The following is a 57,671-nucleotide window of genomic DNA, read 5'->3' on the forward strand; positions in this document are numbered from 1 at the left end:
ATTAATAGAATCCGTTTATATTTATGATTTTTATCGCTTTTTAACAATTGTTTTGTATTTCTATTTAAAAATAGTTATATCTTTGTCCCATAAATCGAAATATTTGTGGGGAAGAATAAGTTAGCAAGATTTGAAGAAAATAGAAAACTTCCAAATGTAATACAACCAAGTAGAGAAGAAGCCTTAGGTAATTTTGAACTGAAAGGTAAATGGAGAGAAAAGGTTTTTAAAAATGATAATCCAATAGTTTTGGAATTGGGTTGCGGAAAAGGAGAATATAGTGTAGGAATGGCAAAAGCCTTCCCAGAAAAAAACTTTATCGGAGTAGATATTAAGGGAGCGAGATTTTGGTTTGGAGCTAAAGAAGCTTTAGAAAAAGGTCTAAATAATGCTGCTTTTTTACGTACTCAAATAGAATTAATAGATTGTTTTTTTGATGAAAATGAAGTAGATGAAATCTGGATTACTTTTCCAGATCCTCAGATTAAATACAGAAGAGGAAAGCATAGATTGACTCATCCAGATTTTTTAAATCGTTATAAAAAAATTCTGAAACCTTCTGCTATAATTCATTTAAAAACAGATTCTGAGTTTCTGCATGGTTATACTTTAGGAATTTTACAAGGGTATGGCCATGAAATTCTAACCGCTCATCATGATATTTATGGAGCGCCAGAATATGAACCAGATACTCTTTATTTAAGAGAAATAAAGACTTATTATGAGGAATTGTTTTCTGCTAAAGGCAAAACGATTACTTATATTAAGTTTAGGTTATAAATCGAAATAAAAAAGAAAAGAATGAAAAGAGCGTTTGTTTTATTTACGGCACTTTGTGTCGTACATTTTTCGGCTCAAGAAAAAACCGAAAATGTTCAGCTTACAGCAAGAAGTCAAGTGTCTACTGTAGAGGCTGTATCTATGCTTGGTAATTATAATACTAATCAAGAGTCTAGTGAATTAAAAAAAGAAGTCACAAAGCCTAAGACTGATAAGGATGAAAATGCTGCTTTCGAAGAGTTGATGAAATCTGAAAACGAAAAAAACAAAAAACTCCTTACAGCTCAAGTTTTAAATGAAATGCTTGGGAGTGACCAGAAAGACACATTAAGCCTTTTATTGGTGAAAAATGTATCAGATTGTAATATGGTACTAAAAGTGGTGGGAAAAACAAGCTATAACATTCCTATTCCTGCAAATGGCCAGAATGCAGTGATGGTAGAAAAAGGAGTATATCAATTAACGGGTAAAGTTTGTGAATTACAATATGATACTCAGAAGGATCTCAGCAAAAATCTTTTAGTAGCTATTAAAAGAATGGAAAATTAAAAAAACAATATCAATAAAAAAAACTCTCAAGAATTTCTTGAGAGTTTTTTGTTGGTATGATCTTCGAAAAATTATTCAGCGTCAAAGTCTTTATCTGCATCAGCAGTTACTTTTTCACCTTCTTTAGATTTTTCTTTATCAGCTTTTCTTTGAGATTGACCTTCTTTGATAGATTCTGATACTACAGAAAGAATCATGTCAATAGATTTAGAAGCATCATCGTTTCCTGGAATTACGAAGTCTACTTTTCTAGGGTCTGAGTTAGTATCTACGATACCAAATACAGGAATACCTAATTTTTTAGCTTCAGTTACAGCGATGTGTTCTCTCATAATATCTACTACGAATACAGCAGAAGGAAGTCTAACCATGTCAGCGATAGAACCTAAGTTCTTCTCCAAGTTAGCTCTTTGTCTGTCTACTTGTAATCTTTCTTTTTTAGATAAAGTTTCGAATGTACCATCTTTCTTCATTTTATCGATAGCGTTCATTTTCTTAACCGCTTTTCTGATAGTAACGAAGTTAGTTAACATTCCACCTGGCCATCTTTCAGTGATGTAAGGCATGTTAAGTTCTGATGCGTGTTTTGCTACTACTTCTTTAGCTTGTTTTTTAGTAGCCACGAAAAGAACTTTTTTACCTGCAGAAGTAATTTTTTCTAAAGCGTTGCAAGCTTCATCTAATTTCACTGCAGTTTTATGCAAATCGATAATGTGAATACCGTTTTTCTCCATGAAAATGTATGGAGCCATATTAGGATTCCACTTTCTAGTCATGTGACCAAAGTGTACGCCTGCTTCTAATAAGTCTTTAACTTGTGCTTTTGCCATTTTTTTAATTTTTGTTAGTTTACGTTCCGCTTTTAAGCAATCAACTTTACGTTGGATGGGAGTAAAGTTTGGGTGCTAAACATAACGGGCAATTTTTGTAATAATTTGTAAATAAACCGAGAAAAAAGATTAACGTTTTGAGAATTGGAATCTCTTTCTTGCTTTTTTCTGACCTGGTTTTTTTCTTTCTACCATTCTAGCGTCTCTAGTAAGAAGACCAGCTGGCTTAAGCGCTAATCTGTTTTCTTCATTAATTGCACATAGTGCTCTAGAAATCCCTAGTCTAATTGCTTCAGCTTGACCTGTAATTCCACCACCGAAAACGTTTACAGTAACATCGTACTGACCTACAGTTTCAGTTAATAAGAACGGTTGGTTTACTTTATATACTAACATGTCAGTACAGAAGTAAGTTTTTGCATCTTTACCATTTACAGTGATGTTACCAGTACCTGGTTTCACGTAAACTCTAGCTACAGAAGTTTTTCTTCTTCCAATCTTGTGAACTATAGACATAATTATTTAATTTCGTTAAGGTTAATAACTTTTGGTTGCTGTGCTTCGTGCTTATGCTCAGACCCAGCGTATACATACAAATTCTTGTAGATAACACTTCCTAATTTGTTTTTTGGTAACATTCCTTTTACAGATTTTTCTACCAATTTACAATTGTCTTTTTTGTGCACTTCTTCAGCAGTTAACGATTTTTGACCACCTGGATATCCAGTATGCCAAATGTATTCTTTGTCTGCCCACTTGTTGCCAGATAAAGCAACTTGTTCTGCATTCAAAACGATTACGTTATCACCACAGTCTACGTGTGGAGTGTAATTCGTTTTGTGCTTACCTCTCAAAATCTTTGCAACTTTAGAAGCTAATCTTCCTAACGGTTGCCCAGCTGCATCTACCACAACCCATTCTTTCTTAGCGGTAGCTTTGTTAGCTGATACGGTTTTGTAACTTAATGTATTCACTTATTATCGTTTACGATTAAACATAATTTTCCCCTAAAAAGGTGTGCAAAGGTATGAATTTTTTTTGGAATTGAAAAATTTTATCAGGATTTAAACATAATTTTCCCCTTAAAAATTTAATTTTCAATCTCTTAATGACTTGGTGTTTCTGAAACTAGCCAATAAATAATACCCCACAAAAACAATAGAAAATTTAAAAACAGACGGCAACGCTTTTTCTAGGTCAAAAAGTAAAGCGCCTACCAGAACTAAAAAAATCATAGCACCAAAAGAAATTCCTAATTTTTTTGGCAGAGAAATAACAGGATTATCTAAGTAATAAGCCATTCCCCAAGCTAATCCGAAAGCAAAACTGTAAAAAAGTTCAAGCCATAATCCACCACTTTCTAATAAGAAATGATTGATTAAAAAACTGATTAAAGTTCCTGCTATGGTGTATAATAAAGCTCTCTTCATGTTTTAAAATTTTTACAAAAATACTTAATTTTTCAATTCTCGGGATTTTTCTATCTTTGAGGCCTATCGAAAAGTTATTTATGGAAACCCAAAAATATCAACCTAAAAACAAGGTAAGAGTAGTTACAGCATCCTCTCTTTTTGACGGACATGACGCTGCCATTAACATTATGCGAAGAGTGATTCAAGGAACAGGATGCGAAGTCATTCACCTTGGCCATGATAAATCTGCAGAAGAAGTAGTAAACTGTGCTATTCAAGAAGATGCAAACGCTATTGCACTTACGTCCTATCAAGGCGGTCACAATGAATATTTTAAATACATCTATGATTTACTTCGTGAGAAAAATTCTCCTCAAATCAAAATTTTTGGTGGAGGTGGTGGAGTAATTCTTCCTGAAGAAATCAAAGATTTAATGCAGTACGGAATAGACAGAATTTATTCTCCAGATGATGGTAGAGAAATGGGATTGCAAGGGATGATTGATGATTTGGTTCAGAAATCTGATTTTGCAACTGGCGAAAATATTACCGTTTCTGACATTGAAAATATCAAATTTGAAGATGCCAAATCTATCGCTCAATTGATTTCTGCAGTAGAAAACTTCTCAGATGAGAAACCAGAATTGGTTTCAGCATTAAAAGAAAAAGCAAAACATTTCAATATTCCCATCATTGGAATTACAGGAACTGGTGGTGCAGGTAAATCTTCATTAACAGATGAATTGGTGCGTAGATTTTTAAGAGCTAACGCGGATAAAAAAATTGCGATTATTTCCGTAGACCCTTCTAAAAAGAAAACGGGAGGCGCACTTCTCGGCGATAGAATCAGAATGAATTCTATTAATGATTCTAGAGTTTACATGCGTTCTATGGCTACTCGTGAGAACAATGTTTCGGTTTCGCCTTACATTCATTCTGCATTAGATGTTTTAAAAATTTCTAGTCCAGATATTATCATTTTAGAAACTTCGGGAATTGGTCAGTCTGGTTCAGAAATTACTGAAATTGCAGACGTTTCTATGTATGTAATGACTCCAGAATATGGTGCTTCTACGCAGTTAGAGAAAATTGACATGTTAGATTATGCAGATTTAATAGCATTGAATAAATCTGACAAAAGAGGAGCTTTAGATGCTATTCAAGCAGTGAGAAAACAGTTTCAGCGTAACCACCAATTGTGGGAAAAACCATTAGAAGAAATGCCAGTTTTTTCTACGAAGGCAAGTCAGTTTAACGATTGGGGAACTACCGCTCTGTACAATGCATTGATTGAAAAAGTGAATGCTAAATTCACTTCATTAGATTTAAAATCGTACGAAGAACAAAACGTTTCGGAAGAATCTACTATTATTCCACCAAAAAGAGTTCGTTACCTTTCTGAAATTGTAGACAATAATAAAAATTACGACAAAGAAGTTGAGGAACAAGCATTAATCGCTAAAAAAATGTATCTCATTGATGGTGCTAAAGCGCTGATTACAGATGATGAACATACTACAGATAAACTTGAAAAAGTTTTCCTAAAAACCAAAAAAGAACTTTCGGAAGAAAACAGATTGTTCCTTCAAGGTTGGCATCATTTCAAAGAAGAAATGCAACAAGATAGCTTCTCTTATTTGGTTCGTGGAAAAGAAATTAAGGTAGAAACGAAATATGAATCACTTTCTCATCTTAAAATTCCAAAAATTGCTTTGCCAAAATTCCAAGATTGGGGCGATTTAATTCGTTGGAAAGGTCAAGAAAACGTTCCGGGAGCATTTCCTTACACTGCGGGAATTTATCCTTTCAAAAGAACAGGTGAAGACCCTACCAGAATGTTTGCAGGTGAAGGCGGTCCAGAACGTACCAACAGAAGATTTCACTATGTTTCTGCGGAAATGCCTGCGAAAAGACTTTCAACTGCTTTTGATTCTGTGACTTTATATGGTCAAGATCCTGCTTTCCCACCAGATATTTACGGAAAAATCGGTAATGCGGGAGTTTCTATCGCGACTTTAGATGATGCTAAAAAATTATATTCAGGTTTTGATTTAATCAATGCATTGACTTCAGTTTCGATGACGATTAATGGCCCTGCTCCAATGATTTTGGCGTTTTTCATGAATGCGGCAATCGATCAAAACGTAGAAAAATACATCGAAGAAAACAATCTTTGGTCTAAAGTTGATGAAAAACTTAAAGCAAAATTTGATGATAAAGGCTTAAAAAGACCAGTTTATAATGGCAATCTGCCAGAATCTAATAATGGATTGGGTTTAAAACTTTTAGGTTTAACAGGTGATGAAATTGTAGATGCAGAAACCTATCAAAAAATAAAAGCACAAACTATTGCTACGGTTCGTGGAACTGTTCAGGCGGATATTTTAAAGGAAGATCAAGCACAGAATACTTGTATTTTCTCTACAGAATTTGCCTTGAGATTAATGGGAGATGTTCAGGAATATTTCATTCAAAATAAAGTGAGAAACTTCTATTCGGTTTCTATCTCTGGTTACCATATTGCTGAAGCTGGTGCGAACCCGATTTCTCAGTTGGCATTTACTTTGGCAAACGGTTTCACTTATGTGGAATATTATTTGAGCAGAGGAATGGATATCAATGATTTTGCACCGAATTTATCTTTCTTCTTCTCTAATGGAATCGACCCAGAATATGCTGTAATCGGTAGAGTGGCGAGAAGAATTTGGGCAAAAGCAATGAAACTGAAATATGGAGCTGATGAAAGAAGCCAAATGTTGAAGTACCACATTCAAACTTCTGGTCGTTCACTTCACGCACAAGAAATTGATTTTAACGATATCAGAACTACGCTTCAAGCGTTGTACGCAATTTATGATAATTGTAACTCGTTGCATACCAATGCTTATGATGAAGCGATTACTACGCCAACTGAAGAATCAGTACGTAGAGCAATGGCGATTCAGTTGATTATCAACAAAGAACTTGGATTAGCGAAAAATGAAAATCCGTTGCAGGGGTCTTTTATTATTGAAGAATTAACGGATTTGGTAGAAGAAGCGGTGTATGCAGAATTTGATAGAATTACAGAACGTGGAGGAGTTCTAGGAGCAATGGAAACCATGTATCAGCGTTCAAAAATTCAGGAAGAATCGATGCATTACGAATGGCTAAAACATACAGGAGAATATCCAATTATTGGAGTGAATACTTTCCTAGGAAAAGACGGTTCACCTACAGTTTTACCAGGAGAAGTAATTCGTTCTACTGAAGAAGAAAAGCAGTTGCAGATTCAGAATTTAGAGAACTTCCAGAAATCAAATGAAGATAAAACTCATGAATGGTTGCAGAAACTTCAAATGGCTGCCATCAATCAGAAAAACTTATTCGAAATGATGATGGAAGCAGTAAAATATTGTTCACTCGGACAAATTACCAACGCACTTTTCGAAGTGGGCGGTAAATACCGAAGAAATATGTAGACCGAAGTTCGGCTTCCAAAAATTTAAAAACTCCAGGATTTCTGGAGTTTTTTGTTATATTTGGAATAAACTAATAAAATGAAAAAATCTTTTAAAATAGAGAATCCTTGTTCAGAGAATTGGGAAAGCATGATAGATATTCCAGAAGGTAAATTCTGTAATGTTTGCTCAAAAAAAGTTTGGGATTTAACTGATAAACCTACAGAAGAAATTGGGGGAATTCTTAAAGAAAATCCAAAACTCTGCGGAAGAATTAATAAATCGAAAGTAAATATTGCATCAAGCATTTTAATTGCTGTTTCATTAACCACAGTTTCTTGTTCTAATCAAAAAGTTATTCAGAATAATTCTATTGAGAATATTTTAGATAAAAAGATTTTAATTAAAGGAAAAATTGATTCTGTAAAAATTGGTTTTAGAGAACCTCAATCAATAAAATTGATAACAAAATCAAAATTATACAATGGAACAATTGATACTGATAATAATTTTCAAATCGAAGTTCCAGAATCTATAATTCAACAAAAGAATATTTTAAAAATTTCCTATAATCAAATTAAATATGGAAAAGTAATTAAGGGAAGTTCTATTCATTTGCTTTCTAAAAATGATTTGTTTTCTAACAAAACACTACATGCTGATGATGGAATGCTTGAAATAGGAGCAGTAGTAATTGTAACACCAACTCCTCCAGATTTTTATTATTTTGATGGTAAAAGAATTTCTAGAAATAAATTTGAAAAAATTAAAAAAGAAAATCCAAATTTTGAATACATTTATTTAGACGAAGAAGTAATGACTGATATTATTACCAAAAATGCATACGTTGGAACAGTATATTTGCTTTACTCAAAATAAAAAACTCCAGAATTTCTGGAGTTTTTTGTTATAACTGACTAGCAATTCCTTCTACAAATGTTTTGGTGAAATCTTTGTTCATAGCTTTTCGGTGTTCAAATTTTGGAATCACTAGATTTTCAGTAAGCTGTTCTGTGGTTTTTCCTTCGGCAAGAGATTTTTTAATAAAATCTGCGCTGGCTTCTAAGAAATTTCTCATTTCGGTAAGATTTTCTAGGTTTCCTTTCGTGAGATTTTTATCAGGAGCATGCCCAAAAATAAACAAAGTGTCTTTATCAAAAGAGGAAATGGCTTTTTCTAAAACGGAAATCCAACTTCTAAAATTAGAACCATCTTTTACACGATAAACAGGAATCATGTTGATAAACATTAAATCTCCCATGTGCACCACATTGTCTTTTTCGAAATGATACATCGCGTCACCAAAAGTATGTCCCGCTCCGAAATGATAAGCGGTTACTCTTTCTCCACCAGATTTGATAAGATATTGGTCGTCAAATAAAATATTAGCATATACCTGCTTATCTAAATTTTTAGCGAGTTCTGCTGCATTTTTCTGCAATTCTGGAACATTCTTTTGTGCTACAATTTTTTGAGTCAAATTTTTAAAAGCGAAATTTCCGCCTGTATGATCTGCGTGATGATGCGTGTTGCAAAGAAACTCAATAGGTTTTCCTTTGACTTGAGAAACGGAATCTATTAGGGTTTGAATATAATCTGGAAATTGAGAATCGATGACTACAAATGAATCTTTGGTTTCCAGTAAACCTACGGTTCCGCCACGATTGGTAAAACTGCTCACATTTCCTCTGATTTTAGAAATATCACCTGCTGAAGATTTTAAAACCTCGAAAATTGCTCTTTGAGAAGTACAAGCCCATAACTGAGGCAAAATAGCAACACCTAAAGTTGCGCCAAGAGAAGTGGTAAGAAATTCTTTGCGATTCATGATATTATTTTTCACGAATTTAATTATTTATACGTTAAATAGTCTTAAAATTTATAATTTTTATTCGTAGAATAATATCTTTGTCTTTTTAACATAATAATTAAATGAGAGGAGAACAAAACATTATTAACGACTTAAAAAACTGGAAGGAACTTATTAAACCTTATGCTACTCCCGAAGTAAAATTAGCAAGAAAAGAGGTTTGGAAAACGGTTTTACCTTTCGGTTTGCTTTTTATAGCGGCAGCTATAGTTTATGAATTTCAATTTTGGGGAGCTTTAGGAATTTGCTTTTTGGCAGGATTATTTTTAACTAGAATTTTTATTATTCAGCATGATTGTGGGCATCAATCTTTTTTCCCAGACAGAACTAAAAATGATAGAACAGGATTTCTAATGAGTTTGATGACGTGTATTCCTTACAAATATTGGGCACGTTCTCATAATCATCATCACGCACATCAAGGACAGTTAGATACCAGAACCATCGGAGATGTTACCCTTTTGACGGTAAGAGAATACAACGAACTTTCTAATTGGGGAAAGATTAAATACAGAATTTACCGTTCGGTTCCTGTAATGTTTGTATTTGGACCGATTTACTATATTTTTATTCACAACAGAATTCCTTTTATCAAATTTAAAGGTTGGGAAAAAGAACGTTTAACGCTGTTGAGAACCAATTTATACTTATTAGGATTTTTTGCCATTTTAGGAGTGATTTTAAGTTTGCCGACTTTTGACCTTATAGAAGGTTTTAAAAAATTAGCACTTTTATATATTCCTATCCTTATCACGTTTGCTTTTACAGCAATTTGGTTTTTTTATATGCAACATCAGCACGACCCAAATTACAAAGCATGGAAAGAAGATTGGCAGTATCTTTTAGCAGCAATTAAAGGAAGTTCTTATTATAAATTGCCAAAAATTTTCAACTTTTTCACAGGAAATATTGGGTATCACCACATTCACCATTTGGCTCCGAAAGTTCCTTTCTATAAATTAGAAAAATGCAGTAAGGAGAACCCTGTTTTCCAAAAATATGTGACAACTATTACCTTATTAAGCAGTGTAAAATATGCTTTTTATACACTTTGGGACGAAGAAAATTACAGAATGATTACCTTCAGACAACTGAAAACCATTCCCGTAAAAGCATAAAAATAGATTACAAAATAATTAACCTTCAAGATTTTCTTGGAGGTTTTTTGTTGAGGTTAAAGAAAAGCCCTGCAAAAGATTTTGTATCTTTGAAAGACAAATTCAGCAGGATGAAAGACGTAAAAATAGAATTTAGAAAACCCATGTATCCCGTAAATCCAGAATTGATGGATTACCTGGAGAAAAACAACCGTCTTACCAACATCAGATTTTATTATGATGATTTATTACGTTTTTCTGACTACATTCCTGTTTATGGCAAAGATGGAAAAGACAGCCTTTGGCTCAATGTTTATTACCCCGAATTTGAACACGCAGAAATCGAAGCGAATCTTAACAAAATTTACACGCTTTTACACTCTGATGGAGATGTAGATGTACTCCCATTTTTAAAAGTAGATTCTATTCATTTTTGTACGTTTGGAAACTCCAAGCCGTTCAGAATTAGAGTAAGAAATATTCTGAATGATAATTACACCAATTTTTATATTAAAAAAGCAGATGCTTCTAGAATTTATGGTCTAGAACTAGAAGAAATTCTCTCACCAAATCGTATCAATTTTCTTTTGTATAAAGACACTTTAATCGAAGAACATATTTTAGGAATTCCTGGAGATGTATTTATAGAAGAGCATTTAGACCATTGCTCACCTCTAGAAAAGGCTCAAATTGCCAAAGAGTTTGTGAAATTTAACGAAAGATGTCTTATAGGTTTACTCGGAGATATGCGTTCTTATAATTATGTGATAATTCCTACACACGATTTTGACCAAGTGGTGTATAGAATTCGCCCGATTGATTTTGACCAACAATGCTACGAAGGAAATCTCAAAATTTATTTGCCTCAATATTTCAAAGAAAACAAGAAAATGGTAGAAATGGTTTATGAGAAATTAAAACCTAATTCCATCGAACAATATCGAAAAGAAGTTCGTTCTGCTATTGCTAAACGTGCCAGTACAGACGGAAGATTGCCTCAGTTATTAGAAATAATGAAAAAGGATAATATTTCTAAACCAGAGCATGTAGTAGAACTGAAAACAGGTTTGCATAAACTCACTTACAATGTTCAGTTTAAGAAATGTGAATCTATGGGCGAAATTCTAGAGACAGGACTCAATTTCGTGATTAGAAATTATAAAAATTCTAACGTGAGATAGCTTTATTTCTAAAGAAAAAATTCTCTACATTTGCCTTATGCAAGCCGAAAAAATCATTTTGGGAATAGACCCGGGAACTTCTGTAATGGGTTTCGGAATAATTTCTGTTCATAAAGGAAAAATGAAACTCGTTACCATAGATGAATTGGTAATGAAAAAAGAACCCAATCATGAAACGAAACTCAAAAGGATTTTTGACAAAACTTTAGCCCTAATTGATGAATTTCATCCTGACGAAGTTGCCTTAGAAGCACCATTTTTCGGGAAAAACGTACAATCTATGCTCAAATTAGGACGAGCGCAAGGTGTGGCAATGGCTGCAAGTCTTCACCGTGATATTCCCATCACCGAATATTCTCCCAAAAAAGTAAAAATGGCGATTACTGGAAACGGAAACGCCAGCAAAGAACAAGTGGCAGGAATGCTACAAAATCTTCTGGGTTTGAAAGAATTTCCTACCAAATATCTAGATGCTTCTGATGGTTTAGCAGTGGCGGTTTGTCACAGTTTCAATTTGGGAAAACCTGAAAATGATAAAAACTACACCGGTTGGGCAAGTTTCTTAAAACAAAATCCTGATAGAATTAAGTAATTTTCAGAGTCTCAAATCTTGTAAAATTTAATTTTAGATTGCTGTAATTCAATGTTTTAAAATTGTAAAATTATTTTACAAGTATTTTACTGTGTAAAACCTAATACTATTCGTAACATTGTTGCGTTATTATTCGACCAATCAAAAAATATTCCTATGGAAAATAAAACGCAAACTCCCGATAAAAATATTCCTACTAAAGGTGGAATGTATCACCAGATGAACGGATTCCAGAAATTTTTGATGATGTGTTCTGGTTCTAATATTCATATTTTACAAAAATCTCCCAGCGAATGGAATAAATACGCAGGAATTGGCGGAATTGTACTTTTCACGGCAGTATTTGCCACGCTTTCTGCAAGTTATGCTATGTTTACTGTTTTCGAAGATGTTTGGATTTCTGCAGGATTTGGGATTTTATGGGGACTCATGATTTTTAATCTCGATAGATATATTGTCTCTTCCATTAAAAAAACGGGTAGTTTTTGGAATCAGTTTTTCATGGCTGTTCCGCGTTTGATTTTGGCAACTTTTCTCGGGATTGTGATTTCAAAGCCTTTAGAATTGAAAATTTTTGAAAAAGAAGTCAATAAACAACTGAACACCATTATCCAAAGAAATAAAACCGAATTGCAAAAAACTATGAATGGTAGAATTTTGCAACAATCTGGTCCTTTTGCAGAAGAAAAACAGAAAATTCAGAAACAAATTGCAACTTATCAAGCTTCTTACGATTCTGCTGCGGTGGAGTTAGAAAAAGAAATTCTAGGGACTAAAACGGGTTTAACTTCAGGGAAAGTAGGCTTTGGAACGAATGCTAAAAGAAAATCTGAACTGAAAGAACAGCGCAGAAAAGATTTAGAAAATTACCAAAAACAAATGGAACCGAGATTGAAATATTTGGATTCTCAAATTTCTGGAGTGTATCAAAATCTACAAACCGAACAGAAAAATTCTGAACAAGCAGAAAATAAATTTGATGGTTTTGCTGCAAGATTACAAGCGCTTTCTGAATTGGGAGACACTAATTCTATCATGGCTCTTGCATCATTTTTCATTATGATGATGTTTATTACGCTAGAAATTTCGCCTGTTTTGGTAAAACTAATTTCCTCTGTTGGGCCTTATGATTATCTTCTAGACAAAACCGAAAACGATTACAGATTGTATTCCAAAGAAAAAATAGAAAAAGGAAATGCCGCTACAGATTTTAGAATAGAGGATTTTAAGAATAATCTGGGTAAATAAAATTTCGAAAACCTGCGATAATTCACCCGCATAAAATTTCTGGAAGTTTTTTCAAGTGATAATTTTGCATCGTCAAATTATATATGAAAAGTGCTATGCAGAATTCGGGAAAAAGATGGTTTATTGCCGTGATGGCGACCTTAGTACATCTGTGTTTAGGAACAGTTTACGCGTGGAGTTTTTTCCAGAAAACCGTCTCCGAAACTTTTGGCTGGAGCAATTCAGAAACAGCTTGGGCATTTAGTTTAGCTATTTTCATGTTGGGGGTGACTGCAAGTTGGGGCGGACAAAATTTACAGAAATTCGGGCCAAGAAAATTAGCATTAATAGGATCATTTCTCTACGCTTTTGGTTATATTATTTCCTATTTTGCTTTGCAAAACGAGAGTTTGTGGTTGCTGTATTTCGGTTACGGAATTGTAGGCGGAATTGGTTTAGGTTTGGCTTATGTAACGCCAGTTGCGACGGTTTCTAAATGGTTCCCAGATAAGCAAGGCTTAGTAACAGGAATGGTAGTCATGGGATTTGGGTTGGGCGCTTTGCTTATGTCAAAACTTCTTGCACCGATTTTTTTAGAATATTTTGAAAAAGATTTAGCCAAAACTTTCCTTGCGATTGGGATTACTCTTTTAGTACTTTTACCTTTTTTTGCCAATTTTCTGAATTTACCAACAGAAGAAAAAACAACAGAAATTTCTGCCGAAAAATTAAGTGCTACTAAAGAAATTCTCTCTCCAAATTTCATTCTCATTTGGTTGATTTTCATGTTTAATGTAGTCGCAGGAATGATTTTTATATCGTTTCAATCTCCTTTATTACAAGATTTATTAAAAGCAGAAAACGTAAATATAGATACCGTAACTCTAGAAAAAAGTGGAGCCACTTTAATTGCAATTAGTGCATTATTCAATGGTTTAGGAAGATTTTTCTGGGGAAGTATTTCAGATAAATTAGGAAGAGTAACCACTTTCAGATTATTGCTTTTAATAGAAATGGGCGTTTTTGCTTCCTTGATTTTTATTAAATCTCCTGTTCTATTTTCTGTGGGCGTTTGTTTGATTTTACTGAATTATGGAGGTGGTTTCGGCGTTTTACCGTCTTTAATCAAAGATTTTTTTGGTGCGAAATTGATGCCGATTGTATATGGAGCAGCACTTACCGCTTGGGGAGTTGGCGGAATTTTAGGACCTCAAATTACCGCTTACATGAAAGACCATTTCTCTGAAGACGCTGGTTTATATGCCTATAAAGTAGCTTTGGTTTTAATAGCTTTGGGAATTGGGTTATCGTTTTTTGTGAAAAATAAAAAAGCTCAATAAAAATCTAGTTTTTCGTTTTATCACAAAAATTGATTAAATAATTTCTTACTTTGAAATTGGTTTTATCACCAGCTTTTTCAAAGCATTCACATGCTTTTACATTATTGTTTAATGCTAAAAAAGCAATTCCCGATTTTATGAAGGTTTCTTCAAAGAAAGAATTAAACCTGTTTTCTCCAATATTAAGAGACTTTAATTTTTCATATTCTTTAGCAATTTCTTCAAATTTATTGACTTCATAATATTGTAAAATATTTCTTCTAATTTCATAAAGTTTTATCTCTTCTTTATTGGTGAGGTCGTTTTTCCATTTTAGAAATAGCTTTTCTTGGATAATGAGTATGTCTTCATTAAAAGGGTTTTCATAATATTTTTCAGCTTTTTTTAATGCGGAAATATAATTGGAATCATAATTTGGAGTCTTAGAATCTAGAACTTTTATATAATCAATTTTATTATCTTTTGTAAGAATGTATTCTATTTTGAAAAACAAATCAACATCATCTTTTGAATTTCCTTGTGGTGTATTCCTGATGAAAAAGGCATTATAAGAATCTTCGTAATTAAAATTAGGTTCGAAAACTTCATTACAAACGAGAACATTTTTACCGTTTCTCATTTCTCTTTTTGGTGCGAATTCCGGGTATCTATTTATAAAATCATTTGGTCTTAAAAAGACAAATACTTTTTTTTCTTTATCGTCAATATCTTCTAGAACTAAATAATTGTCAATGAAAAAATAGTTTAATGTTCTAAAATCTGATTTTATTTGTTTAGAATCTACCGTTATTTTCTGTTTTCCTGTATCAATATACAAGTAATTATCTCTAAATTCATATTTTGAGAAAAAAGAATAATAAGGCGAGTTGATTTCAAGATTATTACCGTCTTTATATAAGACTTTATCTAAAATCCATTTTCCAGAAAGTTTTTCAATTTGAGCAAAAGTGAATATTGAAATAAAAAATGAGATGATTATTAAGGTTTTTTTCATGTTCCAAATATAAAAATATCTCTCAAAATTTTTGAGAGATATTCATGTATTTTAAGATTGATTTTAATCTAAAAGGAGAGCATATTTTTTTCTGTTTTCCCACAAAATCCAAAGTAAAATAACCGCGAAAACCAATCCTGGAACAATTCCGGCAGGGTCATGGTGAAAATGATGTGCTAAAATTCCAATGATGATAGGCAATATTACTAATGCGCCAACTGCTCTAGTTTTTGGAAGTAATACTAAAAGTCCTCCTAAAATTTCTGTAATTGCAACGAGAGGCATTAACCAACCAATTTTGCCAAAAGCACCGAACATTTCTAGTTGTTCTGGAGTTAGTTTTGGTGCTGGCATAAAGTTGAAAAATTTATTTGCTCCGAAAATAATCATTCCCACTCCAAAGAGAATGCATAAAATGTTGTAAACTGTTTTCATATGATTTAATTTGATGTGAAGTAAAGATATAAAAAAATCTCTCAAAAATTTTTGAGAGATTTCTATTTTAAAGTTTCTAGGAATTATAGTGAATAATTCGGAGCTTCTTGCGTAATAATTACATCGTGAGGGTGAGATTCTTTCAATCCAGAACCTGTAATCATCACCATTTTTCCGTCTTTTTGTAATGTTTCAATGTCTTTTGTTCCGCAGTATCCCATTCCCGCTCTGATTCCGCCGGTTAATTGGAAGATAACGTCTTCTAATTTTCCTTTGTATGGAACTCTTCCTTCAATCCCTTCTGGAACAAATTTTTTGGCTTCACTTTGGAAATATCTTTCTTTCCCTCCACGTTTCATTGCAGAAAGACTTCCCATTCCTTGATAAGATTTGAATTTTCTACCTTGGAAAATAATTTCTTCACCTGGTGCTTCTTCGGTCCCTGCTAAAAGTGAACCTAGCATTACTGCGCCAGCTCCAGAAGCGATAGCCTTTACAATATCACCAGAAAGTTTTATTCCACCATCTGCAATTACGGCTACATTATATTCTTTAGCTTTCTCATAAACGTTATAAATTGCAGAAAGTTGAGGAACACCAACACCTGCTACAACTCTAGTAGTACAGATAGAACCAGGACCAACTCCTACTTTTAACACATTTGCTCCAGCTTTGATTAAAGCTTCAGCTGCATCTGCTGTAACAATATTTCCTCCTACAATATCTAAATTAGGGAAAGCATTTCTAATTTCTGTAATTTTATCGAGAACGCCTTTAGAATGACCATGCGCTGAATCTACTGCGATAATATCTACGCCAGCTTCTACTAATGCAGCAACTCTAGTCATGGTGTCATCTCCTACACCCACTCCAGCTCCTACGATTAATCTTCCGTTTTGGTCTTTATTGGCTTGAGGATATTCTAACTGGTTGTCGATATCTTTTATGGTAATTAATCCTACCAAATGGTTTTCTGCGTCTACAATCGGTAGTTTTTCTATTCTATTTTTCAGTAAAATTTCTTTGGCTTGCTCTAAATTGGTAGATTTATCAGAAGTGATAAGATTCTCTTTGGTCATCAATTCTTCTACTTTTGCAGAAAGATTTTCCTGATATTTTACATCACGATTAGTGATGATTCCGATAAGTTTGTTACTGCTATCTACTACCGGAAGTCCAGAAATTTTATACTTCGCCATGAGTTCTTTAGCTTCAGCTAAAGTATGGTCCTTGGTAAGTGTGACAGGATCAGCAATCATTCCGTTTTCTGAACGTTTTACACGGTTTACATGTGCAGCTTGTTCGGGGATAGGCATATTTTTATGAATAAAACCTAAACCTCCAACTCTGGCAATAGCAATCGCCAAATCTGCTTCTGTAACTGTGTCCATAGCTGCGGAAACGATAGGGACATTAAGCGTGATTTTGTCTGAAATTCTAGATTTTAAAGAAACTTGGTTGGGTAAAACTTCTGAGTAAGAAGGGATAAGAAGTACATCATCAAAGGTGATGGCGGTTTCTACGATTTTGTTGTGAATAGACATCTTTACTTTCTTTGCAAAATTAAATGTTTTTTTTCAATCATGAAAATTAAATTTTCTTAATAAAAAAATCTTCCAAAATGTTGGAAGATTTTATCTGTTTCTAAGGTAAATCCACATGGATTTATTAAGCAGTTCATTTTTATCTGGGTTAATTCCTTTTAGTATTACCCAATAGGTTCCCGTAGGTAATTTTCTGTTTGATAAATCTTTTCCGTCCCAATAAAATGGTTTTCCCACTGTATATTGATATACTTTGGTGCCATGTTTATCAAAAATCATTACTTGTAAATCTTGATAGTTTTCTAAAGATTCGAAGTGCCAAAAATCATTATATCCATCATTGTTTGGCGTAAAGGTATTCGGGAACTCGGCTGAGTCTGGGACATTGGTTGGGGGTAACTCTGGTTGGTTTAGTTTTATTTCTACTAATTTAGAACAATTATTGGTGTTGGTTATTTTTAAGAAAACACTTTTTTGAGTAGTAATGAAATTTTTTGGAGAAGAAATTTCATTAGAAGAATTGATTACATTGGTTTTGTAAAACTTTAAACTCAAAGAATTGTCATCATTCAGAACAGTGGACTGTAATAAATTATAAATAAATTTATTTTTATCAATTCCGATTGGGTCTATAGGCGAAAGAATAGGAAAATCTGGTGCTTCATATACTTTAAACTTTGCAGTAATAATTTCATAAAATCCATTATCTGCGGTTATTTTGTATACAATTCTGTTTTCTCCAGAAAAATTTTCTGAGATTTTTACTGAAATTTCGGTATCTATTACTTTTGCTTCTCCTTGAATTGGCGGAGTGATGATTTCTGTTTTTATTACTTCGAATTTAGTATTCGGAGGGCTAAATTGTGGTAATATTGTAAAATCTTTGCCTGAACAGATATTATCAATTATTTTTTCGGTTACTAGATAGGGGCATTTGTCTACAAAGATTTCATTCGTGAAATAAGAAAAGTCTCCATACGCATAAATGAGCTTACACCTATATGTTCCTGCTAAAGATGGTGAAAGAGTAGGGGCATTAGCCCCAGGTATGTCTATACCATTTAGTTGCCATTGAATTTTTTCAAAGTTTACATTGCTTACAGAGAGTATAACGGTTTCTTCAATGCATCTGCCGTTTTTGGTAATAAAAGGATCGTTAGAAAATCCTGTATAGCTACTGGCAAAACCTGTAAAAGGTCTTCCTCCTACTACGTCTATGTTAAGAGATTTGTCAGAGCTTATATTAACATGCCCTACTTGATATAAAACGGTGTTATATTTCCACCCTTTTTTTCCTTGCATTTCAGAACCACTTGGGAGTAATCCCCCATTAAGATAGATTTTTGCAGCTTCGGGACTTTTTATGGTGATTTTTATGTCATTGCGAAATTTTCCAATTTTTTCAATGAATGGAACTTGTATAAGGTTTGGTTTTTCGTGTGGAAAGTAGTCTATGTCTAGGGGATAAGAGAAGGTCATTCCGCTTGTTTTACCAGTTTGTGGCAAGACAGGCCCCCTTGGCATATCGTTATAGCCACCAATTAACTGAAATAAATAAACAGGTTTAGATGTTCTGATATACATCCCCTTTGTGGGCACTTGTTTTGGTTCTGCGTTTACAAAAGTTTGCTCACTACCTGGTAGAAATTTATTAGGAAATGGGCCCAGAAAATATTTTCCTTCATTTAGAGTAATAGTAGGTTTGGTTTCGTTATTAAAAAAGACTTCTGTGTTGTCTTTAGTTGCTACGATGATTACTTTTTCCATTGCAGCTTCTACTACTGTCATTCCATTTACTACAAAGTATTCTTTTCCAATTTTAGAAGTTGGAACAGATTGGTCAAGGTTTATGTTTCCCCCCTGGTCTCCAATATCTTGACTTAAAAAATTTCCGTTATTTACAACAATGGGTTTGTCAGATATAATTTTTGCACCTATAAAATTAGGGTCATTATCATCTAATACAGGACTTGGAGGATTAGGATCTTTATTATCTTTTTTTAGTGCAGCAATGATGTAAGATTCTCCCTTGTTTAGATTGATGTTGATGATGTCATCTGTACTGCCGTCAGAAAAAGTTAAATTTTTATTATAATTAAAAACTTTAATTTTAGTATTATCTTCTGTAGCCAAAATAGAAGCTTGATAGTTCATTTTGGGAGCATTTAACGTATTGGGTGGTTCATTTGGGCTTTCATAGAGAAGAACTTGGTCATTTACCACATAAAATTCTTTGCCTAGAGCAGATTTTCCTTTGGAAGCAATAATTTCAGAATAGGTGTCTTGAACCCTAAGGCTAGCGTAGAAACTTTGTTCGCCGGCAATATAAATTCCCATGCTAGAAACAGACATGGTTCTTTTTGTTACAGTACTCCTAATCATAGAATCATCTTTTAAAGTGTATTCTATAGGTTGAGTATTGCTTAAAGTTACAGTATCTATAAGTTGATTATGATTATAAATATTGACTTTAAATGGTTGGGTTTTATCTGTTGAAAGATATATTTTAATTTCAGAAATTGCGGTACCACTAACACCTTGAAAAAAAGGAGGAAACCAGTGTTCTAAATCTAATTGTGCTTTAACAGGAATTACTGAAAAAACAAAAATAATAATGGATATGATAATTTTCTTAATCATTTGCTAAAGATAAGAAAATTAATTTCGGTTTTTTATTATGATCCAACCTTTATAATTTACTTTAGTTTCGGTGTCTGGTTCTGTCCACTCTAGAATGTACCAATATGTACCACTCGGGATGATTCTGCCAGAATTTGTTCCATTCCAAATATAATTGGTTTGATTATCATTAGAATATATTTTTTTGCCATATCTATCAAAGATAGAAATTTTAACCTCTTTTTTCACTCGTAAATCTGAGTAATCTAGGACGTCATTTATTCCATCACCATTTGGTGTAATGGCATTAATCAGATTAATTATAGAGAATTCATATTCTAAAGGAGTACATATATTAGCATCTCTTACATACACTTTTTGGAGACCTCGTTGTAAATTGTCAAAGTAATTAGAAGTTTGCCAGTTATTATTATTAAGAGAATACTCATAGGGAGGTGTTCCGCCAGAAACGTTTACCGTAATGCTGTTTCCTAATTCTATTACGCTGTCAATTACAGGGTCAATAGCTTCAGTTATGGTAAAAACTTGTTTGTAGATACATCCATTAGGAGAAGTAAGTTCTACAAAATGTGTCCCCAGTCCATAAGTGGCAGTTTGCCCAGTTGTTCCATTGCTCCATTTGTATTGGGTAAATCCAGTTCCTGCATCCATAACAGTTGTTGTATTTTTACAAATCACTTTATCTTTAAGGGTTGTAGAAACATTGGGCTGATTAAAGATGATTTGTAATTCAAAAATATTAGGGCAAAAACCAGGATTTTCTGCTCTAATATAAAACGTAGTATTTTTTGTTATTTCGTGACTGTCTGTAGTGGTAGTTCCTGCTAATGCTTCTTGGGCTTTCTGAAAAGAATCATAATAATAGTATTGGGTGCCAGCTGTTGCAAAAGGTAAATAATCCGAAATTTTAATATTGGTTTTGCCATCTCTTTCATTGTCACAAGCGGAGGCTGAAATATTGTTTACAGTGATTTTAGTTCCAATTTTAAAATCTATGTACCCAGTAGCATCTGTACAGCCACTTTTTGAAGCCACTAAAACATAAACACGAGTGGGTGTAGTGTAGCTCCAATTATTGGGTAATCTGTTTGCAATAGAAAAATCATTCGATAAACTATAATAAATGTCAAAATTCTGATATCCATTCACAACAAAAGGAGCCACCTCTTTTTGAAAATCTACTTCATATAGTCCATCCAAATCTATATCACAAAGAGTAGAATTATAGCTAATGGTATTGATATTAGGTATAGGATAAAATTTTAATTCAATATTTGCCACTTCTACACAGCCAAAACTATTGGTCACTTTAGCAAATACTGTTTTAGGGGTAGAGTTATAACTAGTACTATTTGAAATTAAATTAGAAAAGGTTTTAGTGGCTGAGTTATAATTTTCATAATATTCTATGCTTGTTATGTTACTATCATTAGAAATAGCAGCTCTAGTAAGGTCAAAATCTCCTGTATTATCTGGTTTAATGCAGGCAAATGTTTCTCCCGTAAAAACTTTTAGATAATTTATATTGATATTTACAGTAACAAATTCTGTATCAGGAAACTTTGGGTCAGTTCCAGAAAAGCTATAGGTAAATGTATCCGTTGTTGCAGAAAAATTAGTTAAGGTGTAGGTAATTTCACCTGTCGAAGGATTGATGGATACAGAACCATTTGTAGGATTCTTGGTTATTTTTAAACTACTGATGTCTACGCTTTGAGTGGAATTACTAAAGGTAGGAACAGGAGTGGTGTAAGTAGGCTTACAACTGCTAATGTCAACGTTATTTACACTTTTGTACGGGCAGGTTTGATAATTAAAAACAGGAGAATCAAGAGAGCCACAACCCGCTTTTACAATTTTTACATAATATTCACCACTTTCTTTTGGATTAATAATATAAGTGTTATTACCAGTCCCAGTGTATGGATTACCATTACAATACCATTGATAAGAATCATAGGTGTCATCTACCTCTAATGTTATATTGTTCTTGTCACAATCTCCTCCTTTTGAAATAATAGGATTTGAATTAAATCCCGCAAAATAACCGCCATAACCTACTGCGCCATTCCCAGCAGCAATTCCAGCAGTGATTGCTTTGTCTGCAGAAACTGTTACATTCCCTCTAACATTTGGAAAATAATAGGTCTCCCATTTTGTGTTGCCTAAAATAGGAAACGGACCTAATGCTCCATTGAGTAGAGTCCCGTTAACATATACTTTTGCATCTTTCTCTGCTATAATATTTAACTTAGTATCATAAACACTATCTCCAATTTCATTTATTAATCCAAATTCTTCAATTTTATTGGGGAGTAAGCATGCCAAAGCTGGAATTAAATTCATTCCTGCACTAGCAAACTCTGTTCCGGTATTGTTTCCCGCTAAATGTTGATAAACGTATATGTTTTTGGACGAGTTTACATAGAGACTAAAAACATCAGTAGATTGGCTTATGTAGTTTGTACTCTCTACAATTAGGTAGTCTCCTGCTTTTGCGATGTTAATTGGTGCTGTATTATTATTAAGGAAAACATTAGTATTATCTTCAGTTGCAATTATTAATGTTTTTTCCATGCCAGTATAATTAGAGTTAGGAGAATTTTTGGATCCATTTCCATTCATAATTACATATTCTCTTCCTAATCTTTCTACTGGAATGGATTGATCCATAACAATATCAATATTACTTTTATTTGGTGAAATTGCATCAAAATTTCCATTTGTAATGCAAATAGGATTATTAGATTCAATTTTTGTTCCTATCAAACCATTTAAGTTGTCTCTATTTGTACTACTTATTACATCAAAAATATATGATTCACCTTTATTGAGGGTAGTAGTTAAGCTATTAGCTGTGGCAGCAGTGGTGCCATTTGAAAAAATAACCCCTGGCTTATATCCAGAGATGTTTATTACAGTATTGTCTTCTGTTGCTGTAATTCCAACCATTGAATTTATATAATCTCTACCAACAGGATTTTCTGCCATACCAGCATAAAAGGTTTTGCCTAATGCAGCTTTTCCTTTTGATGTAATAATCTCTGCATGATTTTTAACTGCAAATCTAAAATGTGCAAAAAATTTGTATTCGCCAATTAAATGGAGCCCCATTTTATTTGGTGTAAATAAATCTCTTTGATTTTCTGTTATCATTAAACTTCTGTCAATGTATATCTTGGCAGGGTTTCCTTTACTGATTTTAACACTTTTATATAGACTATTATTATTATAGATTTCTACAGTAAAAGGAGTAGATTTATTTGTAGAAAGATATAAATATTGTTCTGCTTCTACACCTCCAGTTCTATCTATCATTGGTGCAAACCAATGTTCGGTATCAAATTGAGCAAAACTTTTCGTAATGAAAAATAAGAATAATAAAAAAGTAAATAATCTCTTCATTTGTATAAAAAACTTAACAAATGTAATGTTTTTTTTGAGAGAATTTTAATTTCTGTTTTTTAGAAGAATCCAGCCTTTATTGTTTATTTGAACTCCAGTATCGGGTTCTATCCATTCTAGAATGTACCAGTATGTACCACTAGGAAGTGGTCTCCCGTTTTCAGTGCCGTTCCAAATGTAGTTGATTTGGGTTTCATTACTAAAAATTTTCTTTCCAAAACGGTCGAAAATGAGGATTTTCACGTCTTTTTTTACCCTTAAATCTGAGTAATCTAATAGATCATTTATTCCGTCGTCATTTGGTGTAATTACATTAAGGAGCTTAATAATGGAGAATTCATATTCTTTAATTGTACATTTCTTACCGTCTCTTACATACACTTTCTGAACGCCTCTACTTAGATTGTAAAAAAGATTAGAAGTCTGCCAATTTATTTGGTCTAGAGAATATTCATAAGGTGCAGTTCCTCCAGAAACATTTACGGTAATGCTATTTCCTTGTTCTATCACACTGTCAATAGTAGGTTCAGACGCAGCGATGATTTTTACAGTTTGTCTATAAACACAACCATTTGATTCTAAATCAACATAATATTCGCCAATTCCTTTAGTGACCGTTTGAGAAGTTTCCCCAGTGCTCCATTTGTAACTGTTGAAGCCTGTACCTGCGTCTAACGTATAAGTTTCATTTTTACAAATTTCTACATTTTGTAGATTAGTTGAAGCTTTTGGTATATTAATATTTATAATAATTTTTGCCCAATTCGGACAAGAATTTGCTTGTTCAAATCTTAAGAAAAAAGTTCCAGTTGAAGTAATGTTTTGTGTACTCGAAATAGGATTGGTATTATTTTTCGCATCATTTTCAGAGTTGAAATAAGTAATGAAAACAGTGTTATCTGTGGTAAAGAAAGATTCAAATGTTTTAAGATTTACAGATTTTATGGTGTCTAAATCATCATCACAAACCTCTTGAGAAAGAGTAGAAGTTAACACATTCACTCTATTCCCAAATTTAAAATCTAATGGGTAAATCTGTGCAGGACAATAATCAGATTCTACCCTTACAAAAATAGTAGTGTCTGTAGAAAATGACCAAGAATTATTTAAAACATTCGTGTTTCCAGCATTTGCATCTGCGCTATTAGCGTAATATTTAACTCGATAGATTCCTGGATTCAGAAGAATTGCAGAAGTAACATTGTTCAGATTTACTTCGATAGTTCCATCTAAATTTTGGTCACAAATTGTAGTATTGAATTTAGAAATATCTACAATCGCTTTTGGAGACTCTACAACTTTTACATTTTGAGTAAAAGTACACGAATTTGGAGAAGTAAGAACTATGGAATAATCTCCTTTTCCTACGATAATGGTTTGAGTGGTCTCACCATTGCTCCAAAGATAGGAAGTAAAACCAGCTCCAGCATCTAAAATTGTGGTGCTTCCTTCGCAAACTGTAACTTGAGTTGGAAGTGTAGTAGATTTATTAGGTTGCCCAAAATTAAGTGTAAGAGCAGTTATATTGTCACAAATTCCAGACTTTTTGATTCTTACGTAGAAAGTAGTAGTTGCGATCAAGTTTTGCGAAGAAGCAATAGGGTTTTGTTCTAAATCTGCATTATTTTTGGTAAGATAAAATTGGTATGTATATCCAGTTTCTGAGGTAAGTTGAGGTAGATAAGTAGCTAAGTTTACAGCTTCGCTACTATTTAAATCACCATCACAAATAGTGGTAGAATAATTGTTTGCTGAGACTTTATTCCCGAATTTGAATTCAAGAGACTGAATTTCTGGAGCACAAACACCGTTTTCTACTCTTAGATAAATGGTAGTGTCTGTATTGTAAGACCAATTGTTAGGCAAAGTATTGGCATTTCCTAGAGTAGCATCTGTTAAATTTTGATAATATTTTACTACAAATTCAGGTTTGTAATTGGTAATGACAATAGAGTTTAGGTCATCTAATTTAATTGGAATATTTCCGTCAAAATTAGTATCACAATTCGTGAAAGTTTTTGGGGTTACTTTAGCTTTTTCAATGTATTCTACTGTGATAGAGCCGTTTAAATTACAGCTGGGTGATAAAATATTCACTTCATATCTGCCTTCCGAAGTTACAGTATAAGTTGCATAAGTTTCTCCGGTTAATATATTTCCGTTTTGATACCATTGATACGTTGCGCCAGAAACGGTAGCATCTAAAGTTAAAGTACTTCCTTCACAAAGTGGATTGTTGGTTGAAATTAATCTGTCTGGTCCTAAATCTTTACTGCCAACAAAACTTCCTGCTTTTAGAATCACTCCAGAATCGTATAAACCGTTTCCTTGGTCTGCAATCACGAGTTTTATGTGGTATTTAGTGCCGGGAATTACGTCTGTTTCTGCGGTGAGAATAGCAGTTTGTCCGTTAAAACTTGTTGGGCTTCCATTAGGGTTATAATGCCCAAAATATTCTGAGTTGCTTACTTGGCATTTTCCTCCAGGACCTCTTACTGTCTCCGAGGTTATAGGGATATTGGTGTTAGGAACTAGAGCTAAATTTTTATAATTGGTGTCTGTAGTTTTTTTAATTAAAAATGCAAATCCGTCCGTATAACCGCAAGTTCCAGGATCACCTTGTCTTAGATATTGTTCCGAGAGAAACATGTAGTCGAAACTAATTTTATTAGTATTCGGAATGAAATCAAATTCTAAAATGGTAGCATTGGTAGTGTTTGAAATTCCTGCAGCATTTTCTAAATCATTATCTCCTTGCCATCCAGAATTATTTCCAAAACTTTGAATTCCTGTAAATGAACCAGGAGAATTTGCAGCATCTCCAGTAGTAAGAAGGATTCCTTCGCTTATTTCGAATCCAGAACTATTAGCATTTACGTACCCGTAACTTTTTATTCCGCCAGAATTGTAACCGGTTACTGAAACATTAGATACAGATAAACAAGTGTTATTGGTGTCAATAAGCTTATCGACCAAATCATTTGCGGTAAAAGAAGTGTTTACACTAATGTATTGAGCATTAATGAACGTGATAAATAGTAATAATATGAAACTAAGATTCTTAGACGAATTCATTTTTATGAAATGGACAGCAAATTTACTTTATTATTATCAATAATGCATAAAAAAACTCTGTAAGAATTTCTTACAGAGTTTTTTATGAGTTAAGTATTTAAAAAGAATTAAGAAAGAGCAACTCTCTTGAATCCTGTTACTTTTAAATCTCCGTTTACAGATTTTACGAAATCAGCTACAGACATTCCTCCATCTTTAATGAAAGCTTGGTGTACTAAAGTGTTTTCTTTGTAGAATTTCTGCATTTTTCCTTTAAGGATATTGTCAATAATGTTTGCAGGTTTTCCTTCTTTAGTTAAGATATCTCTTTCGATTTCTAATTCTCTGTCAATAACTTCTTGAGAAACTTGAGTTTCGTCTAAAGCGATTGGGTTCATAGCAGCTACTTGCATTGCTACAGATTTAGCAGCATCTTCTGCACCTTCTACATTAGCAGAAAGAGAAGTAAGAGTAGCAATTTTGTTACCAGCGTGAATGTAAGAACCTACGAAATTACCTGCTAATTTTTCAAAAGCACCGATTTCAATTTTCTCACCAATAACACCTGTTTGTTCAATTAATTTTTCTGCAACTGAAATACCATTATAGTCAGAAGCTAAGAAATCTTCTTTAGAGTCAAAATTAAGCGCTCTTTCAGCGAAATCATGAGCTAATTTTACGAAGCTTTCGTTTTTAGCAACGAAATCAGTTTCGCAGTTTAATGCGATTACAACACCTGCAGTGTGGTCAGCATTTACTTTAGCAATTACAGCTCCTTCTGTAGATTCTCTATCTGCTCTGTTAGCAGCTACTTTTTGTCCTTTTTTTCTAAGGATTTCAATAGCTTTTTCGAAATCTCCTTCAGCTTCTGTAAGCGCTTTTTTGCAGTCCATCATTCCTGCACCTGTTGTGTTTCTAAGTTTAGCTACGTCTGCAGCAACTGGTGTATACATAATTGAAATTTTTTGTTTATTATTGTGGTATAAATTTTTGATGGGCAAAGATATGAAATTTCGTGTAAACTAAAAAGAGGGTTTTTGCGTTATATTTTTAAAAATAATTGATAATAAACTGAAAATGAAAAACAAACTTTTACTTCTTATTTTGCTGGTCTTTTCTACCTTGTCGTTTTCACAAACTTCTCAGGAATTAGACAAAGCAATCATGAGTAAAGATCCTAAAGTGATTGCAGAATTTATTAATAAGTATCCTAATAATAAAAACACTCCTTTTCTACAAAGAAAATTAAACAGCTTAACTGGGAGTGGAAGTGCAGCCGCTAAGCCAAGTATAGAACCTCTGAATACCGAAAAATTAGAAAAACAGGTAGAAAAAAGTGAAGCAAAAGGAGAGCCAGATGCTAAAGCAAAACGTACAGCAGAAGTTCTTACACACTTATTTAATAATGACCCCAGTAAAAAAGATGCTTACGTTTTGATTAGAAATAAGTCTGAATGTAACCTCATTGTAAAATTCGAAGGAAAAAAATTCTATAATCTAGATGTTCCTAGAATGGGTGAAAACTATATTCTAGTTCAAAAAGGAACGTACAGGATTACCACCATGATTTGTAATGCACAATATGCATCGGTAAAAAATATAACTCAAGATGTAGAAATCAACTTGAATGCAGCAAAAAAAGTCAGAAAATAATTTCTGACTTTTTTTATTTAAATAATATTTTGTAATAAATTAACCTACAAATTTACCCATTGCAATAAATTTCTCTTGTCTGTGATTTATCAATTCATCACCAGTGAAATTTTTGAGAGACTTGATGTTGGTTAAAATGCTTTTCTTTACATTATCATACGCAATTTGCGGATCATAGTGTGCACCACCAAGCGGTTCTTCTATAATACCATCGATGATTTTCTCTTTCAGCATATCTTGTGGAGTAAGTTTTAATGCATTAGCAGCAGTTTCTTTATACTCCCAACTTCTCCATAAGATAGAAGAGCAACTTTCTGGTGCGATTACAGAGTACCAAGTATTTTCTAGCATATACACTTTATTTCCTACACCAATTCCTAAAGCACCACCAGAAGCCCCTTCTCCAATAATAATGGTGATAATAGGTGTCTTCATTTGGCACATTTCATAGATGTTTCTTGCAATGGCTTCACCTTGCCCTCTTTCTTCGGCTTCTAGACCAGGATAAGCTCCAGGAGTGTCAATGAAAGTAATCACAGGAATTCTGAATTTTTCTGCCAATTTCATTAATCTAAGCGCTTTTCTGTATCCTTCAGGGTTACTCATCCCGAATCTTCTGCGCTGTCTTTCCTTAGTTGTTCTTCCTTTTTGAGTTCCGATAATCATTACACTTTGACCGTCTATTTTTGCAAGACCTCCTACCATAGCAGGATCATCAGCAAAATTTCTATCACCGTGTAATTCTACAAAACTATCTTTGTCTACTATTCCATTAATAAAGTCTAATGTGTATGGTCTGTCTGGATGACGTGATAGCTGAACTCTTTGCCAAGGCGTAAGATTTCCGTAGATTTCTTTCTTTTTTTCGATGATTTTGTCTTCAATTTGGCTGCAAGCCAATTTCATATCTACACCGCTTTCTTCACCAACTAAAGAACAAGTTTGGTATTGTTCCATTAACTCCTTAATTGGTAATTCAAAATCTAAATATTCCATTTTTTGTTTAGAATTAATCCTCCAAATGTAGTAAAATTTCTTGTTTGAAAGAATTATTTTATTTTTTCTATGGCTAATTTTAGCCTTGTTATACTTTCTTCTTTACCCAAAATTTCTAATAAATCTGGCACGTCTGGTCCTTTTAATTCCCCTACTAGAGCGAGTCTAAGCGGCATCATGACTTTCCCAAAGCCTAAACCTTTTTCTTCTACAAAATGATGAATTTCTTCTTTCAAAATTTCTGATTTAAATTCTGTAGTGTTTAATTTTTCTGAAAGTTCTGTCATAAGAGAAGAAGTCTCATCATTCCAAGCTTTTTTTACCGCTTTTTCATCATAAGCATTAGGTGCTTCGAAAAAGAATTTTCCTTGAGTATAAATATCTTTCACGAAAGTGGCTCTTTCTTTCATTAAGCCAATAATCTTTAATAAAGTTTCGTCTGAAAGATTGATGTTTTTGGTTTCTTCTAGAGTTTTAAAACTTTCTAAAAGCTCTTCTTTAGAATGTCTCTGAAGATATTGATGATTAAACCATTCTGCTTTTTCTTTAGAAAATCTTGCACCTGCTTTGTGAACTTTATGCAAGTCAAACTCTGCAGCCATTTCTTCTAGGCTTAGGATTTCCTTGTCGTCTGAAGGGGACCAGCCTAAGAGAGCCAAGAAATTTACAAAAGCTTCAGGCAAATAGCCTTCTTCTTTATAGCCTTTATACGTTTCGCCAGTTGCTTCGTCATAAAAATTCATTGGGAAAACTGGGAATCCAAATTTTGCACCATCTCTTTTGCTTAATTTTCCTTTTCCTTCTGGTTTTAGAATTAGAGAAAGGTGGGCAAATTCTGGAGCAGTCCAACCCATTGCTTCATATAATAAAACGTGTAAAGGCATTGAAGGAAGCCATTCTTCACCACGAATGACGTGGGTGATTTCCATTTCGTGGTCATCTATAATATTAGCGAAGTGATAGGTAGGCATTCCATCATTTTTTACCAAAACTTTATCATCTAAAGTATTGGTGTTTACAGAAGATTTTCCTCTGATGATGTCTTCTAGATTTACAATTCTATCAATCGGCATTTTAAATCTTACTACGTAAGGAACATTTTGATTGATGAGTTCCTGAGTTTCTTGTTCAGAAAGCGTAAGACTGTTTCTCATACTGTTTCTAGTAAAATTATTGTATGAAAAAACTTCGCCTTTTGCTTCGTACTCTGCTCTTACTTTTTCTAATTCTTCTGGCGTGTCAAAAGCAATATACGCATAATCTGTTTTTAGGATTTCTGCAGTGTATTTGTCGTAAATATCTCTTCTTTCTGATTGTCTATATGGTCCGAAGTTTCCTCCGTGAATAGGGGATTCGTCAGGGACAATGCCGCACCATTCTAGAGCTTTCATAATGTATTCTTCTGCGCCCTCTACATATCTTGCTGTATCTGTATCTTCTATTCTTAGAACGAAATCTCCACCTTGATTTTTGGCAAAAAGATAATCGTATAACGCTGTTCTTACACCACCTAAATGTAAAGGTCCAGTAGGGCTTGGTGCAAAACGCACTCTTACTTTGCTCATTTTATGAAATTTTAAGTTGCAAATTTACGATTTTTATAGTTTTCTGATTATTATACGGTACCTAAAATTTTTATTTCTTAATTTTGCGTTCTAATTTAAATTTAAAAGTATGCTAGAAGTTGGAGAAAGACCTTGGGGAAAATATTTTGTTTTGCAAGATGAGCCTAATTTTAAATTGAAGCGAATAGAAGTTTTGCCTAATCAAAGACTTTCTTATCAGTACCATCATCATCGTCAAGAATTTTGGACTTTAGTAGAAGGAGAGGCGGTAGTAGTGTTAGATGGTGAAGAAAATTTCTTACAATATGGGCAGAGTATTTTTATTCCTCAAGGAGCTAAACATAGAATAGAAAATCGTACAGATAAACTTTTGGTTTTTGTAGAAGTACAAACTGGAACTTATTTTGGCGAAGATGATATCATAAGGTTACAAGACGATTACGAAAGAAATTAAACTAAAAAAATCCCGAACATTTCGGGATTTTTTTTAGTTCTTATAATTTAAAATTACTTTTTCTATAATGGCAACACACTCTAGCAGTTGTTCTCTAGTAATTACCAAAGGTGGTGCAAGTCTTATAATATTGCCATGAGTAGGTTTTGCTAACAAGCCATTTTCTGCAAATTGTAAACAAAGATTCCATGCTGTAGATGATTCTGGACTGTCATTTACCAAAATAGCATTTAATAAACCTTTTCCTCTTACTTGATAAATCAAGTCTGTTTTTGCAATGATTTTCTGAATTTCTGCACGGAAAAACTTTCCTAATTCGTCTGCTCTTTCTGATAATTTTTCTTCTTCTACGACATCTAAAGCTGCTACTGCTACTGCACAAGCCAATGGATTCCCTCCAAAAGTAGAACCATGTTGGCCAGGATGAATAACTTGCATAATGTTATCATTTGCTAAAACGGCAGAAACAGGATACATTCCTCCAGAAAGTGCTTTGCCTAAGATTAGAATATCTGGCTGAACATTTTCATGATGACAAGCAATTAATTTTCCTGTTCTAGCAATACCCGTTTGAACTTCGTCTGCAACGAATAGAACACTATGTTTTTTACATAATTCTGAAGCATTTTTTAAATATCCTTCATCTGGAACATATACACCAGCTTCTCCTTGAATAGGCTCTACTAAAAATGCGGCGATGTGTTCTGCTTCATCTTCTAAAACCTTTGCTAGTGCTTCAATATCGTTATACGGAATTCTTATAAAACCAGGTGTGAATGGTCCGTAATTATTATGTGCGTCTTTGTCATTAGAAAAAGAAACGATGGTGGTGGTTCTTCCGTGGAAGTTGTTTTCACAAACAATTATTTTAGCATATCCGTCTTTAATTCCTTTAACTTCGTAGCTCCATTTTCTAGCAAGTTTAATAGCGGTTTCTACTGCTTCTGCGCCAGAATTCATCGGAAGAACTTTGTCAAATCCAAAAAGAGAAGTGATTTTTTTCTCGTATTCTCCTAAATTTGAATTGTAGAACGCTCTAGATGTAAGAGAAAGTTTCTGAGCTTGGTCTGTAAGTGCTTTTACAATCTTTGGGTGAGAATGTCCTTGATTTACAGCGGAATATGCTGATAGAAAATCAAAATATTGTTTTCCTTCTACATCCCAAACGTATACACCCTCTCCTTTATCTAATACAACAGGAAGCGGATGATAGTTATGAGCACCATGTTTATCTTCTAAATCTATATAGTATTGAGCGTTTTTTGTAGACATATATGTATTATTGAATTTTTACAAATTTACATTTTAATTTTAGAATTCTTCAATAAAAAAAGTTGCCTTTTTCAAGACAACTTTTCATTTATTTAAAACATTTTAAATAATGTTTTCGTAAGATTTATCCATTACAAAATCTTCCATAAATTTAGTGGTGTAGTTTCCTGCAAGATAATCAGGATGCTCCATCAATTGTCTATGGAAAGGAATGGTTGTTTTAATTCCTGCAATGTAGAATTCTTCTAATGCACGTTTCATTTTTGCAATTGCTTCTTCTCTAGTCTGTGCTGTAGTAATAATTTTAGCAATCATAGAGTCATAGTTAGAAGGAATGGTATATCCTTTGTAAACGTGAGTATCTACTCTTACGCCGTGACCTCCAGGAATGTTCAATTCTGTGATTTTTCCAGGGCTCGGACGGAAATCATTAAAAGGATCTTCCGCATTAATTCTACATTCTATAGAATGTAATTTTGGATAGTAATTTTTGCCAGAAATAGATTGACCAGCTGCCAATAGAATTTGTTCTCTAATTAGGTCAAAATCTACAACTTGTTCAGTGATAGGGTGCTCTACTTGAATTCTGGTATTCATTTCCATAAAATAGAAATTTCTATGTTTGTCTACTAAGAATTCTATAGTTCCTACTCCTTCATAACCAATATACTCTGCCGCTTTTACAGCAGCTTCTCCCATTTTTTCTCTCAATTCTTCGGTCATAAATGGAGATGGAGTTTCTTCGGTTAGTTTTTGATTTCTTCTCTGAACAGAGCAATCTCTTTCTGAAAGGTGGCATGCTTTACCATATTGGTCTCCAGCAATTTGAATTTCGATATGTCTTGGTTCTTCGATAAGTTTTTCCATATACATACCTCCATTTCCGAAAGCTGCGGTAGCTTCTTGTACAGCAGAATCCCATAAATCTCTTAAGTTTTCTGCTTTCCAAACAGCACGCATTCCTTTTCCACCACCACCAGCTGTAGCTTTAATCATTACAGGATAGCCTATTTCTTCAGCTAATTTAGCAGCGGTTTCATAGTTAGGAACTAAGCCATCAGAACCAGGAACACAAGGTACACCAGCTTCCTTCATGGTAGATTTAGCCGTAGCTTTGTCTCCCATTTTTTCTATTTGCTCTGGAGTAGCACCAATGAATTTTATTCCATTTTTTTGACAAATTCTTGAAAAATTTGCATTCTCTGATAAGAATCCGTAACCAGGATGAATGGCATCTGCATTGGTAATTTCTGCAGCAGCAATGATATTAGAAATTTTAAGATAAGAATCTTTACTTACAGGTGGTCCTATACAAACAGCTTCGTCTGCGAATCTCACATGCAAGCTGTCTTTGTCTGCAGTAGAGTAAACTGCTACCGTTTTGATTCCCATCTCTTTACAAGTACGAAGAATCCTCATAGCAATCTCTCCACGATTGGCAATTAATATTTTTTTGAACATCTTAATATAATTTGAAAATTTGAAAATGTAATAATTTGAAAATTTTGTTGATTAAATCAATTATCAATCATCAATCATCAATTATTAAGAAGGGTCTACTAAGAATAATGGTTGATCATATTCTACAGGAGAAGCGTCATCTACTAAAATTTTAACAATTTTACCAGAAACTTCTGCTTCAATCTGGTTGAATAATTTCATTGCTTCGATTACACAAACTACTGTGTCATTTTTTACTTCACTACCTACATTTACGAATACATCTTTGTCTGGAGATGGTTTTCTGTAGAAAGTACCAATCATAGGAGACTTGATAGTAATGTATTTGCTGTCATCAGAAGAAGCTGATTCAGATTTTGTTTCGGTAGCAGGTGCAGCAGCTGGAGCGGCAACTGGAGCTGCGGCAGGAGCTTGATATGCTACGGGTTGAGGTACATAACTTACTGCTTCACTACCAGCAAGTGGAGTTTTTATGTTAATTTCGAAATCTTTTGTTTTGTATTTCACTTCAGAAACACCAGCTTTTGCTACGAATCTTATAAGATTTAATAATTCTTTAGAGTCCATATATATAATTTTTTACGGCTTCAAATATAGTAATAAAACAACAAAAAACCATTCAATTTTTCATAAAAATAGAATGGTTTTTTTATCGAAAAGAAAAAAGCTATGCTTTTTCTTAATTAGTCTTCAGTAGTTTCTACTTGTTTCTCTAATACTACTTTTCCTCTGTAGTATAGTTTTCCTTCATGCCAATGTGCTCTGTGATACAAGTGTAATTCACCAGTAGTTGCATCTTTTGCTAATTGAGGAACCACAGCTTTGTAGTGAGTTCTTCTTTTATCTCTTCTAGTAGATGACTGTCTTCTTTTAGGATGTGCCATTTTGTAATTCTTTAAACTTTATGTAAGATTTCTATTTTTTGTCTTTTAATTTTTTCAAAGCCTCCCAACGAGGGTCTATTTCGTGGGTTTCTTCTTCTTCAATTTCTTTGGGACTGAATTTTTCGATGAGTTCAAAATCTTCTTCTTTTACATTAGGAGAGATTTTTTTCATAGGAATAGATAATATTACTGCTTCGTAAATTGCCTGAGAAATGTTAAAAGCACTATCTCCTTGTGGGATGGTAATTACTTCTTCATTACTATCATCATATTCTTCTCCGAATTTCACCAAGAATTTTATTTCGTTTTCTATAGGATGAGTAAATGTTTCGCTGGTGATATCACAAACTAAATTTACTGTTCCATAGATTTTAATCAGGAAATCTAAAAATGTAGAGTGCTTTTCTAATAGTACGTCTACATCTATTTTAGCGCCTGAAAACTCTTGTTCAGTCTCGAATAAATCAAAGAACGCTTGTTCTACTTCAAATTTAAATTCGTGCTTTCCAGTCTTAAGCCCTGAAAATGCTACGTCATAATTTCTAAATTTGTCCATAAAAAATGGTGTGCAAAAATAAGTTAATTTTTTTAAATAACAAAAGTTTTATTCATTTTCTTCTGGCAAATCTTCATCTATGCCATTATCATGGGCTAAAACTCTTGGTTTCAAGCGGTTTTCTATGAGCTCTTGATACTCATTTCTATTTTTAAAAATTTTAATTGCTGTAAAAATGGCCTCAGAAAAAGATTGCTCATCTGCTAAATTTTTTCCTGCAATGTCATACGCTACACCGTGATCTGGTGAGGTTCTGATGAAAGGCAGTCCAGCCGTGTAATTTACGCCTTCTTCATAAGCCAGTGTTTTAAAAGGAGCTAATCCTTGGTCATGATACATTGCCAAAACAGCATCAAATGAGCTGTATTTCTCTGGTTGGAAGAAACTGTCTGCCGGGAAAGAACCAAAAGCTAAAATTCCTTCGTCAAATAATTCTTTGATAGCAGGCTCTATAATTTCTATCTCTTCTTTCCCAATTGCACCGCCGTCTCCAGCATGAGGATTAAGTCCTAGAATAGCAATTTTTGGTTTTTGGATGCAGAAATCTTCAATCAATGATTGATTGAGAACTCTTACTTGATCTTTTATTTTTTGTTTAGAAATGTTTTTAGAAATTTCTGAAACAGGAATGTGATGTGTAGAAACTGCAACTTTTAATTTTTCGGTTACAAGGAACATGAGTCCTTTTTTGCCGAATTTTTCTTCAAAATAACCAGTATGACCAGCATGTTTGAAGCCTTGCTTCATCATCTCGTCTTTATTGATAGGCGCGGTTACCAAAACATCTATTTCTCCTTTCATTAAAGCATCTGTAGCTGCCTCTAGAGAATCTATTGCCATTTTAGTAGATTCTTCGGTGGGTGTCCCGAAATCTACATTTACATTGTCTTTCCAAAGATTTACAATGTTGAGTTTACCATTAGTGGCTTCTTTGGCAGTTTGTACATAATTAAAAGTGGTGTTAATCTTAAACACATTCTTTTGGTAAGAAAATAATTTTCCTGACCCGAAAATTACTGGCGTAAAAAAATCAGTAATGTTTTTATCTTTCAGTGCCTTTAGGATAATTTCTACGCCTATTCCGTTAAAATCTCCTACTGAAATTCCTACCTTAATTTTATGGTGTTTAGAACTCATTTTTAATTATCTTTGAATTTTAAAATAGATTGTCACAAATTTAGTGATTTTTAATTTATAATCTTTACTCTAATATTTTAAACTTATAACTTATACAAACAATATGTTTACAGGAATAATTGAAGCGACAGGAAAAGTAGAAAAATTGGAAAAGCAAGGGACTAATGTTATCTTTACTTTTAGCGGTCCTTTTACGCAGGAACTTAAAGTAGACCAGAGTTTAGCACATAACGGTTGCTGTCTTACTGTGGAAGAAATTGATGGTGATTTGTACACGGTTACAGCGATAAATGAAACGCTAGAAAAAACCAATTTAGGTGAATTAAAAGTTGGAAGCATAGTAAACTTAGAGCGTTGTATGAAAATGGATGGTAGATTAGATGGTCATATTGTTCAAGGTCACGTAGATAAAAAGGGTTCAGTTGTTTCTATTGAAAATATTGATGGAAGTTACTTTGTGACATTTACTTACGAAGAAGACGGTTCGTTCACCACTGTTCCGCAAGGTTCTATAACAGTAAACGGAATTAGCTTAACTGTTGCAAATAGTAAAGAAAATCAGTTTTCTGTAGCAATTATTCCCTATACTTGGGAACATACCAATATGAGTACTTTAAAAGTGGGAGACCGCGTAAATCTAGAATTCGATATTATTGGGAAATATGTTGCCAAGCTTATGAAGAGATAAAAAATGGCACTGCACAGCTATAGCTTAAGAACAAAAATTTTTATAGGATTTATGGTAGTCTGTTTTTTCAGTATCATAGGTTCTACAGCCATGTCGTATCTTATTATTAAGAAATCTACAGATGAGCAAAGCGTTACAGAAATGCAAAGTAAGTTTGAAGCATTAATGAAAACGCTGGATTATGCAGTAAGTCATACCAATATTACTCAAGACAAAGATTTAGTCAATATCCTCCAAAACGAAATTTACGAGATTTCGGATATCAATAAGCATGATGTAATTCTTTACGATTTGCAAGGCAATTATTTGGTTTCGAATAAAGATATTAATCTGGTTGCCCAGAAAAAAATCCCTTACGAAACCTTGATGAATGTTTTAGAGTCAGACAAAAGAGTAGACGTGCAAGAATATGATGAAAAGGTGGGAAGCAATGTTACCTCTTCATATATGATTCTTAGGAATAATATGTTAGAGCCTATTGCGATTGTGTATTTTCCTTTTTATCATAATGATAATATTTACTCAGGAGCTTTTAATAAGTACGTGCAATATATCATTTTGGTTAATCTTTTCCTTGTTTTGTTGAGTATTTGGCTGAGCTGGGTGATTTCTAAAAATCTTACCAAAACGATTACCAGAATTTCAGAACTCATTACCAGAACTACGCTTTTTGGTAGAGAAATGAAGCCTATTAAGTATTTTCAAAATGACGAGTTAAGTGGATTGGTGAAATCCTATAATAAAATGATTTACCAAATTGAAGACCAGAAAATGCTTCTTGCCAATAAAGAAAGAGAAGAGGCTTGGCGAGAGATGGCAAAACAAGTGGCTCACGAAGTGAAAAATCCGCTCACGCCAATGAAGTTACTCATTCAAAATTTTGAAAGAAAATTTGATAAAAACGACCCAGATATAGAAAATAAGGTTAAAAATATCAGTAAAAGTTTGGTAGATCAGATTGATTTAGTTGCTACAGTGGCTAGTGCTTTTTCGGAATTTGCCAAATTGCCTCCTAAAAATGATGAATCTTTTGACCTAAAAGAAGAATTGGAAAACTTGGTAAGGGTATTCAATGATGATGGCAATATTTATTTCCATACCAATAAAGATAATATCCCTGTAAATATGGATAGAATTTATCTCTCAAGGATTTTTACCAATATGATTACCAATGCGAAACAAGCGGTTTCAGAACATAGAAAATCTATTATCAATATAGATGCTGAACTTTTTAACAAAAAGGTAATTATCACCGTAGAAGATAATGGGATTGGTATACCAAAAGATAAACAAGAACAAATTTTCGAACCTAATTTTACGACCAAAAATTCTGGAATGGGATTAGGGTTGACCATGGTAAAAAAGATGATAGAAGAGTATAAAGGCGATATTTCTGTGAAATCCGAAGAGGGAAAAGGAACAAAATTCACCATCATTCTTCCAACAAATGTTTAACTTTTTATTTGCCTCTTTTACTTTATTCCTTTAAAATGAAACCTTTTCGATTTCAAAAGTTTGATATTTTACAGCATAAAAATGTTTTCCGAGTAGGAACAGACGGTGTTTTGCTGGGAGCTTTATGCAAGGTTGAAAATGCTCAAAAAATCTTAGAAGTAGGAACGGGAACAGGTTTGATTTCTCTAATGCTCGCTCAGCGAAATGCAAATGCTGAGATTACAGCATTAGACTTAAATGATGATGCGGTGAAATTGGCTCAAGAAAATTTTAAAAATTCTCCGTTTTCAGAAAGACTACATGTTTTTCATCAAGATTTTAAAACTTTTGAATCGCAGGAAAAATTTGATTTTGTGGTTTGTAATCCACCATTTTTTGAGGAAAATAATTCTGTGAAAGATGTATTAGCGAGGCAGCAGATAGAACTTACTTTTAGAGATTTGATAGAAAAAGTTTCAGTGATTTTATCTCCAGAAGGTGTTTTTTCTGTTATTATTCCTTCGGAGTCAGCATTAGAATTCGAAAATTTCGCCCATGAAGTTGGTTTTTATTTGGTAAGAAAAGTAAATGTGTTCGGTATTGAAAACGGTGCTTTGAAGCGAAATGTTTTAGAATTTTCTAAGAAAAAATCTACGTTAGAAATTTTAGATTTTACTATAGAAAAAAGTCCGAGAAAATACTCGGACCAATATTTAGAACTCACAAAAGAGTTTCATGTTTTTGGAAAATAATATTTATTCAAAAAGTTCTACGGTGTTCATTACCACAACTCCGCCATCTTCACATTTAATTGCTTCTCCAGGGAAATTTTGAATCATATGATAATCGTGAGTGGCCATCAGAACCGCACAGTTTCTTTCTAAAGATACTTTTTTCAATAAATTCATAATATCGTTAGAAGTTTCTGGATCCAGGTTTCCAGTAGGTTCGTCTGCAAGAATCAGTTCTGGGTGATTTAGCAACGCTCTTGCAATAGCAATACGCTGTTGTTCACCACCAGAAAGTTCGTGAGGCATTTTGTGCTTTTTCGTTTTCATGTCTACGCTGTCTAGAACCTCGTTTATTCTGTCGTCCATCAGGTTTTTATCCTTCCAGCCAGTAGCTTCTAGTACGAAACGTAGATTTCTTTCTACACTTCTATCTGTTAATAATTGAAAATCTTGAAAAACGATACCCAATCTTCTTCTAAGATTAGGGATGTCTGATGCTCTTAGTTTTAGTAAATCAAATCCTACTACTTCTCCGTTTCCTTCTTTTAGAGGCAAGTGTCCGTACAAAACTTTTAATAATGAACTCTTTCCAGAGCCTGTTTTACCAATAAGGTAGCAAAAAGTACCTCTCTTGATGTGTAAATTCACATGAGATAAAACGGTAAAGTTTTTTTGTACAATTTTAGCGTCTTGCAGCGTAATAATGTCTTCTCCGTAGGTGTTATGATGTGGCATAATGATTATAAATGATGGTTGATTTTTTCTGGTTGATAAGAAGGCTTACTTTTTTATCAACTTTCAAAAATAAGGAAAACCTTTTTTTTATCCTAAATTTTAAGGAAATTTTAACAACAAAAAATGCTCGGAAAGTAAATTTCCAAGCATGTCTTTTATAATAAAATCAAAAGAAATTATTATCTCTTAGCTCTTACGTCGCTAATAGTTAATCTCTTTCTGCCTTTTGCTCTTCTAGCAGCTAATACTCTTCTACCATTTGGAGTAGACATTCTTTCTCTGAAACCGTGTTTGTTTCTTTTCTTTCTTTCTGATGGTTGGAATGTTCTTTTCATTACTTCAATTTATAATGGGTCCGTAATTATTCTTCTTTTTGAGGTTGCAAAGATATGGTTTTTTTTATTTTCTGCAAATTAATTTCAGAAATAATTAAGTTTTTTTTGAGTAGATGTAATAAAACTTTTTTCAAAGTCTGTTTTTAAACCTTTTCTTGTATAAAATGCTTTTTTTGTTTGGCTCAATTTGTTAGGAACTTTTTTTCTAAATACAAGCTTTCAAACATCATCTATGAGGTTTCGGGATTTTGGAGTAAAAAAATTATCTTTGCATCATAAATTTTTACAATGTTTACAGAAAACCAACTTACAGAAATCAAAAGCCTTTTGCAACCCAATAAAAATGTAGTGATTATCACGCATTACAATCCAGATGGTGATGCAATTGGGAGTAGCCTTGGTTTAAAACATTTTCTTAAAAATTTAGGAGTTGATGCTACGGTAATTGTTCCGAATGATTTTCCGAAATTTCTAAAATGGATGCCCGAAGCAAAAAAAATAGTCATAGCAGAGTATAAACGTAAAATTGCTGGCGAAGCGATTTATCATGCAGATGTAATTTTTTGTTTAGATTTTAATGCTCCTTCTAGAATAGGAATGCTAGGAGATTGGCTCACGAAATCTTGGGCAAAAAAAATCTTGATAGACCATCATCAGCAACCAGAACATTTTGATTTTGTGTATTCTAATACCAGTATTCCTGCAACTTGTCAAATGGTGTATCACTTTATTGAAGCTTTGGGAAAAGAGGATTTGGTAAATCAAGACGTTGCAGAATGTCTTTACACAGGAATTATGACCGATACAGGCGGTTTTCGTTTTCGTTCTACTTCTGCAGATACACATAGAATTGTAGCGAATTTAATAGAAAAAGGCGCGGATCCTTCTATGATTACGTCTAATACTTGGGATACTAATACCGTTTCTAGATTACATCTTCTGTCATTGATTTTAGGAAGAATAGAATTGGTAAAAGACGGAAAAGTAGCGATTCTCTACTTAAAACGTGATGAATTAAAAGAATTTGGCTTCGAAAAAGGTGATACAGAGGGTTTTGTGAATTACGGATTAAGTATTGCAGGAACTAAAATGTCTGCTTTTTTCATGGAAGATTTATATGAAGATTTTATCAAAATCTCTTTCCGAAGCAAAGACGATGTAGATACCAATGCATTTGCGAGAGCGCATTTTCACGGTGGTGGACATATCAATGCTTCTGGTGGTAAATATTTTAAAAATATCCACGAAACGATTGAAGATTTTAAATCGAAGATTGAGAATGAAGATTTTTAAACAATTTTTCGAAGAGTTAAAAGACAACATTTCTGAATTTCTAAAAGTTAGCCATGAAGAATGGCTGTATAGAATCTCTGGTTTGATTGGTGTTTTGTCTATTTTACCATTTATATTTTTTATATGGAAACCTTATGAACCAGATTTTGTTAAAAGTTTGTCAAGATTTTATCAAAAATTGATAAGATATGCTTCGGCTCTAGCTTTTTATTTTTTAGTATTTCATTTATCGCAGTTTCTTTTGAAATCATTTTTTAATAAGAGAATTAAGAAATAAAACTCTTAACAGATCCTAGGCAATTGTTCTCCAATCAAAGGGTTTACCACACGTTTTCCGCCAAAAGCACTTTCCATAATAACTTTTCCTGCGTGCTCTTCGGTAATATAACCGATTTTGGAAGCATTATGATTTACTCTTTGTAAAATTTCTAAAACTACATCGGCAATTTCATTGTCACAAACGCATAAGAAAGTTCCTTCGTTGGCTACATACATTGGGTCTAAGCCTAGCAATTCGCAAGCGCTTTTCACTTGTCTTTGCACTAGAATTTTTTCTTCAAAAAGATGAATTCCCAGGTTGCTTTCAGATGTAATTTCATTCAGAACAGAAGCTAAACCGCCTCTTGTTGCATCTCGTAGGAAATGAATTTTTTCGCCAAAATTTTCGATGAGTTTTTTGATTTCAAAATTGAGATTTTTAGTATCGCTCAAAATTTCAGAATCGAATTTTAGACCTTCTCTTTCGCTCATAATCGCCATTCCGTGAGAAGCTATATCTCTATTGATAATGATGGTTTGCTTAGGTTTTATGTATTCGATTCCGATTTTTGCATTGTCGTAAATTACACCAATTCCAGAAGTGTTGATGTAGATTTTATCGCCTTTTCCGCGCTCTACTACCTTGGTGTCACCTGTTACAATTTGTACACCAGCTTTTTCGGTGGCTAGCTTTATAGAATGAATGATTTTCTCAAAATCTTCCATTGCAAAACCTTCTTCAATAATAAACGAAAGTGATAAATATTTGGGATCTGCGCCACACATGGAAATATCATTTACCGTTCCAAAAACTGCCAATTCGCCAATATTTCCTCCTTTGAAAAATATAGGAGAAACCACGTAGCTGTCGCTAGAGAATGCTAATCTTCCAGACATTTCTAGAAAAGCACCATCGTGTTTTTTGTTTAAGATTTCGTTTCCTAAATTTTTAAAAATAAGGTTATTAAGAAGTTCGGTCATTTTTTCGCCGCCACTTCCGTGTTGAAGGTTAATGCTTTCTGGCATGATGCTTAATTTTTAAATTTTAATTAAGATAATGCTGCTTTTTTTCTTACATCTCTGTTCCAAATCCAGTCTCCTAAAGTGATGGCAGCGTTTATCATATAAAAAATATATTTGGCAATATTTGCAATATTCAGTTGTAAAAATGCTTTAATTAATTGCACAACGTTATAAATGGTCCAACTTAAAAACGTGGTCTCGTATTTAAGCGCCGAACTGAAATTGGCTCCTAAAGAAAGCCCGAAAGTGATAGAAACGATGTTGAAAAACAATAAATCGTCTCTTCCTCCGAAGATTTCTGTTCCTATGTAAACCAATAAGTATCCTAAAACTAAACCTACGCTATTGATGAGGTAATAGTTGAAGTCTATTTTTCTAATTTTTTCACCTTTTTTCCATTTAATCACAGCGAAATAAGTGATAATAAAGGTTAAGGGGTAGGTAATTGCTGCGGAATGATTTCCTAAAAAATAATCAATGGTTCCTGAGTTTATAGTAGTGAAAACGCCTATAATATTGCCCATATTATTTTGTTTGCCCACAAATCTGGTGGAAAGTAAAGAAAAAACGGCTCCGATGGTCGAGAAAATTCCTAGAGGAAAAGCGCCTTGTTTTATGAGTGCGATTTGCTCTGAAAAAGGAACGTCGAACTTTACATTTCCTTGAAAATAATAAGTGAGATGATATTGATTATAGATGCTTATAACGAGTACTAATGTTGCTCCAAATAGGTCTAAATATTTAGATTGCACAAAGGAACGAACTGCTTTTTTTAGGTGAATCATTTTTAAGTTTTATCACAAAGTTCTTACTAAGATTTAACAAAAATAAGAAAATCGTGATGATTACCTAGTTTTCTGGCTCTAATTCTAAGTCTTCTCCCATTAATTTCAGGGCGTCCATCGTTTTTTTGGCTTCATCTTCGTCTATAATTCCTATAGCTGCTCCTACATGAACGAGAACATAATCACCTACTTTGGCTTCTGGAACCAAAGCAAGATTTACCTCTTTTCTGATGCCTTCAAAATCTACACTTCCTATTCTAAAGACTTCGTCTAGTTGAGAAGTAATGTTTTCTAATTTTCCTGGAATGGCTAAACACATAATTTTAATTGAAAATTAATAGTTGAAAATTGAAAATGAAATTCTTTTAACAACTTTTTTATTAAACGTTTTACGATTTTACAATTTTGCTTCTTAAAAACTCATACCAAGCTTCCATTCCTTCTCCTGAAGTAGCTGAAACTTCAAAAAATTGAATATTTGGATTTACTTTTTTGGTGTTTTCTTTCAGTTTTTCTACATCAAATTTTAAGTATGGTAATAAATCAATTTTATTAATAATACAGATGTTAGAACTGAAAAACATATCTGGATATTTCAGAGGTTTATCTTCTCCTTCAGTGGTAGAAATAATGACTACTCTTTGGTTTTCGCCTAAATCAAACATGGCAGGACAAACTAAGTTTCCTACGTTTTCTATCATTAGGATAGAATTTTGTTTTGGTTTCAGTTCTTTTAGAGATTTGGCAATCATTTCTGAATCTAGATGACAGCCTTTCCCTGTATTGATTTGAAGAACAGGAATATTTAACGCATGTATTCTGGCTGCGTCATTGGTGGTTTGTTGGTCGCCTTCAATTACAGAAAATTCTATTTCGCCTTTTAAGTCTGCGATTGTTTTTTCTAAAAGCGAAGTTTTCCCAGAACCAGGAGAGCTTACCAAGTTCATCGCAAAAATATTTAAAGCTTCAAAAAAACCACGGTTTCTTTCTGCTCCCAATTGATTTTGGTGAAGAATATCTTTTTCTAGTTCTACAATATTTACATCATGATGATGGTGGTGACCATGATTGTGGTCGTGATGGCCGTGATGGTGGTGATCGTGATCGTGTTCATGTCCATGTTCGTGATGATGTTCATGACTGTGGGAGTGGTCTCCATGATGGTGATCGTGAGAATGGGTATGGCCATCGTGATGATGGTGTGTATGGTGGTTTTCTCCCATTTTTGTTAAAGTAATTCCGTTTTCGTTAGAACTACATCCGCAAGTTGAGCACATATTATTTAGATTTTATGTTATTATATTTAAGGTTTTATATTCTATTAACTAATGATCAGTTTCTTAATTTTCATTTCTTGTCCTGTAATAATTTCTTTAAAAGGACTTCCGCAGCGTTCGCAAGAGTCATAAATTTTAGAAATCTCAAATTCATGATTGCATTCTGCGCATCTGGCAAAACCAGTTGGTTCTGTAATATGAACCTTGGCGTTTTCTAAAACGCTACCCTTCATACATTGTTCCCATGCAAACTCTAAAGAGGTAATTTCGATACCAGAAATTTTGCCAATTTCTAGATAAATTTCTTCTACTTTTTTACCGTTAATTCTCTCTACTTCTTGCGTAGAAGTTTTTAAAATTGAGGTTGCGATGGAAAGTTCGTGCATTTTTTGGTTAATTGATGTGTAACAAATCTACAATTTTTCGATTAATTTTTTAAATGATTTTTATGTTTTTAATAGGACTTTTTTATGATTTTAATCAGTAACAAAAATCACATATGCCTAACAAAGTCAATGTTTATGGGAAATTTTATTTAAAATAAATTTAAAATAATTATAAATAACGCAATGCTTTTCGTTTATATTTCAAAATTTTTATAATTTTAGAAAGATTAATAAAAAATAATATGGGGACTAAAACTTCAACCAATGAAACTTACCTTCAGAGTATTGAGAGACAAGGATATTCTAGAAGAGATTTCATGAAATTTGTTGCCTTTATCGGCGCATACATGGGTATCGAAAGTTCAGCTCTTGGTCAGGTAGCAAAAGCATTAGCTAATACACCAAGATTACCTGTAATATGGGAGCATTTCCAAGAATGTACCTGTTGCAGTGAGTCTTTTATCCGTTCAGACCATCCTATCGTAGCGGATATAATTCTAGACAAGATTTCATTAGATTACACATTAACATTGATGGCGGCAAGTGGTCATCAGGCGGAAGCTGCGAAAAAATCTACAATGGAGAAATACAAAGGAAAATATATTCTTTGTGTAGAGGGTTCTGTTCCGCTAGGAGATGATGGTAATTATTGTGTAATTGCAGGAAGAACAGCTATAGATATTCTAAAAGAGTCTGCTAAAGACGCTGCTGCTATCATAGCATGGGGAAGCTGCGCAACTACAGGTTGTGTACAAGCGGCTAAGCCTAATCCTACCAATGCGGTACCAATTAATAAAATCATTACAGATAAACCGATTATCAATGTTCCTGGTTGCCCACCAATTGGTGAGGTAATGGCAGGAGTGATCGTACACTATGTAGCATTTGGTAAATTACCAGAATTAGATGCTGCAGGAAGACCAAAAGCCTTCTATTCTAAACGTGTACACGATAGCTGCTACAGAAGACCTTATTTTGATGCTGGTCTATTCGTAGAAAGTTTCGATGACGAAAATGCTAAAAAAGGATATTGTCTATATAAAGTAGGCTGTAAAGGACCATCTACTTATAATACCTGTGGTAATATGAAATGGAATGGTGGTATTTCTTACCCAATTCAGTCTGGTCACGGATGTCTAGGTTGTAGTGCAGATAAATTCTGGGATGCAGCAGATAGTTTCTATTCTAGAGATATATCTGCAATAGGCGGTTTCGCAGAAAGCAATGCTGATACTGTTGGTAAAGTTGCTCTAGGTGGCGTAGTTGCCGGAGCTGCAATACATGCCGTAGCTTCTAACATTTCTAAAAGAAAAGATTTAGAAAGAAGAATAAAAGAAGCAGAAGAAAGTGAAAAAAAATTAGCTAAAGACAAGATTTAAAAATTTAAAAAATGGCAAATAGAATAGTAGTAGATCCTATTACAAGGATTGAAGGTCATTTAAGAGCAGAGGTAGAAATCACAGACGGAACCATCAGAGACGCATTCCTTTCATCAGGGATGGTACGTGGTTTAGAAAATATTGTAAAAGGCAGAAACCCAAAAGATGTTTGGGCTTTTGTACAAAGAACTTGTGGAGTATGTACTACTACCCACGCTATTGCTTCTATTAGAGCAGTAGAAAACGCATTAGGAATTAATGTACCGCCTAATGCAGAAATGGTAAGAAATATAATGCTAGGTTCATTATATGTACATGACCATATTGTACACTTCTATCATCTTCATGCATTTGACTGGGTAGATGTAGTCAATGGTTTAAGTGCAGACCCTGTAAAAACATCACAATTAGCACAGTCTATCTCTAATTGGCCAAAATCTTCACCAGGATATTTTGCTGATTTACAAAAACGTTTGAAAAAATTTGTAGACAGCGGACAGTTAGGAATCTTTGCAAACGGATATTGGGGACACCCAGCTATGAAACTTCCACCAGAAGCTAACTTAATGGCTACGGCTCACTACCTTGAAGCATTAGAGTGGCAAAAAGAAATCGTGAAAATTCACGCCATCTTCGGAGGTAAAAATCCACACCCTAATTTCTTAGTAGGAGGTATGGCTTGCGCGATTAACGTAGATGACGCAAGTGGTATTAATGCAGAGAGATTGGCACTAGTTCAAAAATTATTAATCCAAGGAAAAGAATTTGTAGAACAAGTTTATCTTCCAGATTTATTAACGATTGCTAGTTTCTACAAAGATTGGGGCGCAATTGGTGGTTTCCATAACTTTATGGCATTCGGAGATTTCCCAATGGCAGGTTACGGAAACAAAGACATGAGTACCTACAAATTCCCAGCAGGTGTAATTCTCAATAAAGATTTATCTAAAGTACATGATGTAGATTTAGAAAATCTAAAAACAGTAGAAGAACATGTTAACAACTCTTGGTACGATTATACAGGTGATCCAAACGCCGGAAAACAACCTTGGAGTGGAGAAACTAATATCAATTATACTGGTCCGAAACCTCCTTATGAATTCTTAGATGTAGAAAATAAATACAGCTTCATCAAAACTCCTCGTTGGAAAGGTCAAGCTATGGAAGTAGGCCCATTAGCGAGAGTTTTAGTAGGCTACGCATCAGGAAGAGAAGATTTCAAAGAAGTAGTAGATTCTACTTTATCCAAATTACAAATTCCAGCCGAAGCATTATTCTCTACATTAGGTAGAACTGCTGCTAGAGGTTTAGAGACACAATTAGTAGCTCAGTGGAATTTAGAATTCTATGATAAATTAATTGAAAATATTAAAGGAGGTGACGAAAGAATGGCGAACATGGAGAAATGGGATGTTTCTACATGGCCAGCAGAAGCTAAAGGTGTAGGTAGAGTAGAAGCTCCAAGAGGTGGGTTAAGCCACTGGATTGTAATAAAAGATGGTAAAACAGAAAATTACCAACAAATTGTTCCTTCTACTTGGAATGCATCACCACGTGATCCAAAAGGACAACGCTCTCCTTACGAAAGTACATTAATTAATACTCCAGTTGCAGATCCAGAACTTCCATTAGAAATTATTAGAACGATACACTCTTTTGACCCTTGTATTGCTTGTGCAGTGCATTTGTATGACGAAAAAGGGAATATCATCAAGGAAATCAATGACGTTTCTGTTTGTACCGTTTAATCTAAAAACATTTTAAAATGGAAACCACAAAACATTTACAAGAAGAAGTTTCTTTTAAAACGGTTACCTTCAGACGAGCATACATATGGCAATTGCCAGTTCGTTTTTTCCATTGGATTAATGGTTTTGCAATTACTTTTCTCATTATTACAGGGTTTTTAATCGCGAATCCTCCTGCAATTATGACTGCAAAAGAAGCGTCAGGACAATTCTGGATGGGACTAATCAGAATGGTACATTTCATAAGTGCTTATGCAATGGTAGCTGTAATGTTTATGAGAGTCTATTGGGCTTTTGTAGGAAACAGATTTGCCAATTGGAGACAATTTGTGCCTTTTGATAAAAAAGGAATAGAAAAAATGTGGCATGTGATAAAACATGATATCTTTTTATTTAATGAAAAAGAATATAAATTCACTAGTATTCCTATTGGTCATAATGCAGTAGCTGCAGCTTCATATATGGTAATGTTCATTCTAGCTGTAGTAATGATATTTACAGGATTTGCATTGTATGCACCTACTTCTACATGGTTCTTTCCTAAGTTTTTTGCTTGGGCTACCTCGTTGGTTACTACTGATGAATTTTTAATCAGAAGAATTCACCATATTGTAATGTGGGCATTTATACTTTTCATTGCAGTACATTTTTACCTAGTCTTATTCCACGATTGGTTAGAAGGCCGTGGTGAATCTTCAGCGATGGTAAGTGGTTACAAATTCGTAAGAAAAGAAAGATTCGAAGATTATAAAGAAGAGGATAAACATTAATATTAAACTAAACTAAATTCCCTGAAATAATTACCTTTTCGGGGAATTTTTTGCAAAAAAACGACATAGGGACTTCGAGATATTAGAAAATTACACCAAAATTTAAGCCGAGAAACCCATGTCCAGAATTTTTTGTTCTTTTGCTATCAAGACCAAAGAGCAATAAAAAAATAAAAATAAAATGAAAGATTATAAGACAGATGTTTTTCAATATACGGTAGACGAATTTCATTCAGATGGAAATGACATTCTCATTTTGGGGATTGGGAATTATTTGATGGGAGACGAAGGAATTGGTGTTCAGTTTGTTAAAAATTTAGACACTTCTAGATTTCCAGAAGGTATCAGTTTTTTAGATGGAGGAACTGGCGGTTTCTCACTTGTTCCCTACATCGAAAGTCATGAGCATGTGATTATTGTAGATGCTACGATGGACGGAAAAGAAGAAGGAACGATTACACTTCTTACCCCTAAATTTTCAGATGATTTCCCCGTTTCGTTGAGCGGTCATAATTTTGGATTAAAAGACATGGTAGATATCCTCACATTTATGGATAAAATGCCTAATATTTATCTTTTCACAGTTACCATTTCTAAAATGGAGCCTATGTATCTAGAGCTTTCACCAAAAGTAGCCGCTGCTATTCCAAAAGTAACCGAAATGGCTCTAGAATTAGTTCAAAAAATTAGAAAAGAAAATTAAACTATCAAAACCTACGAAATACATATATCAGGACGAGTTCAAGGAGTTGGTTTTCGTCCTTTTATTTTCAATTTGGCTGAAGAATTCGGGCTAAAAGGCTACGTTTCGAATGATGAGTTGGGCGTAATTATTGTTTGTCAAGGTGAAAATTCTGAGGAATTTTTTAATGAAATTCATCATCGTAAACCGAAATCTTCTGAAATAATTTTTTCGGAAATCAAAGAAATTGAAACAGCAGAAATTTTTGATAGATTTTTCATCAAACCTACCGAAAAAAACATAGTGGTAGATATTCCGTTAACGCCTGATTTTGCCACTTGCGAATCTTGTGAAACCGAACTTTTTGATGAACATAATCCACGTTATTTTTATCCTTTTACCACTTGTACACAGTGCGGCCCGAGATATTCTGTGACCAAAAAATTCCCTTTCGAAAGGGAAAATACCGCTATTGAGGTCTTCAAAATGTGCCCCAATTGCTTGGAAGAATACAAAAATCCAGATGATGTTAGGTTTCATTCTCAAACCAATTCTTGTCCGAATTGTGGCATTCAAATTTGGTTAAAAGACAATCAAGGAAACGAATTCAAGGGTTCAAATAAAGAAATTTTTGAAAAATTGGCAGAAGAATTATCTCACGGGAAAATTGTAGCGCTCAAAAATACAGCAGGTTATCTGTTAATGTGCGATGCTACCAATTCCGAAGCGGTTTCAGAGTTGAGAAAAAGAAAACGCAGACCTACGAAACCTTTTGCCGTTTTATTTTCTGGAGTTTCAATAATGCAGCAATATTTAGAGGTGTCAGAACTTCAAATTCAGTATTTTAAATCATCTGAAAGTCCTATAATTGTTACTAAAATTAAGGATTTAAAAGATTTGGCAATTGAAGAAATTTCACCGAATATGAATACGATTGGCGCGATGTTTCCCTATTCTGGTACATTAAAACTCATTGCGAAAACTTTCGGTAAACCACTTATTGCAACCAGTGGAAATTTCCATGGTTCGCCAATTTGCTCTACTACAGAAGAAGCCGAGCAAATTTTAGGTAAAATTGCAGATTATTTTTTACACAACACATTAGAAATTCAGCATCCTCAAGACGATTCTGTGATTAAATTTTCTCCAAAGCATTACCAGAAAATTGTTTTTCGTCGTTCCAGAGGTTTTGCCCCGAATTATTTCTTTGCCGAAGAACTTTCGGAATTGAATAAAGAGAAAAATAAAATTTTGAGTTTAGGTGGAGACTTGAAAAACACCTTTGCTATTGTACCAAATAATCACGTTTATATTTCAGAATACATAGGCGATTTAGCGAATTTTGAAACCTACGAAAGATTTGAAAACACTGTAAAATCTTACCAGAAAATCTTTAATTTTTCGCCAGAAATTATCCTTAAAGATTTACATCCAAAATACGAAAATCAAAATATTGTTTCAAAATTTTCAAATTATCAAACCCATGAAATTCAACATCACCAAGCGCATTTTGCTTCTATTTTAGGAGAGAAAAAATTGTGGAAAAAAGATAAGGTTTTGGGTGTTATTTGGGATGGAATTGGTTTCGGAACATCCACCGAAATCTGGGGTGGAGAGTTTTTCCTTTTGGAAAATCAAAAAATAGCAAGAGTGGCTCAGCTCGAAAATTTCGCATGGATTTTAGGAGATAAGATGTCTAAAACGCCTAAAATTTCAGCACTTTCGGTTTCAGGAAATAATGAAGATTTAAAATTTGCTTTTGATGAAAATGAATGGAAAATCTACACCAATCTTGTAGAGAAGTCAGAGATTAAAACTTCATCCATGGGAAGGTTTTTTGATGCGATTGCTTTTGTTTTAGGTTATGAAAAGCCTTTGTTTTTTGAAGGAGAACCTGCTATGTGGTTAGAAAAAATCTCGCAAGATGCTTTTGAAAAAGGCACAGAATTAATAGATTATTTAGCAGAAGATACTGTTGAAAATATTCCAACCAAGAAGTTGTTTTTAAAACTTCTGGAAGAAAAAAAATCAGGAAAAAGCGCTGGAGAAATAGGACTGAATTTTCATTATACTTTAATTAAAGCTATTGAGAAAATAGCACAGCGTTTTGCGGTGAAAGAACTCGCTTTTTCTGGTGGAGTTTGGCAAAATGCTTTGTTGGTAGATTTGGCAATAGAATTTTTGGGAGATAAATTTGAACTTCATTTCCACGAAAAACTTTCTCCGAATGATGAGAACATCAGTTTCGGGCAATTGAATTATTATTTAAACAAAATTTAAAATAAATGGACATTTACGATTTATTAGGAAAAATAGACCACACCGAAGACGAGGACAAAGTATCTTATTCTGCAGGTGTAATTTTGGCGATGAGCCTTCGAGATATGGGTTTTGAAGAAGTAAAATATGAGGATTTCATTGATGGAATGAAAACCATTTTTGATAAGACTACTCCCAAAATCTCTCCCAAAAAAGCAATAGATATTTTCAACAATTATGTGCTTTTGCTTCGTGGGGAAATGTTGCAAAAAAATGCTGAAGAAGGACAAGAATTTCTTGAAAAAAACAGAGAAAATCCTAAAATTACAGAATTAGAAAATGGTTTGCAGTACGAAATTTTAGTAGAAGGAAACGGTGCAGTTCCAAAGCTTACTGATGAGGTAGAGGTAGAATATGAAGGATATTTGCTTGATAAGCAGGTTTTTGATTCTACTAAAGATGTAGGTGCGCAAGTTTTCAGAATTTCAGAAATGATAGAAGGATGGAAAGAAGTGTTGACTAAAATGCAAGAAGGTTCTCGCTGGAAAGTTTACATTCCGCCACATTTAGCTTACGGCGAAAACGGAGCGCCACCAATGATTCAACCGAATGCTACTTTGGTTTTTGTGATAGAACTGAATAAAATCATATAAAATAATTTATTCACGATCTGAAATTTAACTATTTTAGTAACAATAATTTTTAAGAAAGTAACACGATGGCGCAAGTAAGATTTGGCGTGAGTTTAGACGAAGAAATATTGAAAGAATTAGATCAATTCGTTCTAGACAATCATTTGCCAAACCGTTCACAAGCGATTCGACATTTGGTAGAAAACCGAATTGTAGAAAAGAAATGGAAAGAAAATGATGTGGTTTCTGGTGCTATTGTGTTGCTTTTTGATCATCATAAAGGTGATGTAGGCGTAAAGATGAATGATATTCAGCATGAATTTTACAAAGAAATTCTTTCAGCACAACATTTTCATCTAGACCATGATAATTGCTTAGAAATTATCGCAGTAAAAGGAAATGCGAATCGTTTAACTGATTTAGCTAATAAATTAATTGGCTTAAAAGGGATTATCCATGGTAAACTCGTAACGAGTAAGATGATATAAGAAAAAAATTTACAAAAAAAGTAACACGAAAATATAAAAAAGTAACACAGTGAAATTCAAAATCTTTATTCTTTCTGTTTTTTTGATACCCATTCATATGGTTTTTTCGCAAAATTTAAAAGGAATATATTTTCTTGATGAAATTTCTAAAACACCTGTTTCTTCTGTATTGGTAGTAAATTCGGTCGAAAATTTTCAGAGAAATTCAGATGAAAACGGATGGATAAGTTTACAAGGTTTTAATTTCGAAGACCAGAAAATATATGTTTCAGGAATTGGTTATGAGAAGGAAGAATTTGATTTGAGTCTTATTAAAAAAGAAAAAGATTTTGGTTACATTTTTCTCAACCCAAAAATTGTGAGTATTGCAGAAGTTCAATTGAAAAATTCAGTAAGAAATAATATTTTTCAAACCATTTCAGAATTAGATATTCATCTTCGCCCGATTAATAATTCACAAGAAATTTTGCGTTCTGTTCCTGGGCTTTTCATTGGGCAACATGCAGGTGGTGGCAAGGCAGAGCAACTTTTTATCAGAGGATTTGATGTAGATCACGGAACTGATGTAAGCCTTTCTGTGGACGGTATCCCTGTCAATATGGTTTCCCACGCTCACGGACAAGGTTATGCAGATTTACATTTTGTAATTCCTGAGTTTATTGATAAGGTAAATTTTGATAAAGGTCCTTATTTTGCAGAAAAAGGCAACTTTACCACTGCAGGTTTTGTAGATTTTAAAACCAAAGATTTTTTAGAAAACAATTTTGCTAAGTTAGAATTGGGGCAGTTCAAAACCTATCGTGGAGTTTTGGGTTTAAACCTTTTGAAAAATAAAAAAGATGTAAAAGAACAAAGCTTATTTTTAGCTACAGAAGCGTATTTTACAGACGGATATTTTGAGAGTCCTCAAGATTTTAACCGTTTTAATGGAATGCTGAAATATCATGGAAAGTTGAATGATAATAATTTCTTGACTGCATATTTTTCAGGGCTTTCCAGTAAATGGAACGCTTCAGGACAAATACCAGATAGAGCAGTTGAAGCAGGAACAATTGGCTGGTTTGGTGCAATTGATGATAATGAAGGTGGCAAAACTTCTCGATATAATTTTACAGTCAATTTGAAATCTTATCTCAATAATGGAGGAAAATTCACTAATCAGATTTTTTATTCTAAATATCAATTTGAACTCTATTCTAACTTCACTTTTTTCTTGAATGACCCAATAAATGGTGATCAAATTCGCCAAAAAGAAGATAGAAATCTGTATGGTTTTAATTCTACTTACGAAAAATCTATACAATTATTGGGCTTAAAATCTGAAACGGTTGCAGGAATTCAGCTTCGCTATGATGAAGTCAATGATTTGGAACTTTCCAGAACCAAAAACAGAACCATCACTACAGAAGCGTTAAAATTTGGTGATGTAAATGAAATGAATTTAGGCGCTTTCTGGAGTCAGAAAATTTCTTTGAATTCTAATTTTGATGTTACGCCTTCCGTAAGATTTGATTATTTTGATAATCAATATAATGATAAACTTTTGAATCAAAAATTGAAATCAAATTCTAATATTTTTAGTCCGAAACTAAGGTTGAATTATCGTTTAAATGATCAAGTGCAGTTGTATTCTTACTTTGGGAAAGGCTTCCATAGCAATGACACCAGAGTTGCAGTTTTAGAAAACGGTAAAAAAGTTTTGCCACCAGCTTTAGGAACTGATTTTGGTGGAATTTTTAAATTGGGTGAAAAATTGATTTTACAAAGCGCAATTTGGTATCTTTGGTTAGATCAAGAGTTTGTTTATGTCGGAGATGAAGCGGTGGTAGAAGAAGGCGGAAAAACCGAAAGAATGGGAATTGACATCATTGCTCGTTACGAAATTTACAAAAATTGGTTTGCAGATTTTAATTTAAGTATGGCAAAACCAAGAAGTTTAAATGTTCCTGCTGATGAAAATTTCATTCCTCTAGCTCCGAAATTAGTGAGCACAGGCGGGGTTACCTACAGAAAAGAAACGGGTTTCAACGGAAGTTTGCGCTATAGATTAATGGGAGATAGACCCGCAAATGAAGATAATTCTGTGGTGGCAAAAGGATACTTTGTTTGGGATGGAACTATAAATTATACCACCAAAAAATGGGAATTGGGAGTTTCTGTTCAGAACATTTTTAATGTGAAATGGAAAGAAACCCAATTTGATACAGAAAGTAGATTATATAATGAAAGTCAATCTATTTCAGAGATTCATTTTACGCCAGGAACTCCGTTTTTTGGTAAATTAAGTTACACTTATTTCTTCTAAAAATGATTATCTTTGAAAGACATTGAATTTGAAGTATTTAAATAAAAAAAAGCATGAAATTTCTTACCGAATACCGCAATCCAGAACTCGTAAAGTTTTATTTAAACGAAATCGAAAAAATTGTTACAAAACCTTGGAATATCATGGAGATTTGTGGCGGACAAACCCATTCTTTAGTGAAAAACGGTTTGTTAGAACTGCTTCCAGACAAAGTGAGAATGATTCACGGTCCTGGTTGCCCAGTTTGCGTTACCCCGATTTCGTTGATTGATAAAGCGGTAGCTTTAATGGAAAAAGGAGCGGTTTTATGTTCTTTTGGAGATATGGTAAGAGTTCCGGGTAGTAAAAAATCATTACTCCAGGCCAAAGCTGACGGCGGAGATTTAAGGATTCTATATTCTCCGTTAGAAGCAGTTCAAATTGCAGAGCAGAACCCTGATAAAGAAGTGGTATTCTTTGCAGTAGGTTTTGAAACTACAGCTCCTAGTAATGCTTTGAGTGTGGTTCATGCCCAAAAATTAGGTATTAAAAACTTCTCTCTTTTGGTTTCTCATGTTTTGGTTCCGCCAGCTATGGAAGCCATTTTAGATGACGAATTTTGTAATATTGATGCGTTTCTCGGAGCGGGTCACGTCTGTACCATTATGGGAACTTCAGAATATTTTCCTTTGGCCGAAAAATATAAAATTCCGATTGTTATTTCAGGATTTGAACCTGCAGATTTGCTTCAAGCCATTTATCACGCTGTGTTACAATTAGAAAAAGGCGAACATAGAGTAGAAAATTGCTACGAACGTTTGGTAAAAGACGAAGGAAATGTTCCTGCTCAAAAAGTGGTCAACGAAATTTTTGAAATCGGTACTCAAGAATGGCGTGGAATAGGAAGTATTCCAGACAGTGGTTTGGTGATGAAAGAAAAGTATAAAGATTTTGATGCTTCTAAGAAATTTGACATTGAAAATTTAGAAAAAAAAGAGGAAAATCTTTGTATTGCTGGAGAAATCCTGAAAGGCATAAAAAAACCAGTTGAGTGTCCGCATTTTGGTAAACTTTGCAATCCTGGGAATCCTTTAGGAGCACCTATGGTTTCTTCAGAGGGAGCTTGTGCAGCGTATTATCACTATAGTTAATAGAAGAGAGATTCTAGAAGAGAGATTTCAGATTTTTTTTAAAAAATTACATCTCAATTAATAATTATCTCATATCTAAAGTATCATATCTCAAATCTTAAAAAAAATGTTTAAAATATTTCTTACCATATATTCTGGCTTAGAACATGCTTTTGAAGCCGACCATTTATTGGCGGTGAACACACTCGTTTCTCACCGCGAAAATCTGAAACAGTCCATGAGAGATGGAATTTATTGGGGAATTGGTCATACCGCAACTATTTTTCTCATTGGGATTTTAATGATTGGGTTTAAGTTTCAAATTGGGGAAGAAGTTTTTAAAAATTTTGAAGCGGGAGTTGGCGTTATGTTAATTATTTTGGGACTTTACAGAGTTTTTAAACTCTATTTTCCGAAAGAACATACCCATACTCATAACACTTCTAGAGCAGCTTTCGGTGTGGGATTAATTCACGGTTTGGCTGGAAGTGGAGCTTTGGTCGTTTTGGTGATTTCTCAGATGAAAACACCTTTAGAAGGGTTGATGTACATTCTTATTTTCGGATTGGGCTCAATTTTCGGGATGTTTTTAGCGGCGTACCTTTTCAGTATTCCTTATACCAAAAGTCTCTTGAAATCCAAAAAACTGCAAGCCAGTTTGGTGATTATTTCCTCTATACTTTGTATCGTTTACGGAGGAAAAGTGGTTGTTGAAAATTTAGGTTTACTTTAATATTTAGAGTAAAAAATGCTTCGGCAGATTATGTAGCAATTCTGTGTTGATAATTTCCGCGCAGATCGTTGGTTTTTCCCAATGTCCGTTGTGCCCGCAATCTAAAACATAGGTTTTAATATTGGTCTTTTCAGGAATGATTTTGAGAAGATTTTCGGTTTTTACAGCATTGTCATATTTCCCAGCAATGATGAGAATTTTTGCATCTAAATTTTCTAAAATTTCAGTTCGGTCTGGTCTTTCTGCCATTCCT

53 protein-coding genes (1 of these 53 running past the window's edge) are annotated in these 57,671 nt (G+C 33.6%); 25 read left to right on the plus strand and 28 right to left on the minus strand.

The window, feature by feature from the left end; translation table 11 throughout:
• Positions 1-105: 105 nt before the first annotated feature.
• Positions 106-780 carry a tRNA (guanosine(46)-N7)-methyltransferase TrmB gene (gene trmB / locus N7277_RS04650; protein ID WP_274780552.1) on the plus strand — a complete coding sequence of 225 codons (675 nt, stop codon included), beginning with the start codon at positions 106-108 and terminating at the stop codon, positions 778-780.
• Positions 781-801: 21 nt separating this feature from the next.
• Positions 802-1,329 (plus strand): DUF6759 domain-containing protein, encoded by a 528-nt coding sequence (locus N7277_RS04655; RefSeq protein WP_274780553.1) that lies wholly within the window; start codon positions 802-804, stop codon positions 1,327-1,329.
• Positions 1,330-1,400: 71 nt separating this feature from the next.
• Here N7277_RS04655 and rpsB read toward each other — a convergent pair whose 3' ends face one another.
• The 4 genes from rpsB to N7277_RS04675 form a co-directional block, all read right to left on the minus strand.
• The gene (gene rpsB, locus N7277_RS04660) at positions 1,401-2,159 is read right to left on the minus strand and encodes a 30S ribosomal protein S2 (RefSeq protein WP_069800987.1); all 759 of its coding nucleotides are present in this window, start codon (positions 2,157-2,159) and stop codon (positions 1,401-1,403) included.
• A 129-nt stretch (positions 2,160-2,288) separates the two neighbouring features.
• Positions 2,289-2,675, minus strand: coding sequence for a 30S ribosomal protein S9 (gene rpsI, locus N7277_RS04665; protein WP_069800989.1), 387 nt, complete (start codon positions 2,673-2,675; stop codon positions 2,289-2,291).
• A gap of 2 nt (positions 2,676-2,677) precedes the next feature.
• Positions 2,678-3,133, minus strand: coding sequence for a 50S ribosomal protein L13 (gene rplM, locus N7277_RS04670; protein WP_069800991.1), 456 nt, complete (start codon positions 3,131-3,133; stop codon positions 2,678-2,680).
• Positions 3,134-3,256: 123 nt separating this feature from the next.
• Positions 3,257-3,589 (minus strand): hypothetical protein, encoded by a 333-nt coding sequence (locus N7277_RS04675; protein ID WP_274780554.1) that lies wholly within the window; start codon positions 3,587-3,589, stop codon positions 3,257-3,259.
• Between the two features lie 80 nt (positions 3,590-3,669).
• Between N7277_RS04675 and N7277_RS04680 the strand changes: the two genes are divergently transcribed.
• Both N7277_RS04680 and N7277_RS04685 read left to right on the plus strand, forming a co-directional pair.
• The gene (locus N7277_RS04680) at positions 3,670-7,032 is read left to right on the plus strand and encodes a methylmalonyl-CoA mutase family protein (RefSeq protein WP_274780555.1); all 3,363 of its coding nucleotides are present in this window, start codon (positions 3,670-3,672) and stop codon (positions 7,030-7,032) included.
• 78 nt (positions 7,033-7,110) lie between these two features.
• Positions 7,111-7,890, plus strand: a complete 780-nt coding sequence (locus N7277_RS04685; protein ID WP_274780556.1) for a hypothetical protein — start codon at positions 7,111-7,113, stop codon at positions 7,888-7,890.
• A 28-nt stretch (positions 7,891-7,918) separates the two neighbouring features.
• On the opposite strand, the gene N7277_RS04690 is transcribed toward N7277_RS04685, so the two are convergent.
• Entirely contained in the window at positions 7,919-8,839 is a 921-nt protein-coding gene (locus N7277_RS04690) for an MBL fold metallo-hydrolase (protein ID WP_274780557.1), read from the minus strand.
• A gap of 104 nt (positions 8,840-8,943) precedes the next feature.
• Between N7277_RS04690 and N7277_RS04695 the strand changes: the two genes are divergently transcribed.
• The 5 genes from N7277_RS04695 (at position 8,944) to N7277_RS04715 (ending at position 14,318) form a co-directional block, all read left to right on the plus strand.
• Positions 8,944-9,999 carry a fatty acid desaturase gene (locus N7277_RS04695; protein ID WP_274780558.1) on the plus strand — a complete coding sequence of 352 codons (1,056 nt, stop codon included), beginning with the start codon at positions 8,944-8,946 and terminating at the stop codon, positions 9,997-9,999.
• 110 nt (positions 10,000-10,109) lie between these two features.
• Entirely contained in the window at positions 10,110-11,159 is a 1,050-nt protein-coding gene (locus N7277_RS04700; protein WP_274780559.1) for a hypothetical protein, read from the plus strand.
• 37 nt (positions 11,160-11,196) lie between these two features.
• Entirely contained in the window at positions 11,197-11,751 is a 555-nt protein-coding gene (gene ruvC / locus N7277_RS04705) for a crossover junction endodeoxyribonuclease RuvC (RefSeq protein WP_274780560.1), read from the plus strand.
• A 156-nt stretch (positions 11,752-11,907) separates the two neighbouring features.
• A complete protein-coding gene (locus N7277_RS04710) occupies positions 11,908-12,999 on the plus strand; it encodes a DUF4407 domain-containing protein (protein ID WP_274780561.1) in 1,092 nt (363 codons plus the stop codon).
• A gap of 83 nt (positions 13,000-13,082) precedes the next feature.
• Complete coding sequence (locus N7277_RS04715) at positions 13,083-14,318, plus strand: L-lactate MFS transporter (RefSeq protein WP_274780562.1); 1,236 nt, start codon at positions 13,083-13,085, stop codon at positions 14,316-14,318.
• 4 nt (positions 14,319-14,322) lie between these two features.
• Here N7277_RS04715 and N7277_RS04720 read toward each other — a convergent pair whose 3' ends face one another.
• The 7 genes from N7277_RS04720 to tsf form a co-directional block, all read right to left on the minus strand.
• Positions 14,323-15,312: a hypothetical protein gene (locus N7277_RS04720; protein WP_274780563.1), complete on the minus strand. Its 990-nt coding sequence runs from the start codon at positions 15,310-15,312 to the stop codon at positions 14,323-14,325.
• A gap of 63 nt (positions 15,313-15,375) precedes the next feature.
• Complete coding sequence (locus N7277_RS04725) at positions 15,376-15,747, minus strand: DoxX family protein (RefSeq protein WP_274780564.1); 372 nt, start codon at positions 15,745-15,747, stop codon at positions 15,376-15,378.
• Positions 15,748-15,830: 83 nt separating this feature from the next.
• Positions 15,831-17,291, minus strand: coding sequence for an IMP dehydrogenase (guaB, locus tag N7277_RS04730; RefSeq protein WP_274780565.1), 1,461 nt, complete (start codon positions 17,289-17,291; stop codon positions 15,831-15,833).
• A gap of 90 nt (positions 17,292-17,381) precedes the next feature.
• Positions 17,382-19,931 carry a T9SS type B sorting domain-containing protein gene (locus tag N7277_RS04735; RefSeq protein ID WP_274780566.1) on the minus strand — a complete coding sequence of 850 codons (2,550 nt, stop codon included), beginning with the start codon at positions 19,929-19,931 and terminating at the stop codon, positions 17,382-17,384.
• Positions 19,932-19,949: 18 nt separating this feature from the next.
• Entirely contained in the window at positions 19,950-23,336 is a 3,387-nt protein-coding gene (locus N7277_RS04740) for a T9SS type B sorting domain-containing protein (protein ID WP_274780567.1), read from the minus strand.
• A 45-nt stretch (positions 23,337-23,381) separates the two neighbouring features.
• Complete coding sequence (locus tag N7277_RS04745) at positions 23,382-26,411, minus strand: choice-of-anchor L domain-containing protein (RefSeq protein WP_274780568.1); 3,030 nt, start codon at positions 26,409-26,411, stop codon at positions 23,382-23,384.
• Positions 26,412-26,518: 107 nt separating this feature from the next.
• Positions 26,519-27,343: a translation elongation factor Ts gene (gene tsf, locus N7277_RS04750; RefSeq protein WP_274780569.1), complete on the minus strand. Its 825-nt coding sequence runs from the start codon at positions 27,341-27,343 to the stop codon at positions 26,519-26,521.
• Between the two features lie 124 nt (positions 27,344-27,467).
• Between tsf and N7277_RS04755 the strand changes: the two genes are divergently transcribed.
• Positions 27,468-28,043 carry a DUF6759 domain-containing protein gene (locus tag N7277_RS04755; RefSeq protein ID WP_274780570.1) on the plus strand — a complete coding sequence of 192 codons (576 nt, stop codon included), beginning with the start codon at positions 27,468-27,470 and terminating at the stop codon, positions 28,041-28,043.
• 39 nt (positions 28,044-28,082) lie between these two features.
• On the opposite strand, the gene N7277_RS04760 is transcribed toward N7277_RS04755, so the two are convergent.
• Positions 28,083-29,039, minus strand: a complete 957-nt coding sequence (locus N7277_RS04760; protein WP_274780571.1) for an acetyl-CoA carboxylase carboxyltransferase subunit alpha — start codon at positions 29,037-29,039, stop codon at positions 28,083-28,085.
• Positions 29,040-29,092: 53 nt separating this feature from the next.
• On the minus strand, positions 29,093-30,604 hold the full coding sequence (gene gltX, locus N7277_RS04765) for a glutamate--tRNA ligase (protein ID WP_274780572.1): 1,512 nt from the start codon (positions 30,602-30,604) through the stop codon (positions 29,093-29,095).
• 109 nt (positions 30,605-30,713) lie between these two features.
• Here gltX and N7277_RS04770 point away from each other — a divergent pair, with 109 nt between their 5' ends.
• Positions 30,714-31,058 (plus strand): phosphomannose isomerase type II C-terminal cupin domain, encoded by a 345-nt coding sequence (locus N7277_RS04770; protein WP_274780573.1) that lies wholly within the window; start codon positions 30,714-30,716, stop codon positions 31,056-31,058.
• 33 nt (positions 31,059-31,091) lie between these two features.
• Here N7277_RS04770 and rocD read toward each other — a convergent pair whose 3' ends face one another.
• The 6 genes from rocD to pdxA all read right to left on the minus strand — a co-directional run bounded on the left by rocD (position 31,092) and on the right by pdxA (position 36,368).
• Complete coding sequence (gene rocD / locus N7277_RS04775) at positions 31,092-32,330, minus strand: ornithine--oxo-acid transaminase (RefSeq protein WP_274780574.1); 1,239 nt, start codon at positions 32,328-32,330, stop codon at positions 31,092-31,094.
• Positions 32,331-32,432: 102 nt separating this feature from the next.
• Positions 32,433-33,791, minus strand: coding sequence for an acetyl-CoA carboxylase biotin carboxylase subunit (gene accC, locus N7277_RS04780; RefSeq protein ID WP_274780575.1), 1,359 nt, complete (start codon positions 33,789-33,791; stop codon positions 32,433-32,435).
• Between the two features lie 84 nt (positions 33,792-33,875).
• Positions 33,876-34,358: an acetyl-CoA carboxylase biotin carboxyl carrier protein gene (accB, locus tag N7277_RS04785; protein ID WP_274780576.1), complete on the minus strand. Its 483-nt coding sequence runs from the start codon at positions 34,356-34,358 to the stop codon at positions 33,876-33,878.
• Positions 34,359-34,474: 116 nt separating this feature from the next.
• Entirely contained in the window at positions 34,475-34,675 is a 201-nt protein-coding gene (gene rpmF / locus N7277_RS04790; RefSeq protein WP_069797844.1) for a 50S ribosomal protein L32, read from the minus strand.
• 31 nt (positions 34,676-34,706) lie between these two features.
• Positions 34,707-35,231 carry a YceD family protein gene (locus tag N7277_RS04795; protein WP_274780577.1) on the minus strand — a complete coding sequence of 175 codons (525 nt, stop codon included), beginning with the start codon at positions 35,229-35,231 and terminating at the stop codon, positions 34,707-34,709.
• A 48-nt stretch (positions 35,232-35,279) separates the two neighbouring features.
• The gene (pdxA, locus tag N7277_RS04800) at positions 35,280-36,368 is read right to left on the minus strand and encodes a 4-hydroxythreonine-4-phosphate dehydrogenase PdxA (protein WP_274780578.1); all 1,089 of its coding nucleotides are present in this window, start codon (positions 36,366-36,368) and stop codon (positions 35,280-35,282) included.
• Between the two features lie 103 nt (positions 36,369-36,471).
• On the opposite strand from pdxA, the gene N7277_RS04805 reads away from it, so the two are divergent.
• Genes N7277_RS04805 through N7277_RS04815 form a run of 3 tightly spaced genes read left to right on the plus strand, consistent with a single transcriptional unit; the run spans position 36,472 to position 39,242 of the window.
• Positions 36,472-37,056 (plus strand): riboflavin synthase, encoded by a 585-nt coding sequence (locus N7277_RS04805; RefSeq protein WP_274780579.1) that lies wholly within the window; start codon positions 36,472-36,474, stop codon positions 37,054-37,056.
• Between the two features lie 3 nt (positions 37,057-37,059).
• Positions 37,060-38,511, plus strand: coding sequence for a sensor histidine kinase (locus N7277_RS04810; protein WP_274780580.1), 1,452 nt, complete (start codon positions 37,060-37,062; stop codon positions 38,509-38,511).
• Between the two features lie 35 nt (positions 38,512-38,546).
• Positions 38,547-39,242, plus strand: coding sequence for a tRNA1(Val) (adenine(37)-N6)-methyltransferase (locus N7277_RS04815; RefSeq protein WP_274780581.1), 696 nt, complete (start codon positions 38,547-38,549; stop codon positions 39,240-39,242).
• A gap of 3 nt (positions 39,243-39,245) precedes the next feature.
• Here N7277_RS04815 and N7277_RS04820 read toward each other — a convergent pair whose 3' ends face one another.
• Both N7277_RS04820 and rpmH read right to left on the minus strand, forming a co-directional pair.
• Positions 39,246-39,956 carry a cell division ATP-binding protein FtsE gene (locus tag N7277_RS04820; RefSeq protein WP_274780582.1) on the minus strand — a complete coding sequence of 237 codons (711 nt, stop codon included), beginning with the start codon at positions 39,954-39,956 and terminating at the stop codon, positions 39,246-39,248.
• Between the two features lie 179 nt (positions 39,957-40,135).
• Entirely contained in the window at positions 40,136-40,291 is a 156-nt protein-coding gene (gene rpmH / locus N7277_RS04825; RefSeq protein WP_274780583.1) for a 50S ribosomal protein L34, read from the minus strand.
• Between the two features lie 288 nt (positions 40,292-40,579).
• Here rpmH and N7277_RS04830 point away from each other — a divergent pair, with 288 nt between their 5' ends.
• The gene (locus N7277_RS04830; RefSeq protein WP_274780584.1) at positions 40,580-41,584 is read left to right on the plus strand and encodes a DHH family phosphoesterase; all 1,005 of its coding nucleotides are present in this window, start codon (positions 40,580-40,582) and stop codon (positions 41,582-41,584) included.
• Between the two features lie 282 nt (positions 41,585-41,866).
• Here N7277_RS04830 and hypE read toward each other — a convergent pair whose 3' ends face one another.
• The 5 genes from hypE to hypA all read right to left on the minus strand — a co-directional run bounded on the left by hypE (position 41,867) and on the right by hypA (position 45,313).
• Positions 41,867-42,868, minus strand: a complete 1,002-nt coding sequence (hypE, locus tag N7277_RS04835) for a hydrogenase expression/formation protein HypE (protein ID WP_274780585.1) — start codon at positions 42,866-42,868, stop codon at positions 41,867-41,869.
• Between the two features lie 23 nt (positions 42,869-42,891).
• A complete protein-coding gene (locus tag N7277_RS04840; RefSeq protein WP_274780586.1) occupies positions 42,892-43,650 on the minus strand; it encodes a nicotinamide mononucleotide transporter in 759 nt (252 codons plus the stop codon).
• Positions 43,651-43,714: 64 nt separating this feature from the next.
• Positions 43,715-43,969 carry a HypC/HybG/HupF family hydrogenase formation chaperone gene (locus N7277_RS04845; protein ID WP_104793918.1) on the minus strand — a complete coding sequence of 85 codons (255 nt, stop codon included), beginning with the start codon at positions 43,967-43,969 and terminating at the stop codon, positions 43,715-43,717.
• Between the two features lie 70 nt (positions 43,970-44,039).
• Complete coding sequence (gene hypB / locus N7277_RS04850) at positions 44,040-44,927, minus strand: hydrogenase nickel incorporation protein HypB (RefSeq protein ID WP_274780587.1); 888 nt, start codon at positions 44,925-44,927, stop codon at positions 44,040-44,042.
• Positions 44,928-44,971: 44 nt separating this feature from the next.
• Positions 44,972-45,313: a hydrogenase maturation nickel metallochaperone HypA gene (hypA, locus tag N7277_RS04855; RefSeq protein ID WP_274780588.1), complete on the minus strand. Its 342-nt coding sequence runs from the start codon at positions 45,311-45,313 to the stop codon at positions 44,972-44,974.
• A 242-nt stretch (positions 45,314-45,555) separates the two neighbouring features.
• Between hypA and N7277_RS04860 the strand changes: the two genes are divergently transcribed.
• From N7277_RS04860 to N7277_RS04905, 10 genes are all read left to right on the plus strand, one after another.
• Complete coding sequence (locus N7277_RS04860; protein ID WP_274780589.1) at positions 45,556-46,692, plus strand: hydrogenase small subunit; 1,137 nt, start codon at positions 45,556-45,558, stop codon at positions 46,690-46,692.
• A gap of 11 nt (positions 46,693-46,703) precedes the next feature.
• Complete coding sequence (locus N7277_RS04865; RefSeq protein ID WP_274780590.1) at positions 46,704-48,440, plus strand: nickel-dependent hydrogenase large subunit; 1,737 nt, start codon at positions 46,704-46,706, stop codon at positions 48,438-48,440.
• Positions 48,441-48,457: 17 nt separating this feature from the next.
• Complete coding sequence (cybH, locus tag N7277_RS04870; RefSeq protein WP_274780591.1) at positions 48,458-49,210, plus strand: Ni/Fe-hydrogenase, b-type cytochrome subunit; 753 nt, start codon at positions 48,458-48,460, stop codon at positions 49,208-49,210.
• 181 nt (positions 49,211-49,391) lie between these two features.
• On the plus strand, positions 49,392-49,913 hold the full coding sequence (locus N7277_RS04875; protein WP_274780592.1) for a HyaD/HybD family hydrogenase maturation endopeptidase: 522 nt from the start codon (positions 49,392-49,394) through the stop codon (positions 49,911-49,913).
• Positions 49,914-49,985: 72 nt separating this feature from the next.
• Positions 49,986-52,172 carry a carbamoyltransferase HypF gene (gene hypF / locus N7277_RS04880; protein ID WP_446715125.1) on the plus strand — a complete coding sequence of 729 codons (2,187 nt, stop codon included), beginning with the start codon at positions 49,986-49,988 and terminating at the stop codon, positions 52,170-52,172.
• 5 nt (positions 52,173-52,177) lie between these two features.
• Positions 52,178-52,804: an FKBP-type peptidyl-prolyl cis-trans isomerase gene (locus N7277_RS04885; RefSeq protein ID WP_274780593.1), complete on the plus strand. Its 627-nt coding sequence runs from the start codon at positions 52,178-52,180 to the stop codon at positions 52,802-52,804.
• Positions 52,805-52,869: 65 nt separating this feature from the next.
• Positions 52,870-53,271 carry a nickel-responsive transcriptional regulator NikR gene (gene nikR, locus N7277_RS04890; protein ID WP_274780594.1) on the plus strand — a complete coding sequence of 134 codons (402 nt, stop codon included), beginning with the start codon at positions 52,870-52,872 and terminating at the stop codon, positions 53,269-53,271.
• A 49-nt stretch (positions 53,272-53,320) separates the two neighbouring features.
• On the plus strand, positions 53,321-55,576 hold the full coding sequence (locus tag N7277_RS04895) for a TonB-dependent receptor (protein WP_274780595.1): 2,256 nt from the start codon (positions 53,321-53,323) through the stop codon (positions 55,574-55,576).
• Between the two features lie 53 nt (positions 55,577-55,629).
• The gene (gene hypD, locus N7277_RS04900; protein ID WP_274780596.1) at positions 55,630-56,706 is read left to right on the plus strand and encodes a hydrogenase formation protein HypD; all 1,077 of its coding nucleotides are present in this window, start codon (positions 55,630-55,632) and stop codon (positions 56,704-56,706) included.
• 106 nt (positions 56,707-56,812) lie between these two features.
• Entirely contained in the window at positions 56,813-57,418 is a 606-nt protein-coding gene (locus tag N7277_RS04905; RefSeq protein WP_274780597.1) for a HoxN/HupN/NixA family nickel/cobalt transporter, read from the plus strand.
• A gap of 3 nt (positions 57,419-57,421) precedes the next feature.
• Here the strand turns inward: N7277_RS04905 and N7277_RS04910 are convergent, their stop codons facing one another.
• Positions 57,422-57,671, minus strand: the end of a protein-coding gene (locus N7277_RS04910) for an alpha/beta fold hydrolase (RefSeq protein ID WP_274780598.1). 533 nt of this gene lie beyond the right edge of the window; 250 of the gene's 783 nt are visible here — the last part of the coding sequence; its start codon lies beyond the right edge, outside the window; it ends in the stop codon at positions 57,422-57,424.

The sequence above is a fragment of the Cloacibacterium sp. TD35 genome (genome assembly GCF_028864635.1).
Classification (GTDB): Bacteria; Bacteroidota; Bacteroidia; order Flavobacteriales; family Weeksellaceae; genus Cloacibacterium.

Coding starts and splice junctions, on each gene's coding strand:
- N7277_RS04655 (WP_274780553.1), top strand. CDS start 802: ATGAAAAGAGCGTTTGTTTTATTTACGGCACTTTGTGTCGTACATTTT.
- rpsB (WP_069800987.1), bottom strand. CDS start 2,159: ATGGCAAAAGCACAAGTTAAAGACTTATTAGAAGCAGGCGTACACTTT.
- rpsI (WP_069800989.1), bottom strand. CDS start 2,675: ATGTCTATAGTTCACAAGATTGGAAGAAGAAAAACTTCTGTAGCTAGA.
- N7277_RS04675 (WP_274780554.1), bottom strand. CDS start 3,589: ATGAAGAGAGCTTTATTATACACCATAGCAGGAACTTTAATCAGTTTT.
- N7277_RS04680 (WP_274780555.1), top strand. CDS start 3,670: ATGGAAACCCAAAAATATCAACCTAAAAACAAGGTAAGAGTAGTTACA.
- N7277_RS04685 (WP_274780556.1), top strand. CDS start 7,111: ATGAAAAAATCTTTTAAAATAGAGAATCCTTGTTCAGAGAATTGGGAA.
- N7277_RS04690 (WP_274780557.1), bottom strand. CDS start 8,839: ATGAATCGCAAAGAATTTCTTACCACTTCTCTTGGCGCAACTTTAGGT.
- N7277_RS04695 (WP_274780558.1), top strand. CDS start 8,944: ATGAGAGGAGAACAAAACATTATTAACGACTTAAAAAACTGGAAGGAA.
- N7277_RS04700 (WP_274780559.1), top strand. CDS start 10,110: ATGAAAGACGTAAAAATAGAATTTAGAAAACCCATGTATCCCGTAAAT.
- ruvC (WP_274780560.1), top strand. CDS start 11,197: ATGCAAGCCGAAAAAATCATTTTGGGAATAGACCCGGGAACTTCTGTA.
- N7277_RS04710 (WP_274780561.1), top strand. CDS start 11,908: ATGGAAAATAAAACGCAAACTCCCGATAAAAATATTCCTACTAAAGGT.
- N7277_RS04715 (WP_274780562.1), top strand. CDS start 13,083: ATGAAAAGTGCTATGCAGAATTCGGGAAAAAGATGGTTTATTGCCGTG.
- N7277_RS04720 (WP_274780563.1), bottom strand. CDS start 15,312: ATGAAAAAAACCTTAATAATCATCTCATTTTTTATTTCAATATTCACT.
- N7277_RS04725 (WP_274780564.1), bottom strand. CDS start 15,747: ATGAAAACAGTTTACAACATTTTATGCATTCTCTTTGGAGTGGGAATG.
- guaB (WP_274780565.1), bottom strand. CDS start 17,291: ATGTCTATTCACAACAAAATCGTAGAAACCGCCATCACCTTTGATGAT.
- N7277_RS04735 (WP_274780566.1), bottom strand. CDS start 19,931: ATGATTAAGAAAATTATCATATCCATTATTATTTTTGTTTTTTCAGTA.
- N7277_RS04740 (WP_274780567.1), bottom strand. CDS start 23,336: ATGAAGAGATTATTTACTTTTTTATTATTCTTATTTTTCATTACGAAA.
- N7277_RS04745 (WP_274780568.1), bottom strand. CDS start 26,411: ATGAATTCGTCTAAGAATCTTAGTTTCATATTATTACTATTTATCACG.
- tsf (WP_274780569.1), bottom strand. CDS start 27,343: ATGTATACACCAGTTGCTGCAGACGTAGCTAAACTTAGAAACACAACA.
- N7277_RS04755 (WP_274780570.1), top strand. CDS start 27,468: ATGAAAAACAAACTTTTACTTCTTATTTTGCTGGTCTTTTCTACCTTG.
- N7277_RS04760 (WP_274780571.1), bottom strand. CDS start 29,039: ATGGAATATTTAGATTTTGAATTACCAATTAAGGAGTTAATGGAACAA.
- gltX (WP_274780572.1), bottom strand. CDS start 30,604: ATGAGCAAAGTAAGAGTGCGTTTTGCACCAAGCCCTACTGGACCTTTA.
- N7277_RS04770 (WP_274780573.1), top strand. CDS start 30,714: ATGCTAGAAGTTGGAGAAAGACCTTGGGGAAAATATTTTGTTTTGCAA.
- rocD (WP_274780574.1), bottom strand. CDS start 32,330: ATGTCTACAAAAAACGCTCAATACTATATAGATTTAGAAGATAAACAT.
- accC (WP_274780575.1), bottom strand. CDS start 33,791: ATGTTCAAAAAAATATTAATTGCCAATCGTGGAGAGATTGCTATGAGG.
- accB (WP_274780576.1), bottom strand. CDS start 34,358: ATGGACTCTAAAGAATTATTAAATCTTATAAGATTCGTAGCAAAAGCT.
- rpmF (WP_069797844.1), bottom strand. CDS start 34,675: ATGGCACATCCTAAAAGAAGACAGTCATCTACTAGAAGAGATAAAAGA.
- N7277_RS04795 (WP_274780577.1), bottom strand. CDS start 35,231: ATGGACAAATTTAGAAATTATGACGTAGCATTTTCAGGGCTTAAGACT.
- pdxA (WP_274780578.1), bottom strand. CDS start 36,368: ATGAGTTCTAAACACCATAAAATTAAGGTAGGAATTTCAGTAGGAGAT.
- N7277_RS04805 (WP_274780579.1), top strand. CDS start 36,472: ATGTTTACAGGAATAATTGAAGCGACAGGAAAAGTAGAAAAATTGGAA.
- N7277_RS04810 (WP_274780580.1), top strand. CDS start 37,060: ATGGCACTGCACAGCTATAGCTTAAGAACAAAAATTTTTATAGGATTT.
- N7277_RS04815 (WP_274780581.1), top strand. CDS start 38,547: ATGAAACCTTTTCGATTTCAAAAGTTTGATATTTTACAGCATAAAAAT.
- N7277_RS04820 (WP_274780582.1), bottom strand. CDS start 39,956: ATGCCACATCATAACACCTACGGAGAAGACATTATTACGCTGCAAGAC.
- rpmH (WP_274780583.1), bottom strand. CDS start 40,291: ATGAAAAGAACATTCCAACCATCAGAAAGAAAGAAAAGAAACAAACAC.
- N7277_RS04830 (WP_274780584.1), top strand. CDS start 40,580: ATGTTTACAGAAAACCAACTTACAGAAATCAAAAGCCTTTTGCAACCC.
- hypE (WP_274780585.1), bottom strand. CDS start 42,868: ATGCCAGAAAGCATTAACCTTCAACACGGAAGTGGCGGCGAAAAAATG.
- N7277_RS04840 (WP_274780586.1), bottom strand. CDS start 43,650: ATGATTCACCTAAAAAAAGCAGTTCGTTCCTTTGTGCAATCTAAATAT.
- N7277_RS04845 (WP_104793918.1), bottom strand. CDS start 43,969: ATGTGTTTAGCCATTCCAGGAAAATTAGAAAACATTACTTCTCAACTA.
- hypB (WP_274780587.1), bottom strand. CDS start 44,927: ATGTGCTCAACTTGCGGATGTAGTTCTAACGAAAACGGAATTACTTTA.
- hypA (WP_274780588.1), bottom strand. CDS start 45,313: ATGCACGAACTTTCCATCGCAACCTCAATTTTAAAAACTTCTACGCAA.
- N7277_RS04860 (WP_274780589.1), top strand. CDS start 45,556: ATGGGGACTAAAACTTCAACCAATGAAACTTACCTTCAGAGTATTGAG.
- N7277_RS04865 (WP_274780590.1), top strand. CDS start 46,704: ATGGCAAATAGAATAGTAGTAGATCCTATTACAAGGATTGAAGGTCAT.
- cybH (WP_274780591.1), top strand. CDS start 48,458: ATGGAAACCACAAAACATTTACAAGAAGAAGTTTCTTTTAAAACGGTT.
- N7277_RS04875 (WP_274780592.1), top strand. CDS start 49,392: ATGAAAGATTATAAGACAGATGTTTTTCAATATACGGTAGACGAATTT.
- N7277_RS04885 (WP_274780593.1), top strand. CDS start 52,178: ATGGACATTTACGATTTATTAGGAAAAATAGACCACACCGAAGACGAG.
- nikR (WP_274780594.1), top strand. CDS start 52,870: ATGGCGCAAGTAAGATTTGGCGTGAGTTTAGACGAAGAAATATTGAAA.
- hypD (WP_274780596.1), top strand. CDS start 55,630: ATGAAATTTCTTACCGAATACCGCAATCCAGAACTCGTAAAGTTTTAT.
- N7277_RS04905 (WP_274780597.1), top strand. CDS start 56,813: ATGTTTAAAATATTTCTTACCATATATTCTGGCTTAGAACATGCTTTT.